56 protein-coding genes and 1 tRNA gene (1 of these 57 only partly in view) are annotated in these 56,635 nt (G+C 69.2%); 20 read left to right on the top strand and 37 right to left on the bottom strand.

Annotated features, from left to right (window positions below):
• The 4 genes from cydD to cutA form a co-directional block, all read right to left on the bottom strand.
• Positions 1–2,969 carry the 5' portion of a thiol reductant ABC exporter subunit CydD gene (gene cydD, locus H4281_RS26480; RefSeq protein WP_182893632.1) on the bottom strand. 349 nt of this gene lie to the left of the window's left edge, so 2,969 of the gene's 3,318 nt are visible here — the first part of the coding sequence; it begins with the start codon at positions 2,967–2,969; its stop codon lies off the left edge, out of view.
• A gap of 44 nt (positions 2,970–3,013) precedes the next feature.
• On the bottom strand, positions 3,014–4,021 hold the full coding sequence (cydB, locus tag H4281_RS26475; RefSeq protein WP_182893631.1) for a cytochrome d ubiquinol oxidase subunit II: 1,008 nt from the start codon (positions 4,019–4,021) through the stop codon (positions 3,014–3,016).
• 291 nt (positions 4,022–4,312) lie between these two features.
• Positions 4,313–5,815, bottom strand: a complete 1,503-nt coding sequence (locus H4281_RS26470) for a cytochrome ubiquinol oxidase subunit I (protein ID WP_182893630.1) — start codon at positions 5,813–5,815, stop codon at positions 4,313–4,315.
• Positions 5,816–5,947: 132 nt separating this feature from the next.
• Complete coding sequence (gene cutA / locus H4281_RS26465) at positions 5,948–6,268, bottom strand: divalent-cation tolerance protein CutA (protein ID WP_037718964.1); 321 nt, start codon at positions 6,266–6,268, stop codon at positions 5,948–5,950.
• Between the two features lie 173 nt (positions 6,269–6,441).
• Here cutA and H4281_RS26460 point away from each other — a divergent pair, with 173 nt between their 5' ends.
• A complete protein-coding gene (locus H4281_RS26460) occupies positions 6,442–7,041 on the top strand; it encodes a TMEM165/GDT1 family protein (RefSeq protein ID WP_182893629.1) in 600 nt (199 codons plus the stop codon).
• Positions 7,042–7,148: 107 nt separating this feature from the next.
• Positions 7,149–7,817, top strand: a complete 669-nt coding sequence (locus H4281_RS26455; protein ID WP_182893628.1) for a DUF998 domain-containing protein — start codon at positions 7,149–7,151, stop codon at positions 7,815–7,817.
• Here the strand turns inward: H4281_RS26455 and H4281_RS26450 are convergent.
• Complete coding sequence (locus H4281_RS26450) at positions 7,814–8,449, bottom strand: IclR family transcriptional regulator (protein WP_182893627.1); 636 nt, start codon at positions 8,447–8,449, stop codon at positions 7,814–7,816. The genes H4281_RS26455 and H4281_RS26450 overlap by 4 nt on opposite strands.
• Positions 8,446–9,300: a hypothetical protein gene (locus H4281_RS26445; RefSeq protein WP_280142717.1), complete on the bottom strand. Its 855-nt coding sequence runs from the start codon at positions 9,298–9,300 to the stop codon at positions 8,446–8,448. Before H4281_RS26445 ends, H4281_RS26450 begins: the two co-directional genes overlap by 4 nt.
• Before the next feature lie 231 nt (positions 9,301–9,531).
• Between H4281_RS26445 and H4281_RS26440 the strand changes: the two genes are divergently transcribed.
• Positions 9,532–10,332, top strand: coding sequence for a DUF2470 domain-containing protein (locus tag H4281_RS26440; RefSeq protein ID WP_182893626.1), 801 nt, complete (start codon positions 9,532–9,534; stop codon positions 10,330–10,332).
• A 16-nt stretch (positions 10,333–10,348) separates the two neighbouring features.
• On the opposite strand, the gene H4281_RS26435 is transcribed toward H4281_RS26440, so the two are convergent.
• Positions 10,349–10,816 (bottom strand): PPOX class F420-dependent oxidoreductase, encoded by a 468-nt coding sequence (locus H4281_RS26435; protein ID WP_182893625.1) that lies wholly within the window; start codon positions 10,814–10,816, stop codon positions 10,349–10,351.
• Between the two features lie 22 nt (positions 10,817–10,838).
• On the opposite strand from H4281_RS26435, the gene H4281_RS26430 reads away from it, so the two are divergent.
• The 3 genes from H4281_RS26430 to H4281_RS26420 all read left to right on the top strand — a co-directional run bounded on the left by H4281_RS26430 (position 10,839) and on the right by H4281_RS26420 (position 13,623).
• The gene (locus tag H4281_RS26430; RefSeq protein WP_182893624.1) at positions 10,839–11,672 is read left to right on the top strand and encodes a CPBP family intramembrane glutamic endopeptidase; all 834 of its coding nucleotides are present in this window, start codon (positions 10,839–10,841) and stop codon (positions 11,670–11,672) included.
• 61 nt (positions 11,673–11,733) lie between these two features.
• The gene (locus tag H4281_RS26425) at positions 11,734–12,930 is read left to right on the top strand and encodes an arginine deiminase (protein WP_182893929.1); all 1,197 of its coding nucleotides are present in this window, start codon (positions 11,734–11,736) and stop codon (positions 12,928–12,930) included.
• A gap of 141 nt (positions 12,931–13,071) precedes the next feature.
• A complete protein-coding gene (locus tag H4281_RS26420; protein WP_182893623.1) occupies positions 13,072–13,623 on the top strand; it encodes a ferritin in 552 nt (183 codons plus the stop codon).
• A gap of 69 nt (positions 13,624–13,692) precedes the next feature.
• On the opposite strand, the gene H4281_RS26415 is transcribed toward H4281_RS26420, so the two are convergent.
• From H4281_RS26415 to H4281_RS26395, 5 genes are all read right to left on the bottom strand, one after another.
• On the bottom strand, positions 13,693–14,277 hold the full coding sequence (locus tag H4281_RS26415) for a dihydrofolate reductase family protein (protein WP_182893622.1): 585 nt from the start codon (positions 14,275–14,277) through the stop codon (positions 13,693–13,695).
• Between the two features lie 93 nt (positions 14,278–14,370).
• Positions 14,371–15,198 carry a hypothetical protein gene (locus H4281_RS26410; protein ID WP_182893621.1) on the bottom strand — a complete coding sequence of 276 codons (828 nt, stop codon included), beginning with the start codon at positions 15,196–15,198 and terminating at the stop codon, positions 14,371–14,373.
• Positions 15,195–15,758, bottom strand: coding sequence for a SigE family RNA polymerase sigma factor (locus H4281_RS26405; protein WP_237597733.1), 564 nt, complete (start codon positions 15,756–15,758; stop codon positions 15,195–15,197). The genes H4281_RS26410 and H4281_RS26405 overlap by 4 nt, the downstream gene beginning before the upstream one ends.
• 124 nt (positions 15,759–15,882) lie before the next feature.
• Complete coding sequence (locus tag H4281_RS26400) at positions 15,883–16,236, bottom strand: DUF952 domain-containing protein (protein ID WP_182893620.1); 354 nt, start codon at positions 16,234–16,236, stop codon at positions 15,883–15,885.
• Between the two features lie 55 nt (positions 16,237–16,291).
• Positions 16,292–17,167, bottom strand: coding sequence for a DUF5926 family protein (locus tag H4281_RS26395; protein WP_116205557.1), 876 nt, complete (start codon positions 17,165–17,167; stop codon positions 16,292–16,294).
• 76 nt (positions 17,168–17,243) lie between these two features.
• Between H4281_RS26395 and H4281_RS26390 the strand changes: the two genes are divergently transcribed.
• Positions 17,244–18,398: a cytochrome P450 gene (locus tag H4281_RS26390; protein WP_182893619.1), complete on the top strand. Its 1,155-nt coding sequence runs from the start codon at positions 17,244–17,246 to the stop codon at positions 18,396–18,398.
• Between the two features lie 47 nt (positions 18,399–18,445).
• Here H4281_RS26390 and mca read toward each other — a convergent pair whose 3' ends face one another.
• Both mca and H4281_RS26380 read right to left on the bottom strand, forming a co-directional pair.
• Positions 18,446–19,270: a mycothiol conjugate amidase Mca gene (gene mca, locus H4281_RS26385; RefSeq protein WP_182893618.1), complete on the bottom strand. Its 825-nt coding sequence runs from the start codon at positions 19,268–19,270 to the stop codon at positions 18,446–18,448.
• Positions 19,267–20,616, bottom strand: a complete 1,350-nt coding sequence (locus H4281_RS26380; protein ID WP_182893617.1) for a DHA2 family efflux MFS transporter permease subunit — start codon at positions 20,614–20,616, stop codon at positions 19,267–19,269. Before H4281_RS26380 ends, mca begins: the two co-directional genes overlap by 4 nt.
• 95 nt (positions 20,617–20,711) lie before the next feature.
• Between H4281_RS26380 and H4281_RS26375 the strand changes: the two genes are divergently transcribed.
• Positions 20,712–21,314, top strand: a complete 603-nt coding sequence (locus H4281_RS26375; protein WP_182893616.1) for a TetR/AcrR family transcriptional regulator — start codon at positions 20,712–20,714, stop codon at positions 21,312–21,314.
• Here H4281_RS26375 and H4281_RS26370 read toward each other — a convergent pair.
• From H4281_RS26370 to H4281_RS26320, 11 genes are all read right to left on the bottom strand, one after another.
• Complete coding sequence (locus tag H4281_RS26370) at positions 21,311–22,357, bottom strand: DUF4328 domain-containing protein (protein ID WP_370648234.1); 1,047 nt, start codon at positions 22,355–22,357, stop codon at positions 21,311–21,313. The two genes, H4281_RS26375 and H4281_RS26370, sit on opposite strands and share 4 nt — an antisense overlap.
• A 116-nt stretch (positions 22,358–22,473) precedes the next feature.
• Entirely contained in the window at positions 22,474–22,662 is a 189-nt protein-coding gene (locus tag H4281_RS26365; RefSeq protein ID WP_182893615.1) for a hypothetical protein, read from the bottom strand.
• Between the two features lie 109 nt (positions 22,663–22,771).
• Positions 22,772–23,128 carry a rhodanese-like domain-containing protein gene (locus tag H4281_RS26360; RefSeq protein ID WP_182893614.1) on the bottom strand — a complete coding sequence of 119 codons (357 nt, stop codon included), beginning with the start codon at positions 23,126–23,128 and terminating at the stop codon, positions 22,772–22,774.
• Positions 23,129–23,172: 44 nt separating this feature from the next.
• Entirely contained in the window at positions 23,173–24,963 is a 1,791-nt protein-coding gene (locus tag H4281_RS26355; RefSeq protein ID WP_182893613.1) for a sodium/solute symporter, read from the bottom strand.
• Positions 24,964–25,033: 70 nt separating this feature from the next.
• A complete protein-coding gene (locus tag H4281_RS26350; protein ID WP_182893612.1) occupies positions 25,034–25,543 on the bottom strand; it encodes a hypothetical protein in 510 nt (169 codons plus the stop codon).
• Between the two features lie 6 nt (positions 25,544–25,549).
• On the bottom strand, positions 25,550–26,383 hold the full coding sequence (locus H4281_RS26345; RefSeq protein ID WP_182893611.1) for a LytR/AlgR family response regulator transcription factor: 834 nt from the start codon (positions 26,381–26,383) through the stop codon (positions 25,550–25,552).
• An 86-nt stretch (positions 26,384–26,469) separates the two neighbouring features.
• Positions 26,470–27,315, bottom strand: a complete 846-nt coding sequence (locus H4281_RS26340; RefSeq protein ID WP_182893610.1) for a S49 family peptidase — start codon at positions 27,313–27,315, stop codon at positions 26,470–26,472.
• Positions 27,316–27,333: 18 nt separating this feature from the next.
• A complete protein-coding gene (locus H4281_RS26335; protein ID WP_182893609.1) occupies positions 27,334–28,638 on the bottom strand; it encodes a sensor histidine kinase in 1,305 nt (434 codons plus the stop codon).
• 775 nt (positions 28,639–29,413) lie between these two features.
• On the bottom strand, positions 29,414–30,274 hold the full coding sequence (locus tag H4281_RS26330; RefSeq protein ID WP_182893608.1) for an Fpg/Nei family DNA glycosylase: 861 nt from the start codon (positions 30,272–30,274) through the stop codon (positions 29,414–29,416).
• A gap of 38 nt (positions 30,275–30,312) precedes the next feature.
• Positions 30,313–30,753: a DUF983 domain-containing protein gene (locus H4281_RS26325; protein ID WP_067578516.1), complete on the bottom strand. Its 441-nt coding sequence runs from the start codon at positions 30,751–30,753 to the stop codon at positions 30,313–30,315.
• 69 nt (positions 30,754–30,822) lie between these two features.
• Positions 30,823–32,496, bottom strand: a complete 1,674-nt coding sequence (locus H4281_RS26320) for a zf-HC2 domain-containing protein (RefSeq protein WP_182893607.1) — start codon at positions 32,494–32,496, stop codon at positions 30,823–30,825.
• 210 nt (positions 32,497–32,706) lie between these two features.
• On the opposite strand from H4281_RS26320, the gene H4281_RS26315 reads away from it, so the two are divergent.
• Positions 32,707–32,779: transfer RNA gene (locus H4281_RS26315), tRNA-Gly, on the top strand.
• 177 nt (positions 32,780–32,956) lie between these two features.
• On the opposite strand, the gene H4281_RS26310 is transcribed toward H4281_RS26315, so the two are convergent.
• From H4281_RS26310 to H4281_RS26295, 4 genes are all read right to left on the bottom strand, one after another.
• On the bottom strand, positions 32,957–33,358 hold the full coding sequence (locus H4281_RS26310) for an Imm7 family immunity protein (protein WP_182893606.1): 402 nt from the start codon (positions 33,356–33,358) through the stop codon (positions 32,957–32,959).
• A gap of 26 nt (positions 33,359–33,384) precedes the next feature.
• Complete coding sequence (locus tag H4281_RS26305; protein WP_182893605.1) at positions 33,385–33,894, bottom strand: DUF2716 domain-containing protein; 510 nt, start codon at positions 33,892–33,894, stop codon at positions 33,385–33,387.
• A 223-nt stretch (positions 33,895–34,117) separates the two neighbouring features.
• Positions 34,118–34,738, bottom strand: coding sequence for a hypothetical protein (locus tag H4281_RS26300; RefSeq protein ID WP_182893604.1), 621 nt, complete (start codon positions 34,736–34,738; stop codon positions 34,118–34,120).
• A 76-nt stretch (positions 34,739–34,814) separates the two neighbouring features.
• On the bottom strand, positions 34,815–35,306 hold the full coding sequence (locus H4281_RS26295) for a hypothetical protein (protein WP_182893603.1): 492 nt from the start codon (positions 35,304–35,306) through the stop codon (positions 34,815–34,817).
• Between the two features lie 153 nt (positions 35,307–35,459).
• On the opposite strand from H4281_RS26295, the gene H4281_RS26290 reads away from it, so the two are divergent.
• The 3 genes from H4281_RS26290 to H4281_RS26280 all read left to right on the top strand — a co-directional run bounded on the left by H4281_RS26290 (position 35,460) and on the right by H4281_RS26280 (position 41,932).
• Positions 35,460–36,950: a hypothetical protein gene (locus tag H4281_RS26290; protein WP_182893602.1), complete on the top strand. Its 1,491-nt coding sequence runs from the start codon at positions 35,460–35,462 to the stop codon at positions 36,948–36,950.
• 136 nt (positions 36,951–37,086) lie between these two features.
• Complete coding sequence (locus H4281_RS26285; RefSeq protein ID WP_182893601.1) at positions 37,087–38,265, top strand: flagellar basal body-associated FliL family protein; 1,179 nt, start codon at positions 37,087–37,089, stop codon at positions 38,263–38,265.
• Positions 38,258–41,932, top strand: a complete 3,675-nt coding sequence (locus H4281_RS26280; RefSeq protein WP_182893600.1) for an FkbM family methyltransferase — start codon at positions 38,258–38,260, stop codon at positions 41,930–41,932. Before H4281_RS26285 ends, H4281_RS26280 begins: the two co-directional genes overlap by 8 nt.
• Before the next feature lie 21 nt (positions 41,933–41,953).
• On the opposite strand, the gene H4281_RS26275 is transcribed toward H4281_RS26280, so the two are convergent.
• On the bottom strand, positions 41,954–43,105 hold the full coding sequence (locus H4281_RS26275) for a putative hexosyltransferase (RefSeq protein ID WP_182893599.1): 1,152 nt from the start codon (positions 43,103–43,105) through the stop codon (positions 41,954–41,956).
• Between the two features lie 194 nt (positions 43,106–43,299).
• Here H4281_RS26275 and H4281_RS26270 point away from each other — a divergent pair, with 194 nt between their 5' ends.
• Positions 43,300–44,880, top strand: coding sequence for an acyltransferase family protein (locus H4281_RS26270; RefSeq protein ID WP_182893598.1), 1,581 nt, complete (start codon positions 43,300–43,302; stop codon positions 44,878–44,880).
• 134 nt (positions 44,881–45,014) lie between these two features.
• Here the strand turns inward: H4281_RS26270 and H4281_RS26265 are convergent, their stop codons facing one another.
• Positions 45,015–45,686, bottom strand: coding sequence for a response regulator (locus H4281_RS26265; protein ID WP_182893597.1), 672 nt, complete (start codon positions 45,684–45,686; stop codon positions 45,015–45,017).
• Positions 45,683–46,804, bottom strand: a complete 1,122-nt coding sequence (locus H4281_RS26260) for a sensor histidine kinase (protein ID WP_182893596.1) — start codon at positions 46,802–46,804, stop codon at positions 45,683–45,685. Before H4281_RS26260 ends, H4281_RS26265 begins: the two co-directional genes overlap by 4 nt.
• 135 nt (positions 46,805–46,939) lie before the next feature.
• Between H4281_RS26260 and H4281_RS45725 the strand changes: the two genes are divergently transcribed.
• Together H4281_RS45725 and H4281_RS45720 are read left to right on the top strand one after the other, a co-directional pair.
• A complete protein-coding gene (locus tag H4281_RS45725) occupies positions 46,940–47,179 on the top strand; it encodes a dihydrofolate reductase family protein (RefSeq protein WP_246412345.1) in 240 nt (79 codons plus the stop codon).
• A gap of 11 nt (positions 47,180–47,190) precedes the next feature.
• A complete protein-coding gene (locus tag H4281_RS45720) occupies positions 47,191–47,418 on the top strand; it encodes a dihydrofolate reductase family protein (RefSeq protein WP_246412344.1) in 228 nt (75 codons plus the stop codon).
• Here H4281_RS45720 and H4281_RS26250 read toward each other — a convergent pair.
• The gene (locus H4281_RS26250) at positions 47,355–48,200 is read right to left on the bottom strand and encodes a helix-turn-helix transcriptional regulator (RefSeq protein WP_182893595.1); all 846 of its coding nucleotides are present in this window, start codon (positions 48,198–48,200) and stop codon (positions 47,355–47,357) included. The two genes, H4281_RS45720 and H4281_RS26250, sit on opposite strands and share 64 nt — an antisense overlap.
• A 103-nt stretch (positions 48,201–48,303) precedes the next feature.
• On the opposite strand from H4281_RS26250, the gene H4281_RS26245 reads away from it, so the two are divergent.
• The 4 genes from H4281_RS26245 to H4281_RS26230 are packed head-to-tail and all read left to right on the top strand — an operon-like array spanning position 48,304 to position 51,635.
• Entirely contained in the window at positions 48,304–49,746 is a 1,443-nt protein-coding gene (locus H4281_RS26245; RefSeq protein ID WP_182893594.1) for an MFS transporter, read from the top strand.
• Positions 49,747–49,791: 45 nt separating this feature from the next.
• Positions 49,792–50,313: an RNA polymerase sigma factor gene (locus H4281_RS26240; protein ID WP_182893593.1), complete on the top strand. Its 522-nt coding sequence runs from the start codon at positions 49,792–49,794 to the stop codon at positions 50,311–50,313.
• Positions 50,306–51,199: a VOC family protein gene (locus H4281_RS26235; RefSeq protein WP_182893592.1), complete on the top strand. Its 894-nt coding sequence runs from the start codon at positions 50,306–50,308 to the stop codon at positions 51,197–51,199. Before H4281_RS26240 ends, H4281_RS26235 begins: the two co-directional genes overlap by 8 nt.
• Before the next feature lie 52 nt (positions 51,200–51,251).
• Complete coding sequence (locus H4281_RS26230; RefSeq protein WP_182893591.1) at positions 51,252–51,635, top strand: hypothetical protein; 384 nt, start codon at positions 51,252–51,254, stop codon at positions 51,633–51,635.
• 27 nt (positions 51,636–51,662) lie between these two features.
• Here the strand turns inward: H4281_RS26230 and H4281_RS26225 are convergent, their stop codons facing one another.
• A complete protein-coding gene (locus tag H4281_RS26225) occupies positions 51,663–52,043 on the bottom strand; it encodes a VOC family protein (protein WP_182893590.1) in 381 nt (126 codons plus the stop codon).
• 136 nt (positions 52,044–52,179) lie between these two features.
• Positions 52,180–53,487, bottom strand: a complete 1,308-nt coding sequence (locus H4281_RS26220) for a UDP-glucose dehydrogenase family protein (protein WP_182893589.1) — start codon at positions 53,485–53,487, stop codon at positions 52,180–52,182.
• A 172-nt stretch (positions 53,488–53,659) separates the two neighbouring features.
• On the opposite strand from H4281_RS26220, the gene H4281_RS26215 reads away from it, so the two are divergent.
• Positions 53,660–54,418 carry an SDR family NAD(P)-dependent oxidoreductase gene (locus tag H4281_RS26215; protein WP_182893588.1) on the top strand — a complete coding sequence of 253 codons (759 nt, stop codon included), beginning with the start codon at positions 53,660–53,662 and terminating at the stop codon, positions 54,416–54,418.
• A 52-nt stretch (positions 54,419–54,470) separates the two neighbouring features.
• Here the strand turns inward: H4281_RS26215 and H4281_RS26210 are convergent, their stop codons facing one another.
• Complete coding sequence (locus tag H4281_RS26210; RefSeq protein ID WP_182893587.1) at positions 54,471–55,151, bottom strand: class I SAM-dependent methyltransferase; 681 nt, start codon at positions 55,149–55,151, stop codon at positions 54,471–54,473.
• A 154-nt stretch (positions 55,152–55,305) separates the two neighbouring features.
• Positions 55,306–55,941, bottom strand: coding sequence for a PadR family transcriptional regulator (locus H4281_RS26205; protein WP_182893586.1), 636 nt, complete (start codon positions 55,939–55,941; stop codon positions 55,306–55,308).
• Positions 55,942–56,635 lie beyond the last annotated feature (694 nt).

The following is a 56,635-nucleotide window of genomic DNA, read 5'->3' as shown; positions in this document are numbered from 1 at the left end:
GTCTTCGCCAACGGATCCGCGAGCCGCAGATTCTCCGCCACAGTGGTCGACACGAGCATCGGCTCCTGCGGTGCCCAAGCCACCTTCGCCGGCACGACGACCTCGCCGCGGCGAGGCTGAAGGAAACCCAGCAAGGCCGCCACCAACGTCGACTTCCCAGCCCCGCTCGGCCCGACGACCGCGACATAAGCCCCGGTCGGCACGCTCAGATCGACGTCCTTCAGCACCGCCTCGCCACCGGGCCACCCCAGCTCGGCACCCCGCAGCCGAACCGCGGCCGGCCGGTCCAGATCCGGCTCATCCGCGGGCCGAGCGGCGGTGGGCCTCGCCTCGCCAACCGGTTCAGCAATCGCGTGACCTGCCGCTTCGCCCGAGCCCCCGGCAGAACCAGCCGCATCCTGCCAACGCCCAACCTCCGACTCGCCAACCACCGCGCCAAGCCGAACCCGAGCCGCGCGCAGCGTGTCCCACTGCACCGCCGCCTGCGGCAACAGCGCCAACACCTCCGCCAGCGCCAACGGCACCAACGCCAGCAAAGGAGCCATCACCCCTGCCAGCTCCCCCCGGCCGACCGCCCCCGCCGCCAACATCGTGCTGATCACCGCAGCCGCCCCGGTCGCCAGCGTGATCAGCGCATCCCCCGCGCCCGCGCCGAAGGCCTGCCGTCGGGTATCCACAGCCAATCGGGTGTCCGTCGCAGCCAGGTCGCGGCGACGCGAAGCCGCCCGGCCATAAGCGAGCAGTTCCGCCGCCGACGAGAACAGCACCAGCACCTGAGCCGCGACGTCACGCCGGCCAGCCGCGAGCGCCGAAGTCGCCCGTCGCTCCAACCGCAACGCCACCACCGGTGCCGCCAAGCCGACCAGCACAGTCAAGGCCAGCACCAAACCGGCCGACGGCAGCACCAACGCCTGGACCGCGATGGCCCCGGCCGCGACCAACCCGACCACGATCGGCGGCGACACGACTCGCGGCAGCAGATCCCGCACCGTGTCGACGTCCGTCACCAGCCGCCGCTGGCTCTCCCCTGCTTCGAGACTGCGCGCCGGACCCAAGCGCACCAACGCATTCCACAGCCGAACGCGCAACCGTCCAGCGATCCGGAAGGCGGCGTCGTGCGTCACGAGCCGTTCGACATACCGGAGTCCGGCCCGGCCGAGTCCGAACGCCCGCACCCCGACGACCGCGACCGTCAAGGTCAGAATCGGCGGCTGCAACGACGCTTTGGCGATCAACCAGCCAGAAGTCGCGGTGAGTGCGATCCCGGCCAAAAGCGCCAGAGCACCCAACAGGGCGCCGGAGAAGAGCCGTCGGTCGAGCAGCATGCGCCAGGGAAGCGGTCGAGTATCGGCTGTGTCCGAAGTGGACTCAACCACCGCTGCCGGAGACGAGTCCGAAACTGCGACTGCGGCGGAACGTTCGTGCGCGGCGATGACCGCCGCCGCACCGTTGTCGACGGCTCGCTCGACGGCGTCCATGACCCGCCGCGCGTTGACGTCGTCCAGGTGTGCGGTCGGCTCGTCCAGCAGCAGCAACCACGCGCCCGACTGAACGCGCAGCAACGCCCGAGCTACGGCGACGCGCTGGCGTTGTCCTTGGGAAAGCCGGTCGACCGGGCGGTCAGCGAGACCGTGCAAGCCCAGCTCGCTGAGCACTGCATCGACGTCGGGACCAGCAAGTTCTTCCCGTACCGTGCCACCGCTGAAAACCGGCGACTGCGGGACCCACGCGATGCCGGCGCGCCACCGTTCGAGATCGGCTTCGGCGAGCGGGACGTCCCCAGCCATGACCGACCCGTCATAAGACGGCACGAAGCCCAGCAGCGTCGCCAGAGTTGTCGATTTACCGCCACCGCTCGGCGCGCGCAGCCACACGATCTGGCCGCGCCGGACGGAGAAGCTCTCGCCGTCGGGAGCGAATCCACCGCGCCGGGCGACTTTTAGGTCGGACACAGCCAACGATCCACAGGGCGCGGTCCGCGTTCCTTCGGCCGGGACCGGCTCCGCGAGGACCGCGGTCACCCGGCGGACCGCTTCCACGCCGTCCTCGCTCGCGTGGAATGCCGCGCCGACCGCGCGAATCGGCTGGTAGCACTCGGGAGCGAGGATCAGCACGCCGAGTCCGATCGCCAGCGGGAGCGATCCCGAGACCAGCCGGACGCCGATGACGACAGCCACCAAGGCGACCGACAGCGTCGCCGCGAGTTCGAGCACGAATGCCGAGGAGAACGCGACCCGCAACGTCTTGAGCGTCGCGCGACGATGCCGGTCCGACAGTTTCCGCACGGTTTCGGCCTGTGCGTCCGCCCGCCGGAACGCGGTGAGCACTGGCAATGCCCGCACCAGTTCGAGCAGCAGCCCGGACATCCGGTGCACCGCGTCCGTCGCGCCGGAAACGCGGTCGGCGGTGAATTTTCCGACCAGGACAGCGAACATCGGCAGCAACGGGACCGTCGCGGCGATGATCACCGCCGACGGCCAGTCTGTCCACAGGATCGCAGCGCCCGCCGCGAGCGGGACGACCGCGGCGGTGACGAGCGCGGGAAGGTACTCGCGGAAATAGGAATCGAGTGCGTCGAGGCCGCGGGTCACGAGAGTCGTGAGTTCGCCGTGGCCGCGCCGGGCGAGCCATTCCGGGCCGAGGCGCAACGCGTGGTCGACGACGCGAGCGCGCAGGTCGCGCTGCGCGGTCGCGGCGGCGCGGGCGGAGACAACCCGCACCGCCCAGCTGGTGCCCGCGCGGCCCACGACGAGCGCGAACAGACCAGCCAGCTGAACGGTGCGGCCCCCTTCCCCCAGCCCCCGGGAGACCACGTCCGCGAGGATGTCCGCGAGCAGAAATGCTTGTCCGACAAGGAAAACCGCGTTCCCGAACGACAGCACCGCGACCAGGATCAGCGCCCGGCGCGCAGCCGGCCCCAAGGCCGAGAGCGCGCCGAGCGGACCCTTGCCCGGCCGCACTGGGTCCATGGGGGACCTCGTGGCGGAAAGGGGTGCGCGGCCGGGAAGCTCGGTCATGGTGCGTGCACCGCCGGGATGTGCTGGACGCCGATGCGCTTGCGGAACACCCAATAGGTCCAGCCTTGATAGATCAGCACAGCAGGTGCGCCGAACGCGCCGACCCAGGTCATCACCGTCAGCGTGTAGTGGCTGACTGCGCTGTTCGTGATGGTCAGCGAGTGCGCCGGGTCGAGGGTGGACGGCAGGACGTTCGGGTAGAGCGCGCCGAAGAACGTCACCGCGGCGGCCGTGATGACGACCGCGAGCGCGGCGAACGCCTGCCCGTCGCGGTCGACGTAAAGCCGCAGCCAGGCCACCGCCGCGGCGAGGACGACGATCACCAGCGAGATGAGCGTCCACAGTTTGCCTTCGCGGACCTGGACGACCACCAGGAAAGCGACCAACGGCAGCAGCCCGACCGGGAGAATGCGCAGCGCGATAGTGCGCGCACGTTCCCGCAGTTCACCGCTGGTTTTGAGGGCAAGGAACGCCGCGCCGTGCACGAGCGAGAACCCGACGATGGCGACCGCGCCGAGCAGCGTGTCCCACCGAACCGACTCGAACGGCGAGCCGACGCGGTTGCCTTGCGCGTCGAGCGGCAGGCCGAGCACGGTGGTCGCGAGCAGCAACCCGACGCCCAGCGGCGGGATCCAGGAACCGATGATGATCACGCGGTCCCAGACGCGCCGCCAGCGTTCGGAGTCGACCTTGCCGCGGTACTCGAAGGCGACGCCGCGCCCGATGAGCGCGATCAGAACGAGCAGCAGCGGGAGATACGCGCCGGAGAAAAGCGACGCGTACCAGCCGGGGAACGCCGCGAAGGTCGCACCGGCCGCGACGATCAGCCAGACCTCGTTGCCGTCCCAAACCGGCCCGATCGTGTTGACGAGGACGCGCCGCTCGGTGTTCGTCTTCCCGAGCACGGGCAGCAGCATCCCGACGCCGAAGTCGAATCCTTCGAGGAAGAGATACCCCAGCCAGAACAACGCGACGATCGCGAACCACAGCGTTTCGAGCGTCATACCCACTCACCTCGTCCGGCACCAGCCGGCGTCATCCGGTCGGCCACCGGGTTGTCCCCACGATGGCCCTGAGTTATCCACAACCCGCCGAGTTGTCCACAGATTTGCTGTGGGTAACCCGCGAGAGCCACCACGCGACTACGCTGGGTACGGGGCGTCCCCCCGGTGAGGGTGGGGGCTGCGTACGCGGCGGGTGGCTTGCGCCGGCAGCTCGTCCAGGCCAGTGGAGCGGGCCGCGCCCAGACCCGGCCCTCCGGGTCCTCTGGCGGCACCCCGGCCCGCTCCACCGGGTCAGTAGGCGAACGAAAGCGCCTGGTCATCGGAATCCTCGGAATCATCAGAATCGTCGGAAGAAGCGGCAGCGGGCATCACCGCGTCCACCCCGCCCCGGATGTACTTGCGCATCAGGTACAGCTCCACCACGCCCAGCACCGCGTAGAGCACCGTCAGCGAGATCAGCGACGTCAGGATCTCGCCGACCGTCAGCTTCGAGACCGCCTGCGCCGTGAACATCCACATGCCCTCGACGCCGGTCGGATTGGGCGCGACCACGAACGGCTGCCGACCCATCTCGGTGAAGATCCAGCCCGCGCTGTTGCCGATGAACGGCGTCGCGATGCCGCCGAGCACCAGCAGCGGGAACCAGCGTCCGCCGGGGATTCGGCCTCGGCGGGTGAGCCACAGGGCCAGCAGGCCGATGCCCGCGGAGATCGCGCCGAAGCCGATCATGATGCGGAAGCCCCAGTACGTCACCGGCAGGCTGGGCACGTAGTCGATCGGCTTGCCCGCGAGCGAACCGAGCGCCGGGTCGTCGGGGTAGTTCGTGCCGTATTTCGCCTGGTATTCCGAAACCAGGTTCTCCACGCCCTTGACCTCGGTGGAGAAGTCGTTGTGCGCCAAGAAGGACAGCAGCGCGGGCACGTTGAACGTCTTGACGTCCTCGCAGTTCGCTCCTGCCACGTCGCCGATCGCGATGATCGAGAAGCTCGCCGGCTTTTCCGTGTGGCACAACGCCTCGGCCGACGCCATCTTCATCGGCTGCTGCTCGAACATCAGCTTGCCCTGCATGTCGCCGGTGATCGCCAGGACCGCGAACGCGACGACGCCGACCCAGCCGCCGAGGCGCAGCGACGAGCGCCAGACATCGCGGTGTTCGTCCGAATCCGCAGCGCGCTTCCGCCACAGGTGCCATCCGGCCACGCCGACCAGGAAGGCCGCCGCCACCGAGAACGCGCCGGCGAGCGTGTGCGGGATCGCGGCGAGCGCCGTGTTGTTCGTGAGCACCGCGCCGATCGAGTTCATCGTCGGCTTGCCGTTCACGAATTCGACGCCCACCGGATGCTGCATCCACGAGTTCGCGGCGAGGATGAAGTACGCCGAAGCCATCGTGGCCAGCGAGAACGCCCAGGCGCAGGCCAGGTGGATCTTCTTGGGCAGCCGGTCCCAGCCGAAGATCCACAGGCCGAGGAAGACCGACTCGACGAAGAACGCGAGGAGGCCTTCCATCGCGAGCGGCGCGCCGAACACGTCGCCGACGAACCGGGAGTAGGCGCTCCAGCTCATCCCGAACTGGAACTCCTGCACGATCCCGGTCACCACGCCCATGGCGAAGTTGACGAGCAGCAGCTTGCCCCAGAACTTCGTCATCTTGAGGTGCCGCGGCTTGCCGGTGCGCACCCATGCCGTCTGCATGGCCGCGACCAGCACCGAAAGTCCGATGGTCAGCGGGACCATCAGGAAGTGGTAGACGGTGGTGATGCCGAACTGCCACCGCGCGAGCTCAAGGACATCCACGGGTTCGATCCTCCGCGCGCGTCCCCGCGCCAGCCAGTTCAACACGTCCTGAACTAGCCAGGACCAACGTCCCGCCGACCTGCTGAAATCCGGTGCCCGACCCAGTCCGAGCTACCCCCGATCAGGTGGTGCTCAGCGGGTCTCCTCCACGAGCCACGACAGGTACCGCGGGCTGCCGCCGACGATCGGCGTGACGATGACCTCGGGCAGGTCGTACGGATGCCGCACGTTCAGGAACTCCTCCAGCGCGCCGGACCGGTCCGCGGCCGTCTTGCACTCGACCCGCCATTCGGCCGCCGTCTGCACCTCGTCCTCCCACCGGAAAACGCTGGTGATCGGCCCCACGATCTGGGCGCACGCGGCGAGCCGGGCCTCGATGGCGCTCGCGGCGATGGTGCGCGCGGCGGCCTCGGAGTCGACGGTGGTGGTGACGACGACGTGGTCAGCAGACATGACCCGCACCGTACCGCAGCCGGAAAACAGAATTCGGCGCACCGAAAAAAATTATCCGGCTAACCACCGGCGAGCATTCTGCCGACCTTATCAGGCAATTCGCGAAACCCATCAGCTTGCGGTTTTCTGAACCTCCCCTTTATCGTTGCAGTGAAAGGGGTGAGCACGAACCCATGTCTCCCGCATTGATCGCTCTGTTCAGCGCGTTCGGCCTGGTCCTGGCCGTCGAGCTGCCGGACAAGACGCTCGTCGCGACGCTCGTGCTCACCACTCGTTTCCGCGCCTGGCCGGTATTCGCCGGAGTATGCGTGGCGTTCGCCGTGCAATGCGTGATCGCGGTCGCTTTCGGAAGCCTGCTCACGCTCTTGCCGGAAACCCTTGTTTCGGTGCTGGTCGCCGCGATGTTCGGAGTCGGCGCGTTCCTGCTGCTGCGCGAGGGCTTCAGCGAAGGCAGCGAAGCGGGCGAGGACGCGTCGCGGTCCGGGCCGGGTCCGGTGTCGTTCCTGCGTTCCGCACTGACGTCGTTCGGCGTGCTCTTCGCCGCGGAGTGGGGCGACGCCTCGCAGCTGGCGACCGCGGGTCTCGTCGCCCGGCTCGGCAACCCGTTCGCGGTCGGGGTCGGCGCGTTCGTCGCGCTGGTGTCGGTCGCCGGACTGGCGGTGTTCATCGGGGCGAAGATCCGCGACCGGATCCGGCCGAAGCTGATCCAGCGGACCGCCGGGTTCGTGTTCGCCGGGTTCGCCGCGTTCGCGCTGGCCCAGCTGCTCTGGTAACGGCCGTTTCACAGGAACGCCGGGTAACCTCTTCGGAACCCCCGAACGAGGACCAGGTGAACCGCCGGTGACGCCATGGCCTCCGCCATGACCGCCGAGGAGCACCCGTGCCGACCACCTCCCGTGCCGCCGTGTCTCCGGTGTCGCCGGTGCACGGCAGGCTCGCGCTGGTCGGCATCGGCGCGGCCGTGCTCATCGCCACGGACCTGCACCTGCGGCTTTCCGCGCAAATCAGCCCGATCTGGCAGACGCTGTCGGAGTACGTCTACGGCAGGCTCGGCGACCATTCGGCCGCGCGGCTGTTCACCGTCATGTGCCTCGCGCTCGCGCTGGGCTCGCTGGCGTTGCTGGCCGGACTCGTCAAAGCCCGCCGCTCGCCGGCGGTCGTCCTCCTGCTCGGTGTGTGGTGCGCCGGTCTCACGATCTGCGCGACGGTCCCGGTCGACCCCAACGGCGAAGCCCGTTCCTTCGACGGCCAGCTGCACAACGCCGCCGCCCTCACCGCTTTCCTCGCACTCCCCACGGCCGCCTGGCTGCTGACCCGCCGCGGCGGCCGATCGTGCCCGTGGGAACCGCGCCGCACGACGATCCGTGGGCTGGCCATCGCGAGTTTCGCCAGCGTGGCGGTGGTGCTGGGCGGCTTCGTGTTCGCCCTGATCACCGGGCCCGCGCAGCAGGAAGTGACGCTCGGGCTGTTCGAGCGGCTGCTGTTCACCGTGGACCTGGCGCTGCTGCTGACCATGGTCCGCCCGCTGGTCGCCGCGTCCCGCCGCTAGGTCCGCAGCACCTCGGCCAGCTTGAAAGCCGCCGCTACCGCCAGGGGCCCGACCTCGTCGGAAGCCAACGGCTCCAACGAGATCACCCCGACGCTCGCCCGCAGCCCGGGAACCCCGCGCACCGGCGCGGCGACGCCCGAAGCACCAGCCTCGATCTCGCCTGTCGAAACGGCCCACTTGTCAGTGCCGCCGGGTCGCAACGCCATCGCCCGCCCCGCGGCACCCGCGGCGAGCGCGTGCCTGCTGCCGACCCGGTACGCCACGTGGTAGCTCGTCCACGACGGCTCCACCACCGCGACTGCCTGCGCGTGATCGCCCTGCGCCACCGTCAGATGCGCCGTTGCGCCGACCTTCTCCGCCAGCTCGCGCAACACCGGCCGCGCGGCCTCGCGCAGCTGTGGCAGCACCTGACCGGCCAGCCGCAGCACTCCGACGCCGAGCCGCACCTTCGTGCCGTCCCGCCAGATCAGGCCGCGTTCGGCCAGCGGCACCAGCAGCCGGTACACCGCCGCGCGGCTGGCGCCGATGGTCACCGCGAGTTCGGAGATGGTCGCCGCCTGCTCGCCCGAATCGGCCACCGCCTGCAGCAGCGCGAGACCGCGGTCGAGGGTCAGCGACCCCTCCGTGCTCACAGCAGCTCGAGTTCACCCAGGTCGGCCACCGGCTCGGCGAACGATGCCGCCGCGTACGACCCGAACAGCTCCCGGACCGCCTTCGCGGCAGGCTCCGGCAGCGCGCGTGCTTCGTCCGCGAGCGCCTTGCCGTCGGTCGATTCCAGCGCCGCGCGGACGTCGCCGCCGGAGAGGCAGCGCGCCGACGCGACGAGCAGGTTCAGGAAGCCGTGATGCGTGAAGCCGGTTTCCGGGTCGACGTGCCGCACCGCGCGGTGCAGGCTGTTCGTCGCCTTGAACGAGGCTCCCGGCGAGCCGCTGACCACGGACAGGAAGTCGGCGACCTCGTCCACGCTGGGGAAGTTCTCCCCCGCCTTGCCGCCGCAGCGGATCTTCGGCCAGCTGCCGTGTTCGATCACGTTGCGGACGCCGTCCAGCCAGCCGACGCCGCGGCGCGGTTCGACCACCCGGATGACGTCCTCGGGAACGAACTCCGAGACGCGTTCGAGCCACACCTCGTCGACGTCGGACGGGGCGGGCATCTCCACCATCCGCAGCGACAGCAGTTCGCTGCGCGATTCGACAATCGAGATCGCCTTCGGAACGCCGCCGAGCCCGGTGTCGATGATCAGCGACAGCGGCAGCGGCTCCTTGGGCTTGATCTTGATCAGCTCGGTGATCAGCTCCGGCAGCCGCGAGGCCTGGCACAGGAAAACCCCGAGCACCCCGGCGTGTTCCCCGCCGCGCGATTCGAAGTGCGCGCGCAGCGCCTCCGGCATCGCGACGTCCGCGGGCGGGAAGAGCGCCGAGTCGTCGACGAGCCGCGCGAACAGGGGAGGAATTCCACGGGGGCCGGGGGGCGTGAGTTCCACAGCGCTTGACACGACTGACACGCTAGTAGCGTACGGCAAGAGGACAAAATCGTTCGCTCTGCGGACACCCTCTCCGAAGGGGATCAACCGGTCCCGCAAGCCGAATCCGCCCGGTCTCACCCTTCGGCCAATCCGTTGACCAGCGCTTTCCCGATCCGTGGGTGATCTTCCCGCGCACTCTTCCCTTCGCCCGGCAATTCAGGTTAGGCTCACCTAAGTAGGAGGTGAGCCGTGACCGAGGCACCCGTATCCGTGCGCCGCCCGCCCGCGCCGAACCCCGCCGAACGCGCCAAGACGATCGCGACCCGCGGCGGCCCGGCGACGATCATGCCGACCGTCGAAAGCGCCGGCTGCGAAGCCGAACGTGTCGAGCCCGTCCTGCATCACGTGCACCACAGCGGAAGCGTCAGCATTCTTCTGCCGGACGAGCACCCGATGGTGTGCGCGTCCCGGCAGGCTCAACGCGGCGAGCTCGCCGTCATGGTCGAGCTCGCCGACCACGCCCCGGTGGCGCTGCGGGAACCGGTCCGCGGCCTGCTGTGGATCACCGGATGGCTCCGGCCGCTGACGGCGGTGTCGGCTCGCGCGCGTGCGGTGTCGATCGCCGAGCAGCGGCCGGACCACCGGCTCCTCGACGTCGGCCACGGCCTCACGCTGCTCCGGCTGACCCCGGCGTCGCTGGTGCTGGCCGACGCGGAGGGCACGCATTCGCTGCGGCCGCACATGTTCAGCGCGGCCCCGCCGGACCCGTTCCACGACTACGAGGCCGAATGGCTGCGGCACCTGGAAAGCGACCATCCGGACGTGGTGGAACAGCTGGCCCGGCACCTGCCCGCGGACCTGCGCGGCGGCCGGATCCGCCCGCTCGGCCTCGACCGGTACGGCCTGCGCCTGCGCGTGGAATCGACAGCAGGCGACCACGACGTCCGCCTCGCGTTCTCCCGCACGGTCGACAGCCCGCCGCAGCTGGCCGCGGAACTGCGGCGATTGCTCGGCTGCCCGTTCCTGCGCCACCAGCACGGCGAGGCCTGACTGGCCGTAAAGGACCTCAGTCGTCCGCCAGCTCCGGAGGGAAACCGCCGGTCGCGATCGGCCCCCAGCGGTCGATCGTGATCCGGATCAGGCTCTTGCCCTGTTTGCGCATCGCCTCGCGGTACTCGTCCCAGTCGGGGTGCTCGCCGGAGATGCTGCGGAAGTAGTCGACCAGCGGCTCGACCGAATCCGGCAGGTCGATCACCTCCGCGGTCCCGTCGACCTGCACCCACGGGCCGTTCCACTCGTCCGACAGCACGCACACCGACACCTGGGAGTTGCGCCGGAGGTTCACCGCCTTCGCGCGCTTGGGATACGTCGCGATGACGATCCGGCCCTCGTCGTCGACGCCGCACGTGTTCGGGGACAGCTGCGGCCGTCCGTCGGCGCGGGTGGTCACCAGCATCGCGTGGTGCCGCTGCTTGAGGAACGCGACCAGCTCGGCGCGCTCGACCTTCGTGTTGGTGGCGATAGTCCTCGGCATACCCCGACGGTAGCGTGCGTTCATGCGCACCACAGAGCGTTCCGGAGGGCCATCGGGCCTGCGTTCCTGGCTCAATCCGGCACTTCCGGCGTTCCCGGCTCCGATCACCGACGCCCGCGAGCGGCGGGCGGTCAAGATCGAGCTGGTCCTCGTTTTCGGCATCACCCTCGGACTGTCCGGTGCGCGCAGCCTGCTGTCCCTTGTGGACTCTCTGCTCCGGCCGACCCCGTTGGCTCAGCAGCAAGTGCAGCTCAACGTCCCGCGCGCGGCGGCGAGCCTGCTGGACCTGCTCCAGCAGCTGCTGAGCGCCGCGCAGCTGATCGGCTGGGGCGGGCTCGGGCTGTACCTGCTGTGGCGGGCCGGGATGAAACTGCGCGAAATCGGCCTGAGCCGGCGCATCCGTTCCGACGCGCTCATCACCGTCGGAATCGCCGCGCTGATCGGCATTCCCGGGCTCGCGCTGTATTTCCTCTCGTATCACCTCGGGTTCAGCCTCGCGGTGCAACCGTCCACTTTGGGCGATACCTGGTGGCGGCCGATCGCGCTGACGCTTTCCGCCTTCGGCAACGCTTTCGCCGAGGAAGTGCTCGTGATCGGCTATCTGCTCACGCGGCTGCGGCAACTCGGCGTGCGCGAGAACGCGTCGCTGTTCGGCGCCGCGGTACTTCGCGGTTCCTACCACCTGTACCAAGGGTTCGGCGGGTTCGTCGGCAACCTCGTGATGGGACTGGTGTTCGGCCGCGTGTGGCAGCGGACCAACCGGCTGTGGCCGCTCATCGCCGCGCATACTTTGTTCGATGTGGTGTCCTTCGTCGGCTATTCGTTGCTGAAAGGCCGTCTTTCCTGGCTCCCGTGATGCCTGCTCATTAGGCTCGCACTTCGTGAGCGAGACGAGCGAGATGACCGCACCTCCCAGGGTGGACAGCGAAGTCGGGCCGCTTCGGGCAGTGCTGCTGCACCGGCCGGGAAACGAGCTGAAACGGCTCACTCCCCGCAACAACGACAAGCTGCTTTTCGACTCCATCCCGTGGGTGAGCCGGGCGCAGCAGGAACACGACGCGTTCGCCGACGTCCTGCGCGGCCGCGGCGTCGAAGTGCTGCTGCTGGCCGACGTTCTCCGCACCGCGCTGGAAGATCAGCGCGCGCACGCAGCCGGGGTCCACGCCGCGGTGGACGACCGGCGGCTCGGCAGCGATCTCGCGGATTCGCTCAGGTCGCACCTGACGAGCGTCGACGCGCACACGCTCGCCGAAGTCCTGATGGCGGGCATGACGTTCGAGGAGCTGCCGTCCGCCGAGGGCGCGTCGCTGGTGCGGATGATGCACCATCCGCGCGACTTCGCCGTCGATCCGCTGCCCAATCTGCTCTTCACCCGCGATTCGTCCGCGTGGATCGGCGACCGTGTCGCGATCTCGTCGCTGACCATGCCCGCGCGGCGGCGGGAAACGGCGCTGCTCGACCTCGTTTACGCCTACCATCCGCGATTCCGCCACGCCGCCCGCGCTTACGGCGCGCATTCCGCGCCGATCGAAGGCGGCGACGTGATGCTGCTGGCTCCCGGTGTCGTCGCGATCGGCGTCGGCGAACGGACGACTCCGGCCGGAGCCGAATCGCTCGCGCGTTCCGTATTCGCCGACGGACTCGCGCATACCGTCGTCGCGGTCCCGATCGAACAATCGCGCGCGACGATGCATCTCGACACGGTATGCACGATGGTCGATGTCGACGCCGTCGTGATGTATCCGCTCGCGCGCGATTCGCTGACCGCGTTCACCATCAAACCGACCGGCGACGGCGGCGTGAAAGTGGCGGGCCCGACGCCTTTCCTCGAAGCCGCCGCGGAAGCGATGGAGATCGACCGGCTGCGGGTGATCGACACCGGCCTCGACCCGGTCACCGCGGAGCGCGAGCAGTGGGACGACGGCAACAACACGCTGGCACTGGCCCCCGGCGTGGTCGTGGGCTACGAACGGAACGCGGAGACCAACGAACGGCTCGCCGCGGCGGGCATCGAGGTGCTGCCGATCACCGGGTCCGAACTGGGGTCCGGCCGAGGCGGCCCGCGCTGCATGTCGTGTCCGGTGCGCCGCGATCCCCCGCCAAAGGAAAGTTAGCCTTTCCTTAATAAGGGCAAACGCATTAAGGGAAGGCTAACCAAAATAAGTGTTTCCTTCTTGAGGAATGGTAACCCTAATAGGGTGGAGATCACCAGCCAAAAGTGGAAAACAATCGGACATTGACGTACCGTGATGAACATGGCCGCTACGAAGAAAGAACCGCGCTCTAAGTTCTACGAACTGCTGCAGGCGCAGATTCACAACGAGTTCAACGCCTCCCAGCAGTACATCGCGCTCGCGGTCTGGTTCGACAACGAGGACCTTCCGCAGCTCGCGAAGCACTTCTACAAGCAGTCCGTCGAGGAGCGCAATCACGCGATGGCGCTCGTCCAGTACATGCTCGACCGCGACCACCACGTCGAGGTCCCCGGCACCGGCGAGGTCCGCAACGACTTCTCCGCCCCGCTCGAACTGCTCGAACTCGCGCTGGAGCAGGAGAAGGAGGTCGCTGCCGACATCTCCGCGCTCGCGAAGGCCGCGCGGGCCGAGGAGGACTACATCAGCGAGCAGTTCACCCAGTGGTTCCTCAAGGAGCAGGTCGAGGAGATCTCCCAGATGTCGACGCTGGTCACGGTCGCGCGCCGCGCGGGTGACAACGTCTACGAGATCGAGAAGTTCCTGCACCGCGAGGCCGTCGGCGACGCCGGCGCGGACTCCGGGATGCCCCCGGTCGCGGGTGGCGCGCTGTAAGCGCTCGACGCTTGCCGGAAGCCCGGTTGTCCCCAGTGTGGACAACCGGGCTTCCCCATGTGGATAACTTCAGCGCCGCTCGTACTGCGCGATAAGCACGCCGGTGGTGGTCGCGACGCTGCTGACGAGCGAAAACTCGGTCAGCGGCGCTGGTCCTTCGAAGAGCCGCGCGCCGCGGCCGAGCGTCAGCGGGTGGATCAGGAAAGTGTAGCTGTCGACCAGTCCGGCGGCGTGCAGCGCGCGCACGAGCGAAACGCTGCCGATGATCGCGAGATCCTTGCCCGGCAAGGCTTTCAGCTCAGCCACGGTCTCCACCGCGGAGCCGCGCAGCAGCACCGAGTTCGGCCAGGCGTCCGCGTTGTCCAGGGTGGTGGAGACGACGTATTTCGTGGCCGCGTTCATGTGCTCGGTGTACGGATTCCCGTCCGTCTGCGGCCCCCAGACAGCGGCGAAATCCTCCCAGGTGCGCCGGCCGAACAGCATGTCCCCAGGCCGGTCCATGCCTTTCCCCATCTCGCGCGCCATGACGTCGTCGCCGTATCCGTTGCCCCAACCGCCGAGGTCGAACCCATTCTGGGTGTCCTCGTCGCCGCGACCGGGAGCTTGCACGACGCCATCAAGGGTGGTGCTCAGGATGACGCTGATCGAACGCATCGGATGTCCTTCCGCTTCCGCGGGCCGCCGACCGGCCCGTCACCCGCTACACGAGCGGCGCGGAGCCAGATCGACATCGGCTCGCGAAATTTTTCAGCCGGCGCAGTCCTGCGTCTTCGCCCGTACCTCGATGGCCTGGACCGCGCCTTCCGAGTTCAGCGTGAAGTGATACGCGCCCTGGTCACCGGTCGGCGACACGAGCGCACTCCCCGACTCCGACGTGCCCGGATAGGTCGCGGTGACCTGGTCCTTCGGCGACCCGTCGCCGACGCCTTCCGGGGTGTGCGCAGCACCGTCGGGCTTCACCGCGACCACGCCTTTCTCCGCCGACACGACGGCCGTCGCGGCGGGCACTCCGGCACCGCTGACGTCGTAGTAAGTGCAGCCCGCCGACTCCTTCACCGTCGTGAGCTTCATACCCTGGTCCGCGAGCTGCTGCTCCGTCATGCCGAGCTTCACCGCGCCAAGGCCGTCGGCGGTCACCAGCGCTCCGGACGCGGCTTTCGTCGGCGTCGTCTTCGGCGGTGCCGGCTTCGTGTGGTGCGGATGCGCGGGCGGGACCGGCGGGTCGGCCACGCTGGTCTCCATCGGCACGGACGGCGCTTGCACCTGCGTCGATTCGGCGCTCGAAGGAGGCTCCGGTACCGAAGAAGGCAGCGTGGGCTCGGCCGAAGCGACCTGCTGGGCGGCGAGGCCGGTCGTGGCGGGCTGGGTGCGCAACTGGAGCACCACCAGCCCGGCTGAGGCCACCGCGAGGACGCACGCCGCCCCGGCCGCGGACGTCAGGATCCGCTGCCTGCGCCGCCGCCTGCGCGCACCGGCCACGATGGCCGACGCGGCGTTCTCGGCTGGTTCGACGGCTAGCCGGTCGTCGGCGAGGAGGGCGCGGAGCCGCTGTTCCAGATCGTCGGGCTGACTCACCCGGCGTCGCCTCCTTCCTGGTTCCTCAGTTTCGCCCGCAAGGACGCGATCGCCTTGCTCGCTTGGCTTTTCACCGTCCCCTGGCTGATGTCCAGCGCCTTGGCGATCTCCGCTTCGGACAGTCCCTCGTAGTACCGCAGCACCATCACCGTGCGCTGCCGCGGCGGGAGGTCGCGCAGCGCCTGCCACAGCGGCTCGTGCTCGAACGGATCCTTCGGCGCGCACGGACTGGTGTCCGGCAGATCCGCGACGAGGTTCTCCCGCCGCGTCCGGCGCCAGCGGCTGACGTGCGCGTTCGCCATCGAACGCCGCACGTACGCCAGCGGGTCGCCGGTCTTCTGCTGCACGTACGACCAGCGCGCGCCGATCTTCTCGAGCACGGTCTGCACGAGGTCCGCGGCGTCGTGCGGGTTTCCGGTGAGCACGTGTCCGTAGCGGAGCAGCCCCGGCAGGGCTTCGCGCACGAAGTCGCCGAAGTCCGCGATGGCGTTGACCGCTTCCGCCGACGGGCCTGCCCAGGGCGGATCTCCGCTCGCGAGGGGCAATGCGGCTGCCGTCACCGTATCGCCCCCTCCCCGGATGACCGCGTCGAGCGACGGTGTCTCGTCATCCCCACCACGCATGAGCGCCCCCGAGGGTTGTCCCGTATCCGTCGCTACTTTCCGTAGCTGTGGACAACTGAGGTCAGCGCACGGAAAGCGACTCGGGCAGCTTGAAGGCGCCGTCCGTGTCAGGGGGGAAATCGTGTACCGCGACCACAGCGTTTCGCGGGATCGGGCCGTAGATGTGCGGGAACTGGATTCCGCGCGGGTCCGGCGGGTCGCCGTCCTCCCAGCGAACGGGCGCGTCGACCAGCTCGGGGTCGATTTCCAGCAGGACAAGGCCGGATTGGCCGCGGAAGACCGCGTTGGCGGGCAGGGCGACGGTGCCCGGGTCCGAGCAGTGGATGAATTCGGCGTCGTCGAGCGAGGACGCGCGATATTCGCCGCCGGCGGGCACCTCGGCCCACTCGGCACGGGTGCAGATGTGGAGGATCACGCGGTGATCATCCACCTGTGGACAACTCAGGTCGAGTTGTCCACAGGTGGACAACTCAGCGGATGGTGAGCTGGCGGCCGATCAGCCCGTCGCGGGCCCGCCGCTCGGCGGCGTTGAGCGGCTCGGAGTCGAGCGACTTGAGCGCCTCGTCCAGCCGGGCCCCGAGCTGGTCCTTGGGCTCGGCCCATTCCCTGGCGTGCGCCTCGGGGTCGAGGTCCCACACCGGGACGAGCAGGCCGTGCGCACGGAACGACCCGGCATATCGGGTGCCCTCGCCGAGCCCGAGCGTGCCGGCCGCGGACAGCCGCGCAAGCGCTTGCAGCAGCAGGTTCTCCGGTTCCGGGCGGACCCAGCGCAGATGCGCCTTCTCGCCGGCGAGCACCCAGTACGCGCCGGAGCCGAGCCGGTCGGTGGGCATGATCGCGGCGTTCGCGCGCTCGAGGGAGACCGCGACGTCGCCGGTCGCGTCCGCGTCCTCGGGCAGCCACCACGCGAAGTCGGTGTGGAGGGCGACCTCCAGCTCCGCGCTCGGCACGAGGAGGTCCTGGAGCCGGTTGTGCTCGTCCGGGTCGGTGGGCGACGTCGTGTCCGGCACCGACAGCACGTCGCCCGGTTCGGCGTCGAGCAGCCAGCGCAGCGCGCGGCCGAGGTCGCGGCTGATGTCGGAAGACCGCGTCTGCACCTGAAGACCGAGGAAGCGCTCGCCGTCCGAGCGGACGAACGCCGCGGCGGCCATGGGCAGCACCGTGCCGAGCGTGACGTCGCCGCCGTCGGCGAGCGTCAGCTTCGCCGTGGCGGACGGGACGAACTCGCGCAGCGCGATCAGCTCCGGCTCCGCCGCCAGACCCTCGAACGGCTGGCCGACGAAGACGTCGCGCACCTTCGGCTTGCGGTCCGGCTTGGGACCCTTCTTACGCGCGCCCTTACCCATTTCAGCCTCCTCGGAACTCGATGTCAGACGCTATCGAAGGGACCGGCCGTCCGGGCCCGCGGGTTAGAGTCAGCTCGTGTTCGACCCTCGTGATCCCGCCTTCCTCGCCGACCCGTATCCCGCGTTCGCCGCGCTGCGCGCCGAAGGCGAGGTGCATCAGCACGACGGCCTAGGCATCGCGATCACGGTTTCGCACGCCGCGTCCGCTGCCGTGCTCCGGCACCGCGGGCTCGGCCGCATCTGGACCGACGCGCGACCGCTCGAACGGTTCGCGTCGTTCAACCTGCTGCACCGCAACTCGTTGCTGGAGAACGAACCGCCCGCGCACACCCGCCTTCGCCGTGTCATCGCGGGCGAATTCGGCCGGGGTCATGTGCAGCGGCTGCGCCCGATGGTCGCGGAACTCGCGGAGTCCATGGTGGACACCCTGGCCGCGAAAATCGCCGCCGACGGCAGCGCGGACCTGCTCGAACACCTCGCGCAACCACTGCCGGTCGCGGTCATCGCCGAACTGCTCGGCGTCCCGGCGTCGGATGGCGGGAAGCTGGTGACGTGGAGCAACGCCATCGTGAAGATGTACGAATACGGTCTGTCCGAGGACGGCCGCGACGCCGCCGAACAGGCTGCGGCCGATTTCGTGGCGTACCTGCGCGAGGTCGTCGCCGGCTCGCCGCGCGGGATCGTCCGGGACCTGACCGCGAGCGAACTGACGCCCGACGAGGTCGTCGCCACCGCGGTGCTGCTGCTGATGGCCGGCCACGAGGCGACGGTGAACGTGATCGGCAACGGAGTGACCGCGTTGTTGACCCACCGCGCGGAATGGGAGCGGCTTAGGTCCGACCCAACGTTGCTGGATTCGGCTGTGGAAGAACTGATCCGCTTCGACTCCCCGTTGCAGTTGTTCGAGCGCACGGCGACTGAGGACGTGGAAATCGCTGGTCACCGGGTGGCGAAGGGCTCGAAGATCGGCGCGCTGCTGGGTGCGGCGGCGCGTGACTCGAAGGTGTTCGACGCCCCGGACACCCTCGACGTGGGCCGGTCGCCGAACGCACACCTCGGGTTCGGGATGGGGATCCATTACTGCGTCGGGGCGCCGCTGGCGAGGGTGGAGATCGCGGCCGCGCTTACGGCGTTGACGAAGCGACTCCCGGACCTGCGACTGGCCGCGGAGCCGGAGCGGAGGCCGGAGTTCGTGATCAGGGGGTTGCGGACTTTGCCGGTGACTGCCTGACGCAAGGGCTCGTGAGTGGCGTTGCCGGTTCTAACCGGCAACGCCACTCACGACAACCACCGCAAGCCCTCGAACAAGTCGTCCTCCACTCCGGCGCTTGGCGCGACGGGACCGTTCGTGCGAGCAAGGTGGTAATCCTCCCAGGGCCAGACCTCTCGTTCGATCTCGCGTGAGTGGGCGAAAAACGGATGTCCCGGATCCATCTGCGTGGCATGCGCGCGCAACGCCGCGTCCCGAGTCGCGAAGTGTTCCTCGCAGCGGATGCGTGCGGTCACGGTGAGCACGTCGATCGGCGGCAGTTCCTCCAAAACCGGCCCCATCAACGACTCTTCACCAGCGGCGAGCGTCGCCTCGTGCATGGCCGCGAACCAGGATCGGCTGAGGGTGGCCAGATAGTAGAGCTTGCGCGGGCTGCCGTCGTCGGATTCGTCGAACGCCGCGGTCGTGACCTCATGCGCGCGGATGTGGTCGGGGTGTGGATAACCTCCCGTCTCGTCATAGGTGACCACCACCTGTGGACGAAATTCCCGCATCAGCTCCAGCAACGGTTTTGTCGCTTCAACCAACGGAATCTCCGCGAAGCCGCCAGCCGGCGAAGGCGTGGCCAAACCCGAGTCGACGTGGCCGAGGAACGTCTGCCGGACGCCGAGAATCCTTGCCGCATCAGCCATTTCCCGGCGACGGATGGCAGGCAGATCCCGCCGGACGTCCTCTCGGTCCAAGGTTGGGTTGAGCACATCGCCGCGTTCGCCGCCGGTGCAGGTGGCAACTAGGACGTCGACGCCCTCAGCCGCGTAGCGGGCCAGGGTCGCGGCGCCCTTGCTCGATTCGTCATCGGGATGGGCGTGCACGGCCAAGAGGCGGAGCGTCATGCGCGGCTTCCTTTCGGGAAGAAGAGAGCGGGGATAAAGCTCAACAGGGAAAGGCCGAGTGCCCACGTGAACGTAGTGCCGAACGCGGCGGCGCCAGGAGGTTGCGCGTGCAGAACAGCCACCAGAATCGCCGTGCCCAGCGAGCCGCCAATGCGGTTGACGACGTTGATCGCGCTCGCCGCACGCGGGATTTGACTGCGTTCCAGCGAGGTGTAGAGCATCGTCATGCCGGGCGTGGCCGTCGCGCCTAGGCCGAACCCACGGATCAGCAGCGAAACTGTCAACAGGGTCGGGCTGGGGGAATCGCCGAGCTGAGTGAAGGCGATCGTGCCTACGAGCGACAGCGCGATGCCGGCGAGCATGACTGTTCGTGAGCCGAAGCGTTCCAGCAGTTTTCCGCCTGCGATGAGGACGACGGCTGATCCCAGCGCCTGTGGTGCGAGCAGAAGTCCGGCGGCGAGCGCGGATGTGTGCTGGATTTGTTGGTAGTAAAGCGGAAGCAGCAACATCGAGCTGTACAGGGATGCGCCCAATAAGAAAGTACTCGCGCTCGCGACGGTGAAAGCCCTGTGCGCGAACAACTTCAGATCAAGCAGCGGCGCTTGTGCACGACGGGCGTGCCAGGCGTAGGCGATCAGCAGCACGGCACCGACGATGGCGAACGCATAGGAACCTTCGCCTAGGCCGTAGCCGAGCGCGCCGAGCCCCGGCGGGAGCAGCAGGAGGCCGCGGACGTCGAGCGGATCGCGCGTACCAGCGGGTTCCTCGCGCGGCAACACTCGGACGGCGAGCAGCAAAGTGGCGACGCCGAACGGCACGATCCCGAAGAACAGCCAGCGCCAGCCGAGGTCCTGGACGAGCGCGCCGCCGAGCATCGGGCCGAGCACCGGCGCGACGGTCGCGGGCAGCGTGACGACGCCGATCATCCGGCCCAGCCGCGGACCGGCCGCCTGCGCGAAAATCGCCTGGCCGACCGGTTGCATGAGACCGCCGCCGAGGCCGTGCAGCACACGGAACGCGATCAGCGCCGGAGCCGACCAGGCGAACCCGCACAGCACCGTCCCCAGCGTGAACAGCCCGACCGCGGCGATCCACACCTGACGGCCGCCGAACCGGTCGGCGAGCCAACCGGACAGCGGGATCGTGAGCGAGGCGGCCAGCAGGTACGCGCTGGCCACCCACTGCACGATCGGCAGCGAACTGTCCAGGTCACGCGCCATTACGCCGATTCCGACCGACACGATCGTCGCGTCGAGGATCGACAGCACCGCGCCCAGGATGAGCACCCCGCCGAGCCGGCGAAGCCCGGAATCGGAGACCGGAGCCTCCGGAAGCCGCGTGGTCATCGCATCACCTCCTTCATTAGGTCGGACCTGAGATTAGGTTGAACCTAGTTAATGGGTCAAGCACAAATTTAGGTCGGACCTAGTACACTGGCCGGGTGAGCCTCAGGGAGCAGAAGAAGCTGGAGACGCGGCAGACGATCTCGGCGGTGGCGACGCGGCTGTTCATCCAGCGCGGGTTCGACCAGGTCACGATCGCCGAGGTCGCGGAGGCGGCGCGGGTCGCCAAAATGACCGTGACGAATCACTTCAGCCGAAAGGAAGACCTCGTCTTCGACATCCGGAATGACTTCGTGGACTGGCCGGCGAACCTGGTCCGGGCCAACCCGGAGACGCCGGCGCTGATCGCCGTGCGGGACGGCTGCTTCGCGGAGCTGGACAAGGCGAGCCCGATGCTCGGGTTCGCGGACGTGTCCTTCGTGCGGATGGTGCGGCAGAGCGAACGCCTCACCTCAGCGCTCCGGGACATGCACGTCGACCGGGAATTCGAGCTCGTCGCCGCGCTGCTCGACCGGCATCCGGATCGGGAAATGCTGTCGCGGACGGCCGGGGCGCACCTCACGTCGGTGCTGCGGCTTCTTCTCGACGACGTCTGGAAGCTGACCTGGCAGGACGTCAAGCTGGACGACCTCGTGGAGCAGATCCGGGATTCCGCGGCGGTCGCGTTCGGCCAGCTGGAACCGGCGCTCGGCGACCTTTAGCGCGCGGCGCCGACCGGACGCGCGGTCCGCAGCTCCGGCTCCGGCGCGCCCTCGATCTTGAGCACGCGGAAGTCGCGCAGGCGTTCCGGGGCGATCGGCATCAGCAGATGCGAGAACCGCCGGATCACCAGCGCGGTGACGACCGCGAGCGCGGCCGCGGCGAGATCGGTGAGCGCGACCAGCAGGACGCTGTCCGCCATCGCCTGCACACCCGGCCGGATCCGCCAGATGATCGTGACGATCAGCAGGACCCAGTTCGCCACCCACACGCCCCACCAGCCGAGCACGAGCCGCGACGGCTTCGGCCGCTTGTCCCGGGGCCGGCGGAGCACGGCGTGTTCCAGCTCGCTGACCACGGACAACGCGAGCGGCAGGTTCACGATCGGCACCAGCACGCCCACGAGCACCTGCCAGACCGGCCGCGGCGGCGCTTCGTCGGCCTCGTCGGCGGCCGCTTGCCGGGCGACCAGCAGCCACCAGACCGAGAGTCCGGCGGGAAGCAGCGAAAAGATCGTGGTGAGCAGGCCAGCGAGCATGACGAACGCGTCGGAGAATCCGACGACACCGGTGTTCAGCGCGGAATCGCGGCTTTCCACGAGGAGCGCGTACCGCCAGATCTCCGCCCCCGCCGCGATCACGGCGAGGACGGCGAACGTCCAGAGGATCGTGGTGAGGCTCCGCGCGAGCACCGGGATCCGGTCGATCGGCCGGATTTCGCCGGACGCGGTGCCGGGCACGTTCGTCGGACGGCGCCAGGTCAGATTCGGGAAGCCCCAGCGCGGCGGCACCGGATAGGACGGCGGGCCGGAGTAGGGCGTCGCGGGCACGGCACGGCGACGGCGAACGGCGCTCGGCGGCGGGGACGCGACCCAGCGCAGCTTGGCCGCTCGCTTCGGCGGACTCGGCTGCGGTTGCTGCGGAGCGGGTCGATGGACCGCGCCTTGCGGAGCGGCGGTGAACGGACGCGCGTACGCGGCGTGCGGCGGGTAGGCCTGCGCCGGGTACTGCTGGTACGGATGGGCGAACTGCTGGCCAGGATGCACCGGCCCGGCCTGCTGCGGTGCCCAGTGCCCAGGGTGCGGCGAGTGCTGGCCGGGATACGGCTGCGCACCCGATTGCGGCACCAGGCCCGGCTGGCCGAAGCCCGTCGGCCCGGCATTCACGCCGCCAGACTGCGCGGGATACGGCTGCGCGCCTCGATGCTCGGCACCGGGCTGACCAGGATGCGGCGGCGCGCCGGGCTGCGGAGCGGAGTCAGCCCAGCCTGAAGCAGGTCCGGCCTGGCCCGGCCCTTGGCCAGAAGCGGCTCCGCCAACACCGTCCGCAGCCCCGCCTCGACCAGCGTCACCAGGCCGGGAAGCGTCCCCAGTCTCCCCCTCGTCCCGGCCGAAGCCAGGAACGAACGACGCCGGATCCGAGGATTCCGGCGGCTCGGGAACAGACTGGGCAGGCATCCGTCAGAGAACCTCGGGTTCAGCGTCGGGGTTTTCGCTCACCATGCGGCGGCCTTCGCGCGCCCAGGCGCCCATTCCGCCCGCGACGTTGACCGCGTCCCAGCCGCTCGCGTTCAGCCAGGCCGCGGCGCGCGCCGAGCGGCCGCCGGAGCGGCAGATGACGTAGACCGGGTTGTCCTCGGGGAATTCGGCGAGTTCGCCGACGCGCGCGGGCAGTTCGCCGAGCGGGATGTGCACCGCGGCGGGGGCGTGCCCGGCGTCCCACTCGTCGTCCTCGCGGACGTCGAGCAGTGCGACGTCCGCGGGAAGGTCGCGGACTTCAGCGGTCGGAATTTCAGCAGGGCTCACCACAGGTTCCATGCTCCCATGTCATGACGTTGTACGCGTGTGAGGAACGCTAACCGCTAAGCCTTGCGGTGGCGTCCCCGGCCGGCCCGCAGCTTCTCGTCGGCCTGGCCGAACCGGGCGACCGCGCGGTCGCGCATCAGGCCGAGCGGGTCGGGAGCGTGCAGGCGCAGCATGATGTCGTTCACCAGTTCCGGGCGGCCGGACCTGGTCAGCCGGCTCACCGCATAGGTCGCCAGGAACGCCGAGGGCACCGAGATCAGCGCGGGCTGCACGGTGAACCACGGCATCTTGTCTCCGGTGTACTCGCACACGATGTTGTACGCCAGTGCGCCGAGCACCATCCCGCCGCCGACGACCATCCCGGCCAGCGCGCCTGGCCAGCTGAGCTTGCGCCACCAGATGCCGAGCAGCAGCAGCGGGCTGAACGTGGACGCGGCGAGCGCGAAGGTCATCCCGATGGACAGCGAGATGTCCTCGGTGCGGAAGATCAGCGTGAGCGCCATCGGGCAGATCGCGACCAGCAGCGTCGCGACCCGGAAGTCCTTGACCCGGCCCGGCAGCAGGTCCGTCGACACCACGCCGGCCACGCTCACCAGCAGCCCCGAGCAACTCGACAGGAACGCCGCGAACGCGCCCGCCGCCGTCACCGCGGCGAGGATCTGACCTGGCCAGCCGGGCAACACCGCGGTCGGCAACAGCAGCACGGCCGCGTCGGTGTTGCCGGTGAGCAGCAGTTGCGGCACGTACATCCGCGAGAGCGCGCCCAGCATCGTCGGGAACAGGTAGAACAGCCCGAGCAGCAACAGCACGTGCACGGTGGTGCGGCGCGCGGCCTTGCCGTCGGGGTTGGTGTAGAAGCGGACCAGCACATGCGGCAGGCCCATGGTGCCGAGGAACAGCGCGAAAATCAGCGAGTACGTCTGCAGCAGATCGGTGATGCCGCTCGACGCCGGATGCAGCCAGGCGTCGTTCGTCGTCGGCGCGTCGCTCACAATCGGCACCGGCGTGCCCGCGGCGAATTCCAGCGTCGTCCCCGAGGACACCTTGTGCGGCACGAGCGGCGACCAGCGCGCCATGCCGCCCGCGGGACCGTTGTCGATGTGGCCGTGTGCGTAGAAGAACGTCTCGGTGGTGACCTTCACGGTCACGTCGGTTTGCACCGTCACCTTGGTGTCCGACGGGAACACCGGCGGCGCGGGCGCACCTAGCGCACGCACGCCGCCTGGGCCGCCGCCGGCGAAGAAAACCATGCACAGCACGAAAGTCGGCACGGCGATCGCGAACAGCTTCAGCCAGTACTGGAACGCCTGGACCACGGTGATCGCGCGCATCCCGCCGGAGATCACGTTGACCGCGACCAAGACGATGACGAGGAGCGCGCCCGCCCACGCCGGCACCGGAACGATCTGCGCGAGCGTCAAACCGGCGGCCTGCAACTGCGGGACCATGTAAAGGATCCCGATGAATACCGCGCCCGCCGTGGCGAATCGGCGCAGGCCTCGCGAGCCGAGCCGGGCTTCCACGAAGTCCGGCAGCGTGTACGCACCGGATCGGCGCAGCGGCGCGGCGACGAACAGCATCAGCGCGAGATATCCGGCGGTGAAGCCGATCGGGTACCAGGTCGCGTCGGCACCCTGCTTGAGCACCATGCCCGCGACACCGAGGAACGACGCCGCGGACAGGTATTCGCCGGAGATCGCCGCGGCGTTGCGGCTGGAGCGCACGGTTCGGCGGGCCACGAGGAAGTCGTGCGTGCTGGTGGCCCCGCGCGACGAACGGAAGCCAAGGTAGTAGGTCGCGAAGGCGACCAGCACGAGGCCGGTCAACGTCCACGGGGTCAGCTGCACGGCGTGAATCCTCGCACGACCACGCACTTCCGGGACGCGCCGCCACCAGCGAACGCATCCCCCGCGCGGGTCAGTTCTCGATCATGTCGACGAAGTCGCGTTCGTGCCGCTCGGCGAGCCGGTTGTACCAGAGGCCGACGGCGAAGAGGAACGGGAACGGAAGCAGGCCGAGCACGAGCCACGGGATCGGGATGCCGATCACGGTGAACCGCGCGACCGCCGGGAGGAAATAGAACAGCGCGGGCAGCGTCCCGAGCACGACCAGCACGAGCACCGCCAGCCACACCGACGTGCGCAGCTGCACCTTCACCAGGTCGCGGACCAGCAGTTTTCCCCAGCTGGTCTGTTCTTCCAGCTCGACCCGCCCGCGCATCCGCGCCGAGGACTGCCGCGAATCGGCGAGCACCACGCGCTCCCGTTTCGGCCGCACATGCGCGGGTTCGCTGGAGCGCGGAGCCGGTTCGGGAGCGGGCGGCACCGGTTCGACCACCGCGCGGTCCTCCGGCCGCACGCCCAGCGTCGGGTCCGGTTTGCGGACTCCGTTCTCGAGCCGGTGGTAAGGGTCTTCGGGCGAGGACATCGACGGCTAGCCGCCCCGGCCGGAGCCGACGATGCGGTCCTTCAGCGCCCGGGTGTGCCTGCGGCTGACCGGCAGCACTTTCTCCTCGTTGCCGATCACGACCTGGTAGCCGCCCTGCCCCATCCGCATTTCGGTGATCAGCGGCAGCGCGACCAGGAACGATCGGTGGATCCGCACGAATCCGGCCTTCTCCCAGCGTTCTTCCAGCTGGGCGAGCGGGATCCGGACGAGGTGGCTGCCCTCGGTGGTGAACAGCCGCGCGTAGTCGCCCTGCGCTTCCACCCAGCGCACCGACGAGCGCGGGATCAGCTTCGTCGTTCCCGCCAGTTCGACTGGGATGACCTCGTCGTCGTTCTTCACCGGCTCGGCGCCGCCCTGGCCCGCGGGCGGGCCCGCGACCGTGGCCAGCTTCTCGCGCACGCGCGCGACCGACCGGTCGAGCCGGTCCTGCTGGAACGGCTTCAGGACGTAGTCGACCGCGCCGAGGTCGAACGCGTTCACCGCTTCCTCGGCGTGCCCGGTGACGAACACCAGTACCGGCGACGGGTTCATCGCCGCGATCACGCGCGACATCTCCATGCCGGACAGGCCGGGCATGTCGATGTCGGCGAACACGGCGTCGACCGTCGGCAGGCCGCTTGCCCGCCGGGCAGCCAGTTCTGGGTCGTCGTGCGAGAACAGCCGCAGCGCGTCGGAGGCGTCCGAGGCCTGGAAAACGCGGTGGATGTGCGGGTTGTTCTGGAGTCCGTGGCTGAGTTCGTCCAGCCCGGCCAGCTCGTCGTCCACGGCAAGGACGATGAGTTTCCGGGTGTCGTCGTGAGCACTCACAGTGAGACGCATCCTGCCGATTGCGAGGTGCATTGTCCAGACCCGATCGGAGAGTGCACCTTGTGGGTGGCGTACCGGAGTCGCCACTCACCTGTGCCTCAGAGCCCGAAGCGCGACCAGGCCGCCTTCGTGGTCACCGCGTCCAGCAGCGCGCTCGCTGCCGCGGGCGCCCCGATCCCGAGCCGGGCGAGCAGCGGTTTCTTCGGCTCCGCCACGGAAATCTCGGCACCGGGGTAACGCTTGTTGACGATCTCGCGCAGCGAACCGAGCCCGTCGATCAGTCCGAGTTCGACCGCTTTGTGCCCGAGCCAGACGTCTCCGGTGAACAGATCGGTGGAATCGGTCAGCCGGTCGCCGCGCCGTTCCTTGACCCATTCGACGAACAGTTCGTGCAGCTGGCTGTGCATGTTTTTCAGCCACTCGACGTCCTCGGGCTTCTCCGGGCTGAACGGGTCGAGCCGCGATTTGTTCGCGCCCGCGGTGTGCAGCCTGCGCTCGATGCCGAAGCGTTCGAGCAGCCCGGTGAACCCGAACCCGCCGCTGATGACGCCGATCGAGCCGACCATGGACGTGCGGTGCGCGTAGATCTCGTCGGCCGCGCAGGCCAGCCAGTACCCGCCGGAAGCGGCGACGTCCTCGGCGAACGCCAGCACCGGCACGCCTTTCTCGTCGGCCAGCTGCCGGATCCGCTCCGCGACCAGTCCGGACTGCGTCGGCGCACCTCCGGGCGAGTTGATCTGCAACGCGACGGCCTTGAGCCGGTCGTGCGCGAACGCCCTGGTGAGCGCGGATTCGACGGCACTGAGGTTGATCGCGCCGCGAGCCAGCGGCGACGGCGTCGGCGTGATCACGCCGTGCAGCTTCACGACGGCGACCACGTCCTTGCGGTCGCCCCGGTCGCCGAGCACGGGAAGGCGGGAAGTCAGCTTGTCGGTCACGCTCATCTGCCCAGGCTAACCAGTTCAGTGCGCGGGCAGCATTCCCGAACGCGAGCCGTGCACTCCGTCGGGTTCCGGTTCCGGCTCGACCGGAGGCAGCGGCTGCTGCGGGACGTCGGCGGAGTAGTCCGGCATGTTCGGCCGCACGCCGAGCTTGAACTTCGGCACCCGCAACGCGACCTTCATCCCCGCACCCGGCGCGGTTTCGACGGTGAGCGCGTAATCCTCGCCGAACACTTGCCGCATGCGCTGGTTGATGTTGCCGAGCCCGACGTGCGCGCCGGTGCGGTGCGCGTTGCGCAGATCGGTGAGCTGCCGCGGGTCCATGCCGATGCCGTCGTCCTCGACCGTGATCAGCGCTTCGTGCCCGTCGTCCCGCGCGATCACCGTGACGCACCCGCCGCTCGGCTTGCTGGCCAGGCCGTGTTTCACGGCGTTCTCGACGAGCGGCTGAATGATCAGGAACGGCACCACGACGCTCAACACCTCGGGCGCGATCTTCATCCGCACCTCGAGCCGACCGCCGAAGCGAGCGTTTTCGATGGTCAGATACCGGTCGATATTGCGCAGTTCCTCGGCGAGCGTGGTGTACATGCCGGACGTGCGGAACGAGTAGCGCGTGAAGTCCGCGAAGTCTTGCAGCAGTTCGCGCGCTTCCTCCGGATCGGTGCGAATGAGCGCGGAGATCGTGTTGAGCGCGTTGTAAACGAAGTGCGGCGAGATCTGCGCGCGCAGTGCTTTGATTTCCGCCTGCTGCAGCTGATTGCGCGATTCTTCGAGCCGTGCGAGTTCGAACTGCGTGCAAACGAACTGGCCCACCGCCTCAGCCATCTGCACCAGCTTGCCGCGCGTGCGCCCGACGACGATCAGCGTCGCCTCGGCCTCGCCCTCAACGAGAATGGGGACAATCGCGGCCGTCTTCATCTTGCAAGTGCCACGGTGATTGCACGGCATCTTGTTGTGATCAGCGACGGCGCGCCGGTGTTTGCGCAACGCGGTCCCGATGTCATCGACGACGTCCAGATAGTGGTCAGTGGCCTCGCCCGCCCAGGACAGCAGCGTGCCTTCACTGTCGGTGATGCCGACGGCGAGACAGTCGAGCACCTCGAGCAGCTCCGCCGTCATCCGGTTGGCGGCCTCCTCGTCGAGCCCCGCCCGCAAGTTAGGCGTGGCCTTGGACATCCGGTGGACGGCTTGGAGAACGGCGTCCTGGATGACCCCCTTGGGCCGGCGCGCCCGGAAGGCGAGGACCAGCACCACGATCACCAGGATGCCGACCAGAACCCACGGGACGACCAGCGCATAGGGGAAGTCGGACACGACGTCCATGCTCTGCGCTCGACCGACCGGGTGCAAGGTCTGCTCCCCACTTTCTGTCCAGTAGCGACGCCGAGAGTGGGCAAACCCTACCGTCACTCCCGGTGAGCGTGAGAATCTTGCGCCATTCGGGTGGTGGCGGTGGCTGTGGGTCGCCAATGAGTGGGAGTGAAGGGACCCTTCATCACTACGGACGGTTAGCAGCGAAGGGACCCTTCACTGCTTGGCTAGTGCGGATGAGGGTTCTTTGGCGGTCCCGACACTTGGACCCGTGGCCAGCGCCCTCGCGGCAATGCCAATTCCGGACCAAAGAAGCCAACTCCCCTGCCCCATGAAGCCGACTCCTGACGATGCCGCCCAGCCCTCACCTGCGAGACCAAGCCCCGATGCTTACCGACGCACCCGGCCCACGTCCGCGAGGGGAACCCTCACGGACTCTGATTCCCCTCACGACCAGCCCACCGCTCGCCGTCCCGCCTCCGGCGCGCCCCAATGCCACATTGGGTGCGTCAGACGCACCGAACGCCACATTGGGTGCGTCCCACGCACCCAATGCCACATTGGGGCGCTAGCCCCAACCCACCCGCGAAACCGCAGCCAGTGCACTCAACGATCGATGCACCCACACCACCCCCGCACCCCGATACGAAGCCACAATGCGGTCTGAGGGTGCTTGTCAAGGCATCTTTCCCGCCTTGACAAGCACCCTCAGACCGTCATCACAATCAAGCTTCGGGGTGCCCCACGCAACCCCCACGGCAATGTCGCCGCCAGGCGACGAGCCGAACTACTTCAACAACCGGGACATCCGCCGATCAGCCAACGGTTTCCCCCCGGTCTGACAAGTCGCACAATACTGAAACGACTTGTCCGCAAACGAAATCTCCCGAACAGTATCCCCGCAAACCGGGCAGGGCAGCCCAGTCCGAGCATGCACCCGAAGCCCCGACCGCTTCTCCCCTTTCAACCGCGCGGCCTTCTGCCCCACCGACCGCGAAACAGCGTCCGTCTCCACCTCGCGGATCGCCTCGGCCAGAACCTCCAGCGCCCCCTCGTCCAACTTCCCCACCGTCGCGTAGGGCGACAATTTCGCCCGATGCATGATCTCGTCCGAATAAGCGTTCCCGATCCCCGCGATCAACGACTGATCAGTCAACGCCCACTTCAGCCGAGTCCCCTTCCCCTGGAACAACTCCCGCAACTGCGAAGCATCGACAGCCAGCGCATCCGGCCCCAGCCGAGCCACACTCGCCACCTCGGAGGGATCAGCGACGATCCACACCGCCAGCCCCTTCTTCGTCCCCGCCTCGGTCAGATCGAAGCCGGGACCGGAAGCCGACTCCAGATGCACCCGCAGCGAGATCGGCCCCTTCCCGGGCTTCAGTGGAGCCGGGGACAGCGCGTCCGACCAGCGCAGCCAACCGGCCCGCGCGAGATGGACCACCAGGTGCAGGTCACCGAGCACGACATCCAGATGCTTGCCGTGCCGCGTCGCGTCGGTGATTTCGCGGCCATGCAACTCGGTATACGGCGGCACCGCGGTCTTCAGGACGCTCAACGACGCGACGTCGAGCCGGAAAACAGTGCTCCCCACGGCGTGTTCGCGCAGGTGATGGGCCAGTGCTTCGACCTCGGGCAACTCGGGCATGGCACCAGTCTCGCGCGCCTGCCCGGTTCCGGCCAGGTCTATTCGACCGGGTGCAACGGACCGTCGAAGTCCGGCAGCGAATGCTTCTGGATCGTCTTCGAGATCCGCTTCACCTCGCCGGACACGGTGAACATGCCGCGGATCGTGCCGACCCAGCGCTCCGACGGCCGGTCTCCCGCGACGTCGCCCTCGGTCTCGGCGACCACCGTCCACGGACGGCGCAGGATCCACCGCAGCGGGAAGAACAACACCACCAGCAGCAACGCCAGCAGCACCCACGCGGGCACCTTCACGACATCCGGCGTCCAGACCACCAAAGCGATCACCAGGAACACCATGACCACGATCATCGCGATGCCAGGTCCGTAACTGCCTGCGACGTCGTGTTCGAAATCGTCAGCGGTGGCGGGAGCCCGCCACTCCATCTGGGCACGGACCACCCAATGGCGACCGTCTTCGCCGCGCACCAGCCGGTTCATCCTGTTGCCTCCCGGGCGACGTCGAACTCGGTCAACGTTACCGTGACCGTGCCGTCGAGCGCGAGGTGCTCACTGAGAGTTACTGGCGGTTTGCCGGGTTTTGGCTGTTCGGGAGCTCGCGTCCGCTGAGGAATCGGCCGAACCGGTGACATCGTTCCCGGACGTGGAGTCCGTCTTGGCCGAGTTCGCGGGCTCGGCGGGGGTCGACGACTTAACCGGCTTCGACGACTTAACCGGCTTGGCAGACTTCGCGGACTTCGGGCAGCCGGACGAACCAGCGGCGTTGGAAGACTGCGGAGCGGCCGGAGCGACGCGCCCCGACCCCGTCGGGGCGGTCGTGACCGATGGCGGCACGTACGAATCCGGCGAAGGCACGTACGACGAGGGGGGCGGAGCGTACGACGAACGAGTCGTGTCGTCCGTCGTCGTGCTCAGCACACCCGGACTCGACGAGTTCGTGGGCGTGTCCAGATCCGACCGCGACTCCGTGGTCGACGACCGGCTCGTCATCGGCGATCCCGAATGGCTGCCGTCCTGGCTCGGAAGATCATCGCGCGGCGTCGACCCACTCGAATCCGACGTCGACGACGACTGCTCCCCGGACGCCGCCTGATGCACCGGCGGCAAATTCGGCACCTCGGCCACGCCCAGATGCTGCGACGTACCCGGATGAACCGCCACATGCGCGGGCCGCGCACTCCCGTGCATCTCCCCGGAGATGACCCGCGGCCCCTGCTGCGCCGGCGGCGGAGGCTGCTCCGGCGGCTGCAACGCCAGCTCCGGCGCACCACCGCCCAACCCGACGTTCTGCACCGGATGCGACCCGAACACCAGCGGACCGGCGGTCAAACTCACCGCACCCGCCGCCGCGGTCGAGGCCAGCGCCAGCCCGACCTTCACCTTCGAGCCGAACACCACGCTCTTCACCGTCGCGACCGCGCCGGCGGCCTTCCCGACCCCGGCCAGCGCCGGAACCGCGAGCACCAGCACCCCGGCATGCGCCCGCAACGACGAACACACATCCCGCAGCTCGTCCTGCGTCGCCCGGCACGACGGACACCCCAGCAAATGCGCCTTGATCCGCTCCGCCTCCGCGCCGGTGACGCTGCCCGCGGTGAACCCGCCCAGCTTCTCCACCACCGCACGGCACGTCTCCGGACCCCGGTTCACCGACAAATGCGCCTGCAGATACGCCGCCCGCAACCCCTGCCGCGCCCGCCGCGCCAACGCCGCAGTCGCATTCGCCGACAACCCGAAATGCGGAGCCACCATCGCGGGCTGCTCGCCCTCGACCTCGGTCTGCCACAGAACCGTCCGCCACCGCTCCGGCAAACTCGTGAACGCCGTCGTGATCAACGTGTGCTCAGCCGTCCGGGCAGGCGTGTCCACCCCGGCGCCCGCGCGGAACGTCAACTCGTCGTCAGTCACCGGAACATCGCGCCGCGCCCCGTGCCACTCCCACGACACCCGGCGCGCGACCGTCAGCAGATAAGCCCGCACGTAATCCCGCGGACCCGCACCGCGGCGCAACGCCTGCAGCACACGGAAGAAGGTCTCCGCGGTGATGTCTTCAGCTTCGGAGCGATCCGACGCGAGACTCTGCGCCAATCTGCGCACCGCCGCGGCGTGCAGCTCGAACAACTCCCCGAACGCGGCATCCTCGCCGTCGCGCAGCCGCTTCAAAAGTGCCTGCTCGTCGGATTCCGAGGCCGCTGGTGGCGGCGCCGTGCCCAGCTCGGTCATCCGGCAAGGCACCTCCTCCCCCGAAGGACTCACCACTGAAGTCGATTGGGGACACCATACGGAGCAGAGCGCCCGTCGTCACCCCTTGTGCGCTCGACGTGACGCGCAAGCACCACATCTCAGCAGGTCCGCGCCAATAACGGGGCCCCCGAAAGTGTCATCGGAGCCACGGTATAGAGTGTGTTCAACACCGAGCACCAAGCGGTTAACGCGGATGTAGCGCAGCTGGTAGCGCATCACCTTGCCAAGGTGAGGGTCGCGGGTTCGAATCCCGTCATCCGCTCGCGACCGAGAGGCCCATGTCCACAAAAAGCGTGGACATGGGCCTCTCGCCATTTCACCCGGGGGCCGAGCCCCCGGACCCCCGCGGTGCGGTCGGCTGCGGTTCAGGGGTTGGGGGCTTTGCAGCTTGCGGAGCAAGCGGAAAAGACGTGGAGTTCCCGAGGCCTGACGAGTCTGGTTATAGCTCGTAGGTGTCCAGGACTGTGGGGGCGGTTGGGGACAGGTGTTCGTCTTTTTGTTCCGTTAGCTGGCCTCTTGCCATTCGGTAGACCTGGAACGCGTTGTCGTGTTCTGGGTGTTGGTCGTCCCAGATGTGCAGGAGGCCGTAGGAGCCTGGGGCCAGTTCGCCTACCCGGGCGAAGGTTTCCAGGAGTTGCGGGGTGATGGCTCCGCCGTGCTTGTCTAGACCACCCAGATGGAGCATGGGCAGGCCCTCGCTCCAGCGGAGGTCTACCAGGTCCAGGAGGGTGGCGTTCTGCAGGGAGCGGTGGACTCGTTCCACCAGGCGCTCCAGCAGAGCTGCGTCGTCGTCGCCGGTTGCGGTGGCGGCGATGGTCACCCAGCCGTGGTATTCGAACACGTGCGAGACGGTAGCAGCGGCCGTGCTCAGCGGGTCAGCGCAGAGGGCTGGCCGTCCCGGCGCAACTGGTTCGTGAGGATGCCGTCGGCGTGCTTTTCGACTGCCGGGAGCAGTTTTTCGCCGAAGACGCACAGGGTGCGTTCCCACGGGTGGCCCAGCGTGCCGTAGCTGAAATCGGCGGCCAGGAACAGGTGGTAGTCGCCGCGCGGGAAGACCGAGACCGGCCACGGCGCGTTCTGCCGCATGCGATGCGGCCAGAACTTGAACGACTGGTGCTGCCAATGCAGGACCCACAGCCACTCGTCCTCGGCGGTGGTCTCCTGCAAAGCGGCCAGCACCGCCCGGGCCACGTCGTGCTCTTCCACCGCGTACGGGCCGAGGCGGAATTCGGCCGAGGCACGGTCGTACTCGCCGGTGGACAGGTCCCAGGCAGCCGACGGGCGCGGCTCATGGAAGCCGGGCCAATCGTGCGCGAAGGTGCTCGGCCAGAACCTGAGCTTGTCGTGCACCCAATACCAAGCGGGTTCGTCAGCCACTCGCGAGAGCGGCTCCCAGGCTGCAGCAGCGTTCACTTGTCGACCTCGAAGTCATCGGCCGGGCTCGAAACTGCCGAAAGCTTCGTGTCCGGGGCCGGGATTGTCCAGTCCACCGGAGCCGAGCGCCAAGCTGTCACTCGACCGGGTGGCCTGCGGACCGGGAAAACCGCCCCCGGTCCGCAGGTTCCTTACCCGAGACGCGTGCCGGTCATGCACGGAGCAGTTATGCGGCGCGCCACAGCGTGACGAACGCCGACGCCTCGCTGAACGCCCACGGCCGCAGCCGCTCCCGGTCGCGCGCCGACAAGGTGAACTCCTTCGCCCGGCGCACGTCCACGACCAGCGCCTCCCCGCCCGGCAGCAGATCCGGCATGCCTTCGGTGAGCAGCCACAACGCGAGCTGCGCGGCGTCCCGGGTCAGCGGCTCCTCCTTGAAGTACAGCCAGGTGGCGAACCGGCGGCCGTTCGACTTCCGCAGCCCCAGCTGCGGGCTGATGCCGATCTCCAGCTCGCCGAGCGAGAACCTCGCCCGCCCGACCTCGATCAGCTTCGGATCGCGCCTGCCGAGATAGCGCAGCCAGCCCTCGGCGATGGCGGCGTAATGCGGACGCGTGCGCTCGTCGGCGTTGTTGACCAGCGCGCGCATGGCCACCTCGTCCTGCCGCGCCGCCCGGCCCGCCCGTACCGCGTTCGCCGCGCGCCGGTAGTAGTTGAACGCCGCCCGGGCCGGGTCCTCGTACAGCCGGCGCTGCCTGCGGACGAACGAAGAACGCGACGGGCCCTTGCTGGCGCTGTACCCGACGAACGTGGGCAGCGTGACGTATGCCGACTGAGAACTGGTCATGGGCGGCCGCCTTCCGGTGGATGGTTTCCCCAGCACACGGCCAATTTTAGAACATATGTACGACAGTTTTCGCCGCTTAACGGGTGACCGGCGGCCACGGACCCGCCAGTACCGTCCGCGCCTGCTGCAGAACCTGTTGCTCGCAGTAGCTGACCGGCGTGACGTCGGTCGGAATCCAGGTCGCGAGCATCGCCAGCCACTGGCGCAGTTCGGCGAGCGCGGCCGGGTGGCCGAGCCGTCCGTCGAGGGCTTTGACGCTCTTCGCGGCTTCGGCGAGCCGGACGTCGCCGCGCACCATCTCGCCGAGATGTTCGCCGAGCAGCTGCCATTGGGCCGCGGTGGCGTCGGCCGGGAGTTCGATGCCCAGCTCCTCGACCACGTGCGAGAACGCGGCGGAAACCGCCTGGTGGTTCCGGTGGTCGAGGGCAGCCAGTTCGGGAAGGGAGGGCGCGTCGAGGCCCTCGCCGACGGCCCGCGCCCCGGCCTCGACGAGTTCGGCAGCGGTGATGTCGAGACCGGCGAGCCGATCCACGGCAAGGGCGGCGAGCGCACCGCGCGCGGAGGACATGCCCCGATCGTAGGAGACGCGGCCGTTTTCCCGGCGGACGTGCGCGGCGGGTGCCTGATCTGGGCAGATCCGGGCTGATCTTGCGCACCTGAGCCCCACGGAGCCGGAGCGCGTGGAACACTGTCGCCCGAACCGGTGACAGGGGGTTGCGTGATGAGCTGGCAGGAAGAGCTCCGGCGCTTGGACGCGGAGTTGGCCGCCGGCCGCCTCGGACACGCCGAACACCGCCGCCAGCGCGACGAATTGCTCGCCGAGGCGTCGGGCGGCGGGGCGGCTTCGCCAGTGGCGTCGCCGTTGCGGCAGGACGCGGCGCCGGCGAGCGAGTCACCCACCTGGAGCACGCCGACCGCCCAGGCGACGCCTGCCGGATCGGACAGCCCGGCAGCGGCGGAGTCGAGCACCTCCGCCGACAACAGCGCGAGCACTACGCAGGTCGTGACGACGATGGCGGAGCACGAGCCGACGACCACACTCCGGGTGGACACCACCTCGCCGGGCACTCCGCCCGGCGGCACCACGGCACCGGAGCAGCCCGCCGCCAACCCGGCGACCTCGACCAGCCCGGCCGCGCCCTCCTTCTCCCAGCAGCAGGCCCCGGCCACGCCGCCGCCCGCTCCGGCGAGCCAGGCGACCCCGCCCCCGCCGCACCAGCCGCAGCCGCAGATGCCCGCCCAGCCGGGAACCTGGCCGGGCGTCGCTCCCGTGCAGTGGCACACTCCCGGCCAGCAGCAACAGCCGAACCAGCCGGTCGTCGGATGGGCCAGCACCAACCCGGCGATGCCCGCGCCGGAACCGCCCGCGGTCGAAGCGTTCCTGAACTCAGCGGCAGCGGCCCCGCCCGCGGAAAAGCCCCAGCCCGCCTTCTCGCACACCCCGGGCACCCCGTTCTCCACCGACCGGCCGACCACCGCCCCGAGCCCCGCCGACGACCGGCCCACCGCGGTCTTCGGCGCGATCCCCGCGAACGGCGGCCAGCCGGAGCCGCGCCGGCTCTGGGAGGACGACGCCAAACCGCGCCGCGGGAAGCCGACCTGGCTGTTCCTCTCGCTGGCTGTGCTCGTGGTGCTGGCGCTGGTCGTCGGCGGCATCTGGTTCCTCGGCAACAAGAAAGACTCGAACGACACGGCCGCGCAGCCGCCCGCCGCGTCGTCCGCGCCGAACACCCAACCGGCCTCGCTCGAGGACAAGCTGCCCGCGCTGCAGGGCACGCCGAGCCAGGAGAACTCGACCATGGCGCTGGACAAGGCGGTCCAGGCCAAGGCCGTCTCCGACGCCGACGCGAACCTCATGCGCGCGGCAGGCGCGGACCAGCTCGTCTACCACGCCTACGCCGGCACCGACGGCGGCACGACGCTGATCGCCGTCCCGACGCCGTCCAAGGCGCAGGCCGGTCAGCTCGTCCAGGGGCTGCGGCAGAACCTCGTCACCGGCGGGTTCGACAGCAGCCCGCTCGGCCCGGCGGCCACCGACCTGCTCTACACCGGGAGCAGCCCGGCCGGACGCGTGATGGCCTTCTGGTACACCTCGGGCGGCGTGTCGGTCGGCATCGGCGTGTCGGGCCCGGTCGGCCAGGATCCGGCGGCGCTGCGGTCTCGGATGGAAGAGATCCGCGCGAAGGTCACGGCCGCGCTGCCCGCCGGCTGAACTCACCCCGGCTCGGAAGGCGACCCGCCAGGTCACGTGGGGTCGGACCCGTGCACAATGTCCACGTCGTCACACCACAATCGGGTAGTGCCGACGCATTGACCCGTCGCCATGCCGACAGATAAGGGGGGCCCTGGTGTCCTGGCAGGAGGAGCTGCGCCGGCTGGACGAGGAGCTCGCGTCAGGGCGCCTCTCCGCGGACGACTATCGCATCCGGCGTGATCAGGTGCTGTCCTCGGCCGTGGGCCAGCAGGATCAGCCCGCCCCGCCGCCGCAGAGCCAGAGCGCGGACTCGACCCAGGTGATCGCCCCGGTCAGCCCGCCGGGAGGCGTCCCGCAGCAGCAGCCGCAGGCCCCGCAGCAGCCGCCCGCCGACGGCGGCGCGGAGCGCACCCAGGTCGTGCAGTCGTGGCAGACCCAGCAGCCGCCCGCGGACGCCGGTCCCGAGCGCACTCAGGTCGTGCAGCCGCAGCAGCACCAGCCGCAGGCGCACTACTCCCCGCCCGGCGGGTTCCCGCAGGGCACGCCGGCCTCGCCGCCGGGGGGTTTCCCGCAGCAGCAGCCGTGGAACGCGGCCGAGAGCGACCAGACCCCGCCGTGGGGCGGCGGCGATCTTCCGCCGCTCGGCCCGTCCGGAGGCGACTCCGAATGGGTCCGCCAGGGTCCGGAGTACTTCAGCGACAAGCCGAAGAAGAGCAACGGCAAGAAGATCGGCGCGATCGTCGGCGCCGTCGTCGTGCTGGCCGGCATCGCTTTCGGCGCGTACTGGCTGTGGGGCCGCGACAGCGGAGGCGGCGGCACCGAGCAGACCACCGCGCAGCACTCGCAGAGTTCGGCCGCGCCGAAGCCGCCGGACCCGCTCGGCGTCGCGACCATGCCGGGCAAGGCCGAGACGCACGACGACATCACGTCGTTCTCGCAGGTCGACACCCTGCAGTACCTCAACCCGCAGGAACTGAGCGCCTACCAGGCGGCGGGCGCATCGAAGGTCAAGTTCGTCGTGTACCACCTCGAAGACGGCAACCTGATCACGCTCTTCCTTGCCCAGGCCAGCAGCCCGACCGCGGCGAAGACCGCGGCCGAGAAGCTGATGGAGGTCCAGACGACGAACGGGGCCAAGCGCGACACCACCGCCCCGAACGGCGTGTACGCGACCTCGATCGACGCGAAGGAAGGCCAGTCGGCCCAGTCGCGCGGGCACTACGCGCACGGCAACGTGATCGTCCGCGTCGAGGTGTCCGGCAAGAGCCAGACGTCCACCGACTTCACCACCGCGCTGAACCAGCAGCTCACGGTGCTGACCGCCGATGCCTGAGCCCGGGACCACCGCCTGCACGATCGTCGCCCGGAACTATGTGCCGGCCGCACGCGTGCTGGCCCGCTCCTACCTCGAACACCATCCGGGCGGCCGCTTCGTCATCGCGGTCATCGACGCCCCGCGCGATCAGTCGGACCGGGCCGGCGACGGACTCACCGTCGTCGGCCCGGCCGCGTTCGGCATCGACGAGGACGACTATCTGCGGATGGCGACCGCTTACTCGGTCACCGAACTCGCCACGTCGGTCAAGCCGTACCTGCTGCGCGAGCTGCTCAAGGAGTCCGAGGCCGCGATCTACCTCGACCCGGACATCGAGCTGTTCGCGCCGATCCCCGAGGTCGCCGAACTGGCCCGCGAGCACGACATCGTGCTCGCGCCGCACTTTCTGACCCCGTTGCCGCAGGACGGCATGGAGCCGGACGACGCGGTGATCATGGGCACCGGCATGTTCAACCTCGGCTTCATCGGCGTCGGCCGCGGCGCCGGGCCGTTCCTCGATTTCTGGGCGGGCAGGCTGCGCCACGACGCGATCGTCGCGCCCGAGCAGCAGCTGTTCACCGACCAGCGCTGGGTCGACCAGGTGCCGTCGCTGTTCCGGCACCACGTCGTCACCGACCCCGGGTTCGACGTCGCGTACTGGAACCTCCACGAGCGGCCGATCGGCCGTGACGAGGACGGCACCCTGACCGCGGGCGGCGCGAAGCTGCGGTTCTTCCACTTCAGCGGCTACCGGCCGGAGAAGCCGTGGCTGCTCAGCTTCCACTGCGCGCGCAAGCCGCGGGTGCTGCTGTCGCACAACGACGACCTTCGCGCCATCTGCGATTCGTACGGCACGAAGCTGCGCGAAGCGGGGTACGCGGAGTCGCTCGACTCGATTCCGTACGGCTTCAAGGACTTCCAGGACGGCACGCCGGTGCCGAAGCTCGCGCGGCGCGTTTTCCGCGAGGGCTGGATCAAGGCCGAGCGCAAGAAGAAGCCCGCGCCGCCGCACGCCTACGCCGAGGACGGCGGGCAAGCGCTGCGCGAATGGCTCGCCACTCCGGAGGACCAGGGCCAGGCCGCGGCCGGGCTGAACCGGCTGACGCACGCGATCTGGGCGTCGCGGATCGACCTGCAGATGGCGTTCCCCCACCCGTACGGCGACGACGCGGACGGCTTCCGGCACTGGTGCGCCGGGTCCGGCGTCTCCGAGGCCGGGCTGCCTGAGTGGGCGCTGCCGTCCGAACCGGTCGCGACCCGTCCGCCGCACGACGAGTTCGGCGTGAATCTGCTCGGCTACTTGACCGCTGAGCTGGGGCTCGGCGAGATGGGCCGGATCGTGCTCGAGGCGATCGAGACCGGCGGCGTTCCGGTGGCCACGGTGCTGGAGGAGAAGGCGGTCTCGAACCGCACCGGCATCGAGCGACCGGCGACGGTCGGCGATCCGCGGTTCCCGGTCAGCGTGTTCGCGGTGAACGCGGACCAGACGCGCACGATCCTGACCAACCACCCCGAGGTCGGTGCCGGGCGCTACCGGATCGGGCTGTGGGCGTGGGAACTCGAAGACTTCCCGCAGTGGCAGCACGAAGCGTTCGGGATGCTCGACGAGATCTGGACGGTCAGCGACTTCTGCCGCCGGGCGTTCGCCGCGCATTCGACGATCCCGGTCAAGACGATCCCGGTGCCGGTGCGCGATCCGGGCGAGCCGTCGCCGCCCGCGCGCGAAAAGGGCGAATCGGTGCGGTTCCTCTTCGCCTTCGACTTCAACAGCGTCGCGGAGCGCAAAAACCCTTGGGGCGCAGTCGTTGCGTTCCAGCGCGCGTTCCCTGGCCGCGAGGACGTCCGGCTCACCGTCAAGGCGATCAACTCGAAGCTGCACCCGCAGGCCGCCGAACGGCTGCGCGCCGTGGTTCGAGGCGACGACCGGATCGAACTGATCGAGCGCTACCTCAGCGTCGCCGAACTGCACGAGCTGTACGAGACCAGCACCGCGTACGTTTCGCTGCACCGCAGCGAGGGATTCGGGCTCACCGTCGCCGAGGCGATGGCCCGGGCGATGCCGGTGATCTCGACGGATTACTCCAGCACCACGGAATTCCTCGACGCGTCCACCGGCTGGCCGATCCCCTACCGGCTGGTGCCGGTCGGCGAGGGCAACTACCCGTATCACGCCGACGCGGTGTGGGCGGAGCCCGATCTGACCGCCGCCGCGGCCGCGATGGTGCAGATCGCCGACGATCCGGACGAGGCGACCGCCCGCGGCCGGCGCGCCCGGGAGGTCATCCTGCGCGAGCGGTCGATGGCGACCGCGGCCGAGTGGATGCGGCGTGAGCTGGAGCAGGCGTACGAGACGTGGCAGGAGCGGCAGCGTGCCGCGGTCCCGCCGCCCGAGCACCCGCTGAGCCCGCTGCAGCAGGCGACCGAGGCGTTGCGCTGGCGGCCGGAAGCGGACACGCCGTCGCGGCTGCCGCTCGCGCCCGCGCTTCGCAAGGCCGTGCTGCGCGCGATCGACCACTACGACGTGCACCAGCGCCAGGTGATGGGCGCGCTGCTCGCGGCGACCGAGGACAGCAACCGGCGGTTGCTGGACCGGATCGAAGGCCTGGAACGCAACATCGACGAATCGCGCCGCGCCGCGCTGTCCACGCGCACGCTCGGCGAACGGCTCGAAGCGTTGCGCGGCACGGTCAACGAGTTGCGCCGGCAGGCTCCGGAAACGGACCTGGCGCTGCGCAATCTCGAAGCGGACGTGGCGAAGCTGGCCGAGGGCTACGACGGCGTCGGCGCGGAGGTCGAAGCCGCCGCGGGAACCGTGCACAAGATGTTCGCGCGCCGCGACGAACGGCTCGACGCCGACGAGAAGGCCATCCAGCGGGTGACCCTCGACGTCAGCGCGATGCGGGACGCGGCACGGCTCCGGCACGCTCCGGTGCCGCGCGGGGCGGACGTCGTCCAGTGCGACGTCGGCGCGCTGCTGATGCCGGTCGACGAGGTCATGTTGCCGTGGATCCTGTTCCACCGGTCCTGGGAGGACAGCGAGGCCGAGCTGATGGCTTCGCTGGCGGACGGCGCGTTCCTCGACATCGGCGCGCACGTCGGCTACCACACGCTGCGGCTGCTGCGGGCCACGCCGGAAGTGACCAGGGTGATCGCGGTGGAAGCCGACCCGGTCAACGCCGCGTACCTGCGCCGCAACGTCGAGGTCAACCTGCCCGCCGCGGCGGGCGAGCTGGTCACCGTGGTCGAGTCGGCCGCGTGGGACGAGCCCGGCACCGTGCACCTGGCGCAGGCGACCCCGGGCAACAGCGGCGACAACCGCGTCACCACGGACGGTTCCGGCGTCGAAGTCCCCGCGGTGCGGCTGGATTCCGTGCCCGAGGTGACCGAACAGCGGATCAGCCTGGTGAAGGTCGATTTGCAGGGCCGTGACCACCGTGCGCTGGCGGGGCTGGCCGAGGTGCTGCGCCGCGACCGGCCGCACGTGGTGTGCGAGTTCGACCCGGGCGCGATCACGGAACTGGGCGACGACCCGGCCGCCGTGCTCGCCGGCTACCGCTCGCTCGGCTACACGCCGAAGGTGGTCACCGACGACGGCCCGGCCGACCAGGTGCTCGAAGACCCGGCGATCATCGCCGCGGCGAAGGCGGACGAGAAGGAATTCGTCACGCTGTGGCTGGCGCCCTGACCTGATCGCGCACGTGGTGTCTCAGGGCGCTACGTGCGCGATGGTCAGCAGGAACGCGCCGTACCAGGCACTTCCGACAGTGAGCACCGGCAGCAGCACCGCCAGCACCCGGTTCGGCAGCTTCGCCAGCATGAGCGCGACCGGCACGGTCAGCACGAACGCCGGCAGCAGGAAACGTGCGCGGGACTGGAAGAAGTTCGACGAGCACAGCGCGATCACCACGGTGAGCGTGCCGTAGATCTGCCACGGCAACGGCAGCTTCGTCGCCCAGGTCCAGAACTGCAGCACCACCGCGGCGAGCACGACGAGCGCGGTCACGGTGATCCAGCTCGCGTGGTCCGAGGTGAGGCCCTCGCGGACCTGGGTCCAGGTGAAGACGCCGAAATCGAAGTGCATCTGCCAGGCGTTCTGCAGCCAGAACCAGCCGTCCGGGCGGCCGGTCTGGATCCAGACGTAGCCGAGGTAGCCGAGCAGGCCGAGCGGCGCGAGCAGCCCGCCGACCCACGGCCGCCAGCCCTCGCGACGCTGGAAAACCGCGATGAGCGCGGCGATCCCGACCGCGGCGATCAACGCCCCGGAACTCGCCCTGGTCAGCCCCGCCAGCACCGCGAACCCGCCCGCGACCAGCCATTCGCGGCGCGCGAGCATCACGAACGTCCAGGACACGAGCGCCATCAGCAGCGATTCCGAATACGCCAGGTGCAGTGCCGTCGAACCCGGCCCGATCGACCACAGCACGGCGACCAGCAGGCCCACCCGCGGTCCGGCCAGGTCGCGGCCGAGCACGAACAGGCCCCACGCCGCCGCGCATCCGGCCAGCAGCGAGATCGTCATCCCGGCCGCCAGCGGCGGGATCCCGACCAGCGTCAGCACCGCGACCGTCGCCGGGTACAGCGGGAAGAACACGAGGCTGTTTTCGACCGGCAGCCCGTCGGTGCCGAGTGTGATCGGCTGGTCGTAGCCGTGCTGCGCGACCGAGAGGAACCAGTTGGCGTCGAAGTTGTCGATGAACCGGCCCGGCGACACATCGGCCTTCCAGCTCATCATCCACAGCACGCCGAACGCGACGATCTGGAACAGCAGATAGAGGCTGATCGCGGGGGCGGCTTGGCGGAAAGCGGCGCGCAGGGTCGGCGAACGCTCGACGGCTCCGTCGAGACTGGACTGCTGCACGCTCCCCGAACTCCTGAACTACTTCGCGCGAAACCGGACGAATTCCTGCCTGATCGTACCTGGCGACCACATAATCCGAGGCCAGAACGGGTCTTGTGACTAATCCCCTGCTTACCGCCAATTGCGGGGAGTACGTCCGGGCCGGGCGTACGAGGCGGTAACCTTCACGAGGTTGTCGGTAGCGGAAGACGGGGGTGAGCACGCTGGCCGAGCCGAATTCCGCTGCCCTGGCCGAGCCGTCGCCCGCGCCCGCGAAGAAAACCCGGATCGTCTTCATCGACATCGGCCGCGGCCTCGGCGCGCTGCTGGTCTTCTACAGCCACATCGCCCATCCGTGGGTCATCGCGAAGAACGACAAGGCCCCGTACGTCGACTTCATCGAGGCGCTCACCAGCGACCCGATGCACATGTCGAAGCAGGGCATCGGGCAGATCGCGGTGCCGTTCTTCTTCCTGGTCAGCGGTTTCGTCGTGACGCCGATCGCGCTGCGCCAGGGTACTGGCCGGTTCGCGCTCAACCGGTTCATCCGGGTCTACGCGCCGATGCTGTTCGTGGTGGCACTGACCGCGTTCCTGCTGCTGGTGAACCTGCACCCGCCGTCGACCGGTCAGCCGCAGACGCTGAACCCGCTCACCGTCTTCACCAACACCGCGCTGGTCAACTACCTGATCTATCCGCAGATCGTGCTGGTGCCGGTGGCCTGGACGATGATCGTCGAGGTCATCTTCTACCTGCTGCTCATGGCGGTGCTGCCGCTGCTGCGCCGGTGGGTGTGGCTCGCGATCGCGATCGAGCTGACCTTCATCTTCGTGGTGATGATGAGCCGGTCCCAGCTCGGGCCGTCGTGGTCGCTGTTCGCGGTGAACGTCTCGTACCTGCCCGCGATGGTGATCGGCCAGGTCATCTGGGCGACGACCAAGAAGCAGATCCCGCTCTGGACCGGCGCGCTGTACGGCGGCTGCGCGTGGTCGCTGTACGTGCTGGCGGACGTCATCAACGTCGGCCGCGTGGACAGCTCGTACAACCTCGCGCTGGCGTTCGCCGTCGCTTGCTTCCTGATGGGCATGTTCGCCGAGGACCGGCTCAAGCAGCGCAAGATCTGGACCATGCTGTCCGAGCGCAGCTATTCGATCTACCTGCTGCACATGCTGGTCACGTTCGTGCTGCTGCAGCTGCTGCGCCCGGCGGTGCCGCTGCCGATCGCACTGCTGATCGTGATCCCGGCGGTGTTCGGGGTGGTCGAACTGAGCTACCGGTTCGTGGAACGGCCGAGCCACTCGCTGGCGCGGCGGTTGTCGCACCGGCCGAAGCCGCCTCCGCCCGCGCCGGAAACGCCCGAGCCTCCGCCGGAGCCGCCGGTCGAAACGCCGGGGGAAACGACTCAGCTCGTCGACGACGCCGAAGTGACCCTCGAGATCCCGAGGATTCCCGCCGAACCGGTGCCGCCGCGTCGTCCGGTGCCTCGGCCGCGTCCGGTGCAGAACGGGCGGATGCCGAGGAACGGCGCTCCGCCGCCGAACGACACTCCGCGCGCCGACCAGCCGCGCGGGATGGCTCCTCGTGCGAACGGGGGCGCGCACCGGGCGCGTCCCGTCGTCGAATCAGGCGTCGACCGCACCGCCGAACCGCCGGTGCGCCGCGCGATGCCGCCGCGGCGGCGTCCGTCAGCTCCGCCGGAGCTGCGCTACCAGCCGGACCAGGAAAACCAGGCCCAGCGCGGCGACCAGGACGATCTCCCACGCCACCGGAACTCCTTCCGCCACACCCCTCGCTGAGGAGTGATGCTCTTCCGGTAAGGCGTGCGAGGGTGGGACGACGTTCACCGACACGGGGTAAGTCACACTCTCGGCTTAGCTCACGCGTGCGAGACCTCGTGAGTGTTCATGCCGGTGCGAACCGGCATGAACACTCACGAGCCACGACGCGGGGTGACCAGGCCGGATTCGTACGCGAGCACCACCAGCTGCGCCCGGTCGCGAGCGCCGATCTTGGTCATGATGCGGCTGACGTGCGTGCGCGCGGTCGCCGTGGAGATCACCAGGTGGGCGGCGATTTCGTCGTTCGACAATCCGCCCGCGACCAGCGCCAGCACCTCGCGTTCGCGTTCGGTCACCTCCTGCACGGCCGAGGTGTCGATCCGCCGGTGCTCCGGCCGTCCGACGATCTCGGCGATCAACCGGCGCGTGACGGTCGGCGCGAGCAGCGCCTCCCCCGCCGCGACGACGCGCAGCGCGTGCAGGAGTTCGACCGGTTCGGTGTCCTTCAGCAGGAAGCCGCTGGCCCCGGCGCGGAGTGCCTCGTAGACGTATTCGTCGACGTCGAAGGTGGTCAGGACCAGTACTTTCACCCCGGTGAGGTCGGGGTGCGAGGTGATCCGGCGGGTCGCTTCGAGGCCGTCGGTGCCGGGCATCCGGATGTCCATCACCACGATGTCCGGCCGGTGCTCGACCGCCTGCGCGACAGCCTGCTCGCCGTCGCTCGCCTCGCCGGCCACCTCGAAACCGTCCTCGGTGTCCAGCAGCAGCCGGAATCCGGCGCGGACCAGGGCCTGGTCGTCGGCCAGTACGACGCGGATGGTCATTTCTCCCCCTCCACGGGCAGTTCCGCCCGCACCTGGAAACCCTGTCCGGTGACGCTCGCCTCGACGCTGCCGCCGAGCGCGGTAGCGCGTTCCCGCATGCCGCGCAGACCGTGTCCGGGCGTCGGCTGGACGGTGCCGCGGCCGTCGTCGCGCACGATCAGGACCAGCGTGCCCGGCTTCCGCTCGAAGCGGACCTCGACGCGCTGTGCCCCGTCGGCATGCCGGACGACGTTGGTCAGCGACTCCTGAAGGATCCGGTACGCCGCGCCGTCCACCGGCGCGGGCAGGTCACCGGCTTCGCCGTGCAGTTCGACTGCCAACCCGGCAGCGCGGGCATGGTCGAGCAGTTCGTCGACCTGCGCGAGGCTCGGCGCGGGCGCGCGGTTTTCGCCGGAGCGCAGCACGGCGAGGGTCGCACGGAGGTCGTTGAGCGCGGACGCGCTGGCCGCCTTGATGTTGAGCAGCGCCTCTTTCGCCTGCTCTGGCCGCCGGTCCGCGACATGGGCGGCGACGCCTGCTTGGACGTTGATCATCGCGAGGCTGTGTGCGACGACGTCGTGCACCTCGCGGGCGATCCGGAGCCGCTCCTGCTCGGCCATCCGGTGCCGATGTTCGTCGGCCTGCTCGCGCCGGGCGGCGACGGCGGCGAACTGGAACCGGACCGCGGTCGCGATGCCGATCACCGCGGCCATCCAGACCACGGCGAACAGCGCCCAGGCACTGAGCGCAAACGTTTGCGCGACGATGATGTGGACCCCGTACGCCGCCGCGAGGACCCCCGCGCCAGTGCTTCCGGCGACCACCGGCCCCTTCTGCCGCGTAAGCACGAACAGCGCGATGGTGGGGACGATGATCACCGGCCCGCCGGGCTCCGGCGACAGGTAGTACGCGTACGCCGAGGCCGCGGTAAGCACGAACAGCGGCAGTGGGTACCGGTGGACAAGCAGCAGGGTGAGCACGGTCGCGGCCAGCCAACCGGCGCCGAGCGGGCTCAGCAGTTGCGGCGCGTGCTGCCAGCGGCCGGACGCGCTGGAGCCGCCGAGCACGAAGGCGAGCACCACGAAGGTCCGGAACACCCGCCCGAACCACGGGTTCCGCGCCCGCCACCAGTAGTGCATGGTGCGAAAGCTACCGGGGAAGACGACCGGGCGCGTCCGTCGTGAAGCGCGGGATCCGGCTACGCGCGGCGCGGTATGTCGAGAACGCTCAACCAGCTCCGTTCACCAGGCAAACGGCGAAAAAAGAAGACGAGGATGGGCGAGGTAGTGGCCGGGGCGAGCATGTCGCTGGACGGTTTCGTGGCGGGCCCGGGCGAATCGGGGTTCGATCTGCTCTTCGGCTGGCTGGGCAGCGGCACCGAGGAGGTGCCGACCGCGCAGCCGGGACGTGCGTTGCGCATGTCCCCGGCGAGCGCGAAGGTCGTGCGCGCGCAACTGGAGTCGACCGGGGCGCTGGTGGTCAGGCGGCGGCTGTTCGACCTGACGTCGGCGTGAACTCCGGCGAGATGGCGCGGCAGTGCCTGGAGGCCGGGCTGCTCGACGCGGTGCGGGTCGATCCCGTGCCGGTCCTGCTCGGCGGCGGGATGCCGTTCTTCGGCGAATTCGGATTCGGCCCGGTGCGGCTCGGCACGCCCGAGATCGCCGCTGGCGAGGGCGTGACCCACCTGCACTATCGCGTCTTGGGCACGAACTCCAGCAGCTTCGCGCGAGTCTCGTCGTTCGCCGGGGTGTAGACCGACATCCGGATTTCCGAGCGGCGGCCGGCGTAGAGGTAGGTGAAGTCGAAGGTGAGCAGGCCCGCCTCCGGGTGCAGGTAGCGTTTGCTCTTGGCCTGCTCGGTGTTCACGTCGTGGCGCTCCCACAGCTCCGCGAAGCACGGCGATTCCGCCCTGAGCCGTTTGACCAGCGACTTCCAGCCGGGTTCGCCCATGTGCTCGGCCATCGCGGCGCGGAAGGACGAGACCATCCGCGGCACGTTCTGCTCCCAGTCGACCATCCGCTCTTTCCACTGTGGATTGAGCAGGCATTGGACGAGCGTGTTGCGTTCCTCGTACGGGATCTTGTCGACGCCGCCCATCAGCCAGTCGTAACCGGCGTTGTGGCCGAGCACGTCGAAGCGCGCGTTGCGGACCGCGACCGGGAAGGGCTCCAGCTGGACCATCATGTCCTGCATCGACGGGGTGATCGCGGAGCAGTTCTTCTTCTCCGTCACCGGCTCGGGCGCGCCGGCGAGGGTGAACAGGTGCACGTGTTCGTGCGGATCGAGCCGGAGCGTGCGGGAGATCGCGCTGAGCACCTGCTCGGACGCGTTGATGTCGCGGCCCTGCTCGAGCCACGTGTACCAGGTGACCCCCACCCCGGCGAGCTGCGCGACCTCCTCGCGGCGCAGCCCCGGCGTGCGCCTGCGGCCGCCGAGCGGCAAGCCGACCTGCTCGGGCGTGATCCGGCCGCGCCGGTTGCGGAGGAACTCTCCCAGCTCGGTCCGGCGCAGGCGGTCTTCGATGCCAGTGGTCACGAATACCAGGTAAGCACAGCCTCGACCCTGTTACCAGGTAGTCCCAGTACCAGGATAAAAGCACACCTGGTACCAGGGTTTGCCGCGGCGGAACGTAGTACTCATGACGACTACCACCACTGCCCCGGCGACGGCCACCGCCGCCGTCGGGACGCCGGAGCGGACGGGCCTCTCGTCCGCCGGCTTGATCACCGTGCTGCTGGGGGCGGCACTGCCGATCATCGACTTCTTCATCGTCAACGTCGCCCTGCCCACGATCGATGCCGACCTGCGCGCATCCACCGCGACGCTGGAACTCGTCGTCGCGGGCTACGGCATCGCATACGCGGTGTTGCTGGTCCTCGGCGGACGGCTTGGCGACACTTTCGGCCGCCGCCGGCTCTTCCTGCTCGGCCTCACTCTGTTCACGCTCACCTCGCTGGCCTGCGGTGTCGCCCCGGACGCCGCCACGCTGGTCATCGCCCGCGTCGCACAGGGCGCGGCTTCGGCCCTGCTGCTGCCGCAGGTGCTGTCGATCATCCAGGCGGGCACCTCCGGCGAACGCCGCTCCCGCGCGATCGGTCTCTACGGCGCGACCGGCGGCATCGCCACCGTGGTCGGCCAACTGCTCGGCGGCGCGCTGGTGGCCGCGAACGTGTGGGACCTGAGCTGGCGGCCGATCTTCCTGGTCAACGTGCCGATCGGGATCATCGGGCTGCTGCTCGCGCGCCGTACGGTGCCGGACAGCCGGGCGAGCAATCCGCTCGGCGTCGACCGCTGGGGCACCTTGCTGCTGGCCGTTTCGCTGCTGTCGCTGCTGATCCCGATCATGGAGGGCCGCGCGCTCGGCTGGCCGTGGTGGAGCATCGTGCTGCTGGTGGTCTTCCCGTTCGCGGCGTACGGCTTCGCCCGCACCGAACGCAACCTCGAAGCCGCGGGCGGCACCCCGCTGCTGCCGCCCGCCCTGCTGCGCACCGCGAGCGTGCGGCACGGCCTGACCGTCGCGGTGCCGTTCTTCTGCACCTTCGGCTCGTTCATGTTCGTCTACGCGGTGACCCTGCAGAACGGCCTGCACCTCGGCCCGCTCGGCGCCGGGCTGGCGCTGACCCCGATGGCCGTCGCGTACTTCACGACCTCGCTGGTCAGCAGCCACCTCGTCGCCCGGTTCGGCCGCAAGATCGTGCCGATCGGCGGGCTGATCCTCACCGTCGGGCTGCTCGCGCTCGCCGGAACCGCGCTGCTGGACTGGCCCGATCTGTCGATCTGGCAGCTGGCCCCGGCGATGGTGCTGATCGGCGTCGGCAACGGGCTCGCGATGAGCACCCTGTTCCGGGTCGTGCTGTCCCGGGTTCCCGCGGATCTGGCGGGCGTCGGCGGCGGCGTGCTGACCACGACTCAGCAGACTTCGCTGGCGCTGGGCGTCGCGGTGCTTGGCAGCCTGTTCGCCAGCCTGAGCGTGCCGGGCGCGATGGGCTACCAGGGCGCGTTCGTGCTGGTCATCGGGATTCTGGCGGCGCTGGCACTCGTGGTGAGCGGGCTGGCTCGCAAACTTCCCGATCCTCGCTGAGAATTCGGCCGACGGAAAAACCCGCTCCCGGACGACGATGGAGATGTGACGGAACCTCGGGTGCAGCCAGACCCGGCCTTCGCGCTGCTCGGCCTCTACGAGAAGGCCCTGCCGGAGGTCTATGGCTACCTGCTCGCGAGGTGCGGCGACCGCGTGCTGGCGGAGGAACTGACGTCGGAGACGTTCCTCGGCGCGGTCGCCGCCTGCCGCAAGGAGCACGCGCCGCCGGTGAGCACGCCCTGGCTGATCGGGGTGGCCCGGCACAAGCTGGCCGACCACTGGCGGCGCGCCGGACGGGAACAGCGCGGGCTGCGGCTCGTGCACGACGCCGAATGCGACGTCGAGGACCCGTGGGACGAGCAGCTCGACGCCCTGCGTGCGCGGCAGGTGCTCGAAACGCTGACGGTCTCGCATCAGGCGGTGCTCACCTTGCGGTACGTCGACGGCCTTCCGGTGCGCGACGTCGCCGCGCATCTCGGCCGGACCATCCACGCGACGGAGGCGTTGCTGACGCGGGCCAAAACCGCGTTCCGCCGCAGCTACCAGGAGGAGGGACGCGATGCCTGAACCATTCGACGCGCTCGCACTGCCCTCGACTCCGGCCGACCCCGATCCGGCCTTCGCCGAGCAGCTGCGGGACGACCTCCGCCGCCTGATCCTGAACGGAGCGGAGATGACCACCACCGAAACCGAGGCCCAGCAGGCGCGAGCGGGTGCGCTGACGCCTTATCTGGTCGTGACCGACGCCCGGGCCGCACTCGACTTCTACGTCGAGGTCTTCGGAGCGCGCCGCCGGGCCGAGCCGATCGTGATGGACGACGGCCGGGTCGGGCACGCCGAACTGGACATCGGCGGCAGTGTGCTGATGTTCGCCGAGGAGTTCCCCGAGCTGGGCAATGTCGTGGCTCCCGAGGGCGGCGCGATGGTGCGCGTCGAGGTGCCCGACCCGCACGGCTCGGCGCAGCGGGCGGTGGAGCTGGGCGCGGAACTGCTGCGTCCGGTCGAGGACCGCGGCTACGGGCTCAACGGCGTGATCAAGGACCCGTACGGCCAGCGCTGGCTGATCGGAAAGGCCGCACCACAAGCGAAAACGCCCGGAGAGCGCACGTACCGGCACGGCGAGGCCGGGTACTTCACCTTCCAGGTGCCCGACGAGGTCCGGGCCAAGGCGTTCTACGGCTCGGTGCTCGGCTGGCAGTTCAGCCAGGGCAGCCTGCCGACCGCGTGGCGCATCGAGGGCCACGGTCTGCCCGGCGGCCTGTGGGGCGGCTCGGAACTGCAGACCGGGTGGAAGCTGATGTTCGCCGTCGACGACCTCGAAGCCGCGCTCGACCGGGTGCGCGAGCAGGGCGGCCGGGCGGGCGAGGTAGAGAACCCGCCGTACGGCCGAACGGCGGATTGTGCCGACGACCAGGGGATCGAGTTCTGGCTGTGGGAACAGCCACGCACGTGACCTCGGCCAAAACCCCGGCGGCAAACCGGCCGCCGGGGCGCACACTCAAGGGATGGCCGCGCACTGGACGCCCCGCGACGAAGCCGAGCTGACCGCCGGCTGGCAGCTGTGGCTCGCGCTGGGCTCGTGTGCCTGGCCGGGACCGGACTGGGACGGCACACCCGCCGAAGCCGTCCGCGGCCTGGAACGCTGCTTCACCACGTGCGATGAGATTCTCGCCGCGTACGACCAGCCGGATTCCGCGGTCGCCGGTTTAGTGCGCTCGATGATCCTCGCCGCCAACTGGACGCTCGAACTGTGGCGCGACGACGCGGACCCGCTCGATTCCGAGCGGGCCGCGCTGTTGCACGCCGACCTGGCCGCGTTCTCCGACCACGCCGAGAGCGTCCGGACCTTGCTGGCCGCGGGCGGCGGGTGGGCCTCGCTTCCGCTGTGACCCGCCCGCCGTCTGTCCGCAAAGGACTTACCAGCGCGCCGGACGTTTCCGCTCCGGCTCGTACGGCTGCGTGATGACCTCGATCCCGTTTCCGCCCGGATCAAGGAAATACACGCCGCGGCCGCCGTGGTTGTGATTGATCTCGCCAGGGCCCTGCCCGCCCGGCCCGGCGTGGTAGTCCACCCCGGATTCCTTCAGGCGCAGGAAAAACGCGTCGAAGTCGTCCTCGGGAATGAGGAAGCAGTAGTGCTGCAGCTTGCGATCGGCGTCCGGCACCGTGGCGAAGTCGAGCCGCACGCCGTTGCTGGTTTCGACGGGGATGAACGGCCCCCATTCCTCGCCGATCTCGAAACCGAGGAGGTTCGCGAAGAATTCGGCGGATTCCCGGTTGTTCCGGGACGGGACCATGAGGTGATTCAGTTCAAGAGAGAGGGACACGAAGCAATGCCTCCAGAAGGCATCCCAGCACCTCCATGCCTCACCCAGCCGGTGACCGACACGCGATGCCGCCGACGACTATAGCGCAGCGCAAGCGGATCTCCAATCAGGAAACCGGAACTCGCCGCCGGGCCGCGCGCGGGCGGCCGACTCCCTGCCAGGACAACCCGGCGTCGAGAATCATCCGCGGGTCGAGCAGATTGCGGGTGTCGACGACGTCGTCGCCCTCCATCGCGTCGGCGATCGCCACCCAGTCGAGATTGCGGAACTCGGCCCATTCGGTAAGCACCACAACGACATCCGCGTCCTTGGCGACCTGGTACGGATCGTCCACAACGGTCATCCCGGCGATACCGCCGGACACCGCCGGGTCGTACGCGGTGATCTCCGCACCGAGCGCACCCAGCACCGAAGACACTGCCAGCGCGGGAGAATCCCGCAGATCGTTGGTGCCGGCCTTGAACGCCAAGCCCAGCACGCCGATCCGCGCACCGGCCAGGGTTCCGCCGCAGGCGCCGGCGATCTTCGCGACAATGCGGTCGCGCTGGGCGATGTTCTCGTCGATCGCCGAGGTCAGCATCCGGAAGTCGTAGTCGACCGATTCGGCGACCTTGACCAGTGCGCTGGTGTCCTTGGGCAGGCACGAACCGCCCCAGCCCGGGCCGGGTTTGAGGAAGGTGCGGCCGATCCGCCGGTCGTAGCCCATGCCTTCGGTGACCAGGTCGATGTCCGCGCCGAGCCGTTCGCACAGTTCGGCGATCGAGTTCACATAGGACAGTTTGAGCGCGAGAAAACAGTTCGCCGCGTACTTGACCAGTTCCGCGCTCGCCGCGTCGGCGACCACGACGGGTGCGGCGAGATCGCCGTACAACTGCCCGACCCAGGCGGCCGCGGCGTGCGAATCCGACCCGACCACGATCCGGTCCGGGTTCAGGAAGTCTTGCACCGCAGTGCCTTCGCGAAGGAACTCCGGGTTGGACACCACCGGCACGTCGTCGCGGCCGACCATCGCCTGGATCCTTTTCGCGGTGCCGACCGGCACCGTCGACTTCGTGATCAGCGCACAGCCGGCCGGCAGCACGTCGCCGATCTCGGCGGTCACCGATTCCACCGCGCGCAAATCCGCGGACCCGCCCGCGCCCATCGGCGTCGGCACGCAGAGGAACACGCCCTCCGCGCCGCGAACGGCTTCCCGCGCGCCGACGACGAACGACAGCCGTCCGCTCGCCAGTCCGCGGGAGACCAATTCGGCAAGTCCTGGTTCGAGGATGTCCACGCGACCGGCCGACAGCCGGTTCACTTTCGCCACGTCCACGTCAACACAGGTGACGCGGTGCCCGAGGCTCGCGAGACAAGCCCCCGTGGTCAATCCGACGTATCCCGTCCCTACCACCACGATCCGAGCTGAGCTCATGACGCTGAAGGTGACAGCCGGAGTTGACCTCAGTGCTAACGGAAGCGGTCGCGGCCGAATACTCCTCGCGACGACAGCGGGTGAGGCGACACACTCCGGCACCGGTGCGAACGAGCGTTAACCTGGGCGCGGAGGTGCACCGCGGCACCGGAGAGCAGGAGGAAGGCTGAAGATGCAGATCACCGACACCGCAGCGCTCGTCACGGGTGGCGCGTCCGGTCTCGGCGGCGCGACCGCCAAGGCACTGGCCGCGAAAGGCGCGCGGGTGTTCGCCCTCGACCTCGCGCCCTCGATCGAGAAGGCCGAGCAGGTCGACGGGATCACTTACGTCGAAGCCGACGTGACCGACCCGGACCAGGTACAGGCCGCCGTCGACACCGCCGCGGGCGCGGGCGTGCCGCTGCGCACGGTGGTCAACTGCGCGGGCATCGGACCGTCCGCGCGCATCCTGTCGAAGAAGGGCAGGCACGACCTCGGGCTGTACGCGAAGGTCATCCAGATCAACCTGATCGGCACCTTCAACGTGGTCACCATCGCCTCCGAGGCGATCGCGAAGACCGAACCGCTGGCCGACGACGCCCGCGGCGTCATCATCAACACCGCGTCCGTCGCCGCGTTCGACGGCCAGATCGGGCAGGTCGCGTACGCGTCGTCCAAGGGCGGCGTGGTCGGGATGACCCTGCCCGCCGCGCGCGACCTCGCCTCGCACGGCATCCGCGTCCTGACGATCGCCCCCGGCATCGTCGACACCCCGATGCTCGCCACCGTCAGCGACGAGTTCCGCGCCGGGCTCGCCGCCGGGGTGCCGTTCCCGAAGCGGCTGGCGCGGCCGGACGAGTACGCGCAGCTCGCCCTGTCGCTGATCGACCACGACTACCTCAACGGCGAGGTCGTCCGCATGGACGGCGCGCTGCGGATGGCCCCGCGCTGATCTGCTGACGAGTGGGGGTGCCGCCCCCTCGGCGGCACCCCCACTCGCCCCGTCACTCCTTGCGCATCCGCACCTCGAGGCCGATCCCGTCCGGGGTCACCGCGCAGGTGCGGAACTTGCTCTCCGCGACCGTCGCGCGGAATTGTTCCGGCGTGTACGCCCGCCGGCGCAGCCCGCGGAGCGTGCGAACGGTGGTGAACGTGGCCACCGGACCGAGATTCATCCGCGCGACCTCGGCGTCGAGTTCGGAGTCCGTGGTGCTCTTGCTCAAGTCCTGCACCAGCGCGACGCCGCCCGGCCGCAGCACCCGGTGCATCTCGTCGAGCGCGTCCACCGGGTCGGCGAAGTTCTTGAAGGCCGCCTGGCAGATCAGGAAGTCGAACGACCCGTCCGCGAACGGCATCGCCGCCACGTCACCGCGGCGAAAGTCGACCGAGACGCCCTGTTCTTGCGCGTACTGCCTGGCCAGCTGGACGAACGTCCGGCTGACGTCCAGCCCCGTCACCGTGCACCGCCCGGTGCGAGCCAGCTCCACCGCGAAGTAGCCCGGCCCCGGCGCGACCTCGAGCACGTCGGCGCCCTCGGCCAGATCCGCGGCCAGCATCTCGGCAGACTCGCGGTACTGCACAAGCTGCGGTTCGGTACGCCGCCCACGCGCGTACGCCCGGGCGACCGGCCCCTCCATCTCCGGCAGCAGCTTCGTGCGATGACGTTTGACCTGTGTGTTCCCCATCTGCTTCTCCCTGTTCGGTTGTTCCCGAACCGGTTGCCGCGGGGCCGGTATCCTTTTCGACGCAGCCTGAAGACAGGTTTCCGCACCCGCGGTTTCCAGTTCGACGGTTCCCGGTCCCGGCGGCGGTGTGCCAGCACCTCCTCCGGGGCCTTCTTTATTCGCCTTCGCTCTCGACGAAGGCGGCCATGTCGGGCAGCTCGCCGGTCTCCCGGTAGCGCCGCCATTCCTCGACCCCCGGTATCGCGCCGGTGGCCAGCTCCTCCCGCAGCCCGCGAACCCATTCGGCCTCCGCGCGCCACATCGCCAGTTGGTACTCCGCCTCGACGAGGACCAGCCGCGGCAGCTCAGCCCGCATCTTCGCCAGCGCCTCGGCCCGCTCGCCGATCATCTGGTCCAGCTCGCCGACCCGGTGCCGCAACTGCTGGTCGACAACGTCCGGCCCGAGCGCGAGCATCACCGACAGCCCCGTGTGAAACCGCGTCGGCTCCAGATCCGGCACCGCGAGCAATTCCGCGACCCAATCCTCCAACTCGGCCTGGCCCGCGTCGGTGATCCGATAGACGGTCCGCTCCGGGCGCGCGCCGTCTCGCACGTTCTCGACGGCTTCGAGGAATCCGTGCTTTTCGAGGTTGCCGACAACGGTGTAGAGCGAGCCCCATTTGATCTTCAGGTCGCCTTCTTTGCCGCGTTCCCGCAGGACGGAGGCGACTTCGTACGGATGCATCGGCCGCTCGAACACGGTGGCCAGTACGGCGAGGCCCAGCAGGTTGGACACCTTCCGCCGCTTCACGCTCGAACCTCCTCGTAGGCGAGTACTCGTGGACGAGTATAGCGGAAGCGCGACTGCGCGGCGACTGTTCCCGCCGCTCGGTCACCCACTCGACGGAGATGAGAAAATCTGTCGTCACGGGGGTAGACATTCGACTCCGAGGATGGGTAGTGTTCTCCTCGTACACAGAAAGACAATGTCAATCAGGCACGGGAGATGACGAACTGCCCGTGAGTGCAGTACCGCGGGATCGGACCGGGCAGAAGTTTCACGCAGGGCCGATCCCGTATGGCAAGTGCAGTTGCGAGAACCGCGCTGGCAGGCCAGGCAGTGCGGAACGGTCAGATGGCCGGAGCCGATGTTCGACCGGGTTCCGGGCAGTGACCAGCGGCGTTACGCGTGCTGGGGCCGAGCAGGGAAAGGGTTCCAGCCGGTGACGTCCGCAGCAGTCGCAGTACCGAAAGTGAACACCGCAAGAGGAAAACACCGGAAAGAAGGGAACGGTCACATCATTGGATCGCCCGCGGCGGCGGAGCAGGAATGCCGCGCGGGTACCGCAGTCCCATCCGATTGGCAGGTGGTTCTCGGTTACGAATCAGCGATCTCCGCGCGGAATGTCCGGTGAACGGACCCCGCGGATACCAGAAGCCGGCTGCACAGCCGGTTGACAATGATGGAACCCAACCCTGGGACCCCGGGTGCCGAGCGGCACCCG

Source organism: Amycolatopsis dendrobii (assembly GCF_014145675.1).
GTDB lineage: Bacteria > Actinomycetota > Actinomycetes > Mycobacteriales > Pseudonocardiaceae > Amycolatopsis > Amycolatopsis dendrobii.
The sequence above is the reverse complement of the archived record's forward strand: the minus strand, read 5'-3'. Positions and strand labels throughout refer to the sequence as shown.

Excerpts from the sequence above, each read along its gene's own strand:
- H4281_RS26280 (WP_182893600.1), top strand. The coding sequence starts at position 38,258 with ATGCCTGAGCCCGGGACCACCGCCTGCACGATCGTCGCCCGGAACTAT.
- H4281_RS26210 (WP_182893587.1), bottom strand. The coding sequence starts at position 55,151 with ATGGGGAACACACAGGTCAAACGTCATCGCACGAAGCTGCTGCCGGAG.
- H4281_RS26330 (WP_182893608.1), bottom strand. The coding sequence starts at position 30,274 with ATGCCCGAGTTGCCCGAGGTCGAAGCACTGGCCCATCACCTGCGCGAA.
- H4281_RS26360 (WP_182893614.1), bottom strand. The coding sequence starts at position 23,128 with ATGGAACCTGTGGTGAGCCCTGCTGAAATTCCGACCGCTGAAGTCCGC.
- H4281_RS26295 (WP_182893603.1), bottom strand. The coding sequence starts at position 35,306 with ATGTCCTCCGCGCGCGGTGCGCTCGCCGCCCTTGCCGTGGATCGGCTC.
- H4281_RS26340 (WP_182893610.1), bottom strand. The coding sequence starts at position 27,315 with ATGAGCGTGACCGACAAGCTGACTTCCCGCCTTCCCGTGCTCGGCGAC.
- H4281_RS26420 (WP_182893623.1), top strand. The coding sequence starts at position 13,072 with ATGGCCGCTACGAAGAAAGAACCGCGCTCTAAGTTCTACGAACTGCTG.
- H4281_RS26225 (WP_182893590.1), bottom strand. The coding sequence starts at position 52,043 with ATGGTCCCGTCCCGGAACAACCGGGAATCCGCCGAATTCTTCGCGAAC.
- H4281_RS26460 (WP_182893629.1), top strand. The coding sequence starts at position 6,442 with ATGTCTCCCGCATTGATCGCTCTGTTCAGCGCGTTCGGCCTGGTCCTG.
- H4281_RS26350 (WP_182893612.1), bottom strand. The coding sequence starts at position 25,543 with ATGTCCTCGCCCGAAGACCCTTACCACCGGCTCGAGAACGGAGTCCGC.
- mca (WP_182893618.1), bottom strand. The coding sequence starts at position 19,270 with ATGACGCTCCGCCTCTTGGCCGTGCACGCCCATCCCGATGACGAATCG.
- H4281_RS26215 (WP_182893588.1), top strand. The coding sequence starts at position 53,660 with ATGCAGATCACCGACACCGCAGCGCTCGTCACGGGTGGCGCGTCCGGT.
- H4281_RS26265 (WP_182893597.1), bottom strand. The coding sequence starts at position 45,686 with ATGACCATCCGCGTCGTACTGGCCGACGACCAGGCCCTGGTCCGCGCC.
- H4281_RS26345 (WP_182893611.1), bottom strand. The coding sequence starts at position 26,383 with ATGCGTCTCACTGTGAGTGCTCACGACGACACCCGGAAACTCATCGTC.
- H4281_RS26245 (WP_182893594.1), top strand. The coding sequence starts at position 48,304 with ATGACGACTACCACCACTGCCCCGGCGACGGCCACCGCCGCCGTCGGG.
- H4281_RS26320 (WP_182893607.1), bottom strand. The coding sequence starts at position 32,496 with ATGACCGAGCTGGGCACGGCGCCGCCACCAGCGGCCTCGGAATCCGAC.
- H4281_RS26435 (WP_182893625.1), bottom strand. The coding sequence starts at position 10,816 with ATGCCGAGGACTATCGCCACCAACACGAAGGTCGAGCGCGCCGAGCTG.
- H4281_RS26220 (WP_182893589.1), bottom strand. The coding sequence starts at position 53,487 with ATGAGCTCAGCTCGGATCGTGGTGGTAGGGACGGGATACGTCGGATTG.
- H4281_RS45725 (WP_246412345.1), top strand. The coding sequence starts at position 46,940 with ATGGGCGAGGTAGTGGCCGGGGCGAGCATGTCGCTGGACGGTTTCGTG.
- H4281_RS26235 (WP_182893592.1), top strand. The coding sequence starts at position 50,306 with ATGCCTGAACCATTCGACGCGCTCGCACTGCCCTCGACTCCGGCCGAC.
- H4281_RS26430 (WP_182893624.1), top strand. The coding sequence starts at position 10,839 with ATGCGCACCACAGAGCGTTCCGGAGGGCCATCGGGCCTGCGTTCCTGG.
- H4281_RS45720 (WP_246412344.1), top strand. The coding sequence starts at position 47,191 with ATGGCGCGGCAGTGCCTGGAGGCCGGGCTGCTCGACGCGGTGCGGGTC.
- H4281_RS26300 (WP_182893604.1), bottom strand. The coding sequence starts at position 34,738 with ATGACCAGTTCTCAGTCGGCATACGTCACGCTGCCCACGTTCGTCGGG.
- H4281_RS26415 (WP_182893622.1), bottom strand. The coding sequence starts at position 14,277 with ATGCGTTCGATCAGCGTCATCCTGAGCACCACCCTTGATGGCGTCGTG.
- H4281_RS26335 (WP_182893609.1), bottom strand. The coding sequence starts at position 28,638 with ATGGACGTCGTGTCCGACTTCCCCTATGCGCTGGTCGTCCCGTGGGTT.
- H4281_RS26395 (WP_116205557.1), bottom strand. The coding sequence starts at position 17,167 with ATGGGTAAGGGCGCGCGTAAGAAGGGTCCCAAGCCGGACCGCAAGCCG.
- H4281_RS26290 (WP_182893602.1), top strand. The coding sequence starts at position 35,460 with ATGAGCTGGCAGGAAGAGCTCCGGCGCTTGGACGCGGAGTTGGCCGCC.
- H4281_RS26380 (WP_182893617.1), bottom strand. The coding sequence starts at position 20,616 with ATGACCACGCGGCTTCCGGAGGCTCCGGTCTCCGATTCCGGGCTTCGC.
- H4281_RS26260 (WP_182893596.1), bottom strand. The coding sequence starts at position 46,804 with ATGCACTACTGGTGGCGGGCGCGGAACCCGTGGTTCGGGCGGGTGTTC.
- H4281_RS26325 (WP_067578516.1), bottom strand. The coding sequence starts at position 30,753 with ATGAACCGGCTGGTGCGCGGCGAAGACGGTCGCCATTGGGTGGTCCGT.
- H4281_RS26230 (WP_182893591.1), top strand. The coding sequence starts at position 51,252 with ATGGCCGCGCACTGGACGCCCCGCGACGAAGCCGAGCTGACCGCCGGC.
- cutA (WP_037718964.1), bottom strand. The coding sequence starts at position 6,268 with ATGTCTGCTGACCACGTCGTCGTCACCACCACCGTCGACTCCGAGGCC.
- cydB (WP_182893631.1), bottom strand. The coding sequence starts at position 4,021 with ATGACGCTCGAAACGCTGTGGTTCGCGATCGTCGCGTTGTTCTGGCTG.